The sequence below is a fragment of the Kaistia soli DSM 19436 genome, assembly GCF_900129325.1.
In the GTDB taxonomy this organism is placed as follows: domain Bacteria; phylum Pseudomonadota; class Alphaproteobacteria; order Rhizobiales; family Kaistiaceae; genus Kaistia; species Kaistia soli.
On sequence record NZ_FQUP01000001.1, the window covers coordinates 113,736 to 169,400 of the forward strand.

At 64.6% G+C, this 55,665-nt stretch carries 58 protein-coding genes (1 of these 58 cut by a window edge); 34 read left to right on the plus strand and 24 right to left on the minus strand.

What is annotated here, in order from left to right; genetic code table 11:
• Positions 1-278: 278 nt before the first annotated feature.
• The 3 genes from BUB39_RS00515 to BUB39_RS24965 all read left to right on the plus strand — a co-directional run bounded on the left by BUB39_RS00515 (position 279) and on the right by BUB39_RS24965 (position 3,959).
• Positions 279-1,043: an SDR family oxidoreductase gene (locus BUB39_RS00515; RefSeq protein ID WP_073050989.1), complete on the plus strand. Its 765-nt coding sequence runs from the start codon at positions 279-281 to the stop codon at positions 1,041-1,043.
• A 107-nt stretch (positions 1,044-1,150) separates the two neighbouring features.
• Positions 1,151-3,130 (plus strand): excinuclease ABC subunit UvrC, encoded by a 1,980-nt coding sequence (uvrC, locus tag BUB39_RS00520; RefSeq protein WP_139251398.1) that lies wholly within the window; start codon positions 1,151-1,153, stop codon positions 3,128-3,130.
• A 214-nt stretch (positions 3,131-3,344) separates the two neighbouring features.
• Positions 3,345-3,959 (plus strand): M15 family metallopeptidase, encoded by a 615-nt coding sequence (locus tag BUB39_RS24965; RefSeq protein ID WP_175561670.1) that lies wholly within the window; start codon positions 3,345-3,347, stop codon positions 3,957-3,959.
• Between the two features lie 244 nt (positions 3,960-4,203).
• On the opposite strand, the gene BUB39_RS00530 is transcribed toward BUB39_RS24965, so the two are convergent.
• Both BUB39_RS00530 and BUB39_RS00535 read right to left on the minus strand, forming a co-directional pair.
• A complete protein-coding gene (locus tag BUB39_RS00530; protein ID WP_073052637.1) occupies positions 4,204-5,163 on the minus strand; it encodes an acetamidase/formamidase family protein in 960 nt (319 codons plus the stop codon).
• A gap of 206 nt (positions 5,164-5,369) precedes the next feature.
• Entirely contained in the window at positions 5,370-6,680 is a 1,311-nt protein-coding gene (locus BUB39_RS00535; protein WP_210187011.1) for a multidrug effflux MFS transporter, read from the minus strand.
• A 198-nt stretch (positions 6,681-6,878) separates the two neighbouring features.
• Between BUB39_RS00535 and BUB39_RS00540 the strand changes: the two genes are divergently transcribed.
• Entirely contained in the window at positions 6,879-8,384 is a 1,506-nt protein-coding gene (locus BUB39_RS00540) for a helicase HerA domain-containing protein (protein ID WP_084526810.1), read from the plus strand.
• Here BUB39_RS00540 and BUB39_RS00545 read toward each other — a convergent pair.
• Positions 8,354-9,097 (minus strand): HAD family hydrolase, encoded by a 744-nt coding sequence (locus BUB39_RS00545; RefSeq protein ID WP_073050995.1) that lies wholly within the window; start codon positions 9,095-9,097, stop codon positions 8,354-8,356. The genes BUB39_RS00540 and BUB39_RS00545 overlap by 31 nt on opposite strands.
• Before the next feature lie 169 nt (positions 9,098-9,266).
• On the opposite strand from BUB39_RS00545, the gene BUB39_RS00550 reads away from it, so the two are divergent.
• Positions 9,267-9,671: an ester cyclase gene (locus BUB39_RS00550; protein ID WP_073050997.1), complete on the plus strand. Its 405-nt coding sequence runs from the start codon at positions 9,267-9,269 to the stop codon at positions 9,669-9,671.
• Positions 9,672-9,728: 57 nt separating this feature from the next.
• On the opposite strand, the gene BUB39_RS00555 is transcribed toward BUB39_RS00550, so the two are convergent.
• From BUB39_RS00555 to BUB39_RS00565, 3 genes are all read right to left on the minus strand, one after another.
• Complete coding sequence (locus BUB39_RS00555; protein ID WP_073050999.1) at positions 9,729-9,938, minus strand: hypothetical protein; 210 nt, start codon at positions 9,936-9,938, stop codon at positions 9,729-9,731.
• A gap of 93 nt (positions 9,939-10,031) precedes the next feature.
• Positions 10,032-10,304: a 30S ribosomal protein S21 gene (rpsU, locus tag BUB39_RS00560; protein WP_073051001.1), complete on the minus strand. Its 273-nt coding sequence runs from the start codon at positions 10,302-10,304 to the stop codon at positions 10,032-10,034.
• A 179-nt stretch (positions 10,305-10,483) separates the two neighbouring features.
• Positions 10,484-11,482, minus strand: a complete 999-nt coding sequence (locus BUB39_RS00565) for a Tim44 domain-containing protein (protein ID WP_073051003.1) — start codon at positions 11,480-11,482, stop codon at positions 10,484-10,486.
• A 155-nt stretch (positions 11,483-11,637) separates the two neighbouring features.
• Between BUB39_RS00565 and trhO the strand changes: the two genes are divergently transcribed.
• Positions 11,638-12,390 (plus strand): oxygen-dependent tRNA uridine(34) hydroxylase TrhO, encoded by a 753-nt coding sequence (trhO, locus tag BUB39_RS00570; RefSeq protein ID WP_073052639.1) that lies wholly within the window; start codon positions 11,638-11,640, stop codon positions 12,388-12,390.
• Here the strand turns inward: trhO and BUB39_RS00575 are convergent.
• Positions 12,387-12,650, minus strand: a complete 264-nt coding sequence (locus tag BUB39_RS00575; protein WP_073051005.1) for a DUF3297 family protein — start codon at positions 12,648-12,650, stop codon at positions 12,387-12,389. The two genes, trhO and BUB39_RS00575, sit on opposite strands and share 4 nt — an antisense overlap.
• A gap of 208 nt (positions 12,651-12,858) precedes the next feature.
• Here BUB39_RS00575 and BUB39_RS00580 point away from each other — a divergent pair, with 208 nt between their 5' ends.
• Positions 12,859-13,434 carry an NADPH-dependent FMN reductase gene (locus BUB39_RS00580; RefSeq protein ID WP_073051007.1) on the plus strand — a complete coding sequence of 192 codons (576 nt, stop codon included), beginning with the start codon at positions 12,859-12,861 and terminating at the stop codon, positions 13,432-13,434.
• Here the strand turns inward: BUB39_RS00580 and BUB39_RS00585 are convergent.
• Positions 13,424-13,789, minus strand: coding sequence for a diacylglycerol kinase (locus BUB39_RS00585; protein ID WP_175561671.1), 366 nt, complete (start codon positions 13,787-13,789; stop codon positions 13,424-13,426). The genes BUB39_RS00580 and BUB39_RS00585 overlap by 11 nt on opposite strands.
• A gap of 187 nt (positions 13,790-13,976) precedes the next feature.
• Between BUB39_RS00585 and pgsA the strand changes: the two genes are divergently transcribed.
• Genes pgsA through BUB39_RS00610 form a run of 5 tightly spaced genes read left to right on the plus strand, consistent with a single transcriptional unit; the run spans position 13,977 to position 16,620 of the window.
• The gene (gene pgsA, locus BUB39_RS00590) at positions 13,977-14,588 is read left to right on the plus strand and encodes a CDP-diacylglycerol--glycerol-3-phosphate 3-phosphatidyltransferase (protein ID WP_073052640.1); all 612 of its coding nucleotides are present in this window, start codon (positions 13,977-13,979) and stop codon (positions 14,586-14,588) included.
• Positions 14,585-14,836 (plus strand): molybdopterin converting factor subunit 1, encoded by a 252-nt coding sequence (gene moaD, locus BUB39_RS00595; RefSeq protein WP_073051011.1) that lies wholly within the window; start codon positions 14,585-14,587, stop codon positions 14,834-14,836. Before pgsA ends, moaD begins: the two co-directional genes overlap by 4 nt.
• A 3-nt stretch (positions 14,837-14,839) precedes the next feature.
• Positions 14,840-15,307 carry a molybdenum cofactor biosynthesis protein MoaE gene (locus BUB39_RS00600; protein WP_073051013.1) on the plus strand — a complete coding sequence of 156 codons (468 nt, stop codon included), beginning with the start codon at positions 14,840-14,842 and terminating at the stop codon, positions 15,305-15,307.
• Entirely contained in the window at positions 15,304-15,966 is a 663-nt protein-coding gene (locus BUB39_RS00605) for an HD domain-containing protein (protein ID WP_073051015.1), read from the plus strand. Before BUB39_RS00600 ends, BUB39_RS00605 begins: the two co-directional genes overlap by 4 nt.
• 33 nt (positions 15,967-15,999) lie before the next feature.
• Positions 16,000-16,620 carry a glutathione S-transferase family protein gene (locus tag BUB39_RS00610; RefSeq protein WP_073051017.1) on the plus strand — a complete coding sequence of 207 codons (621 nt, stop codon included), beginning with the start codon at positions 16,000-16,002 and terminating at the stop codon, positions 16,618-16,620.
• A gap of 53 nt (positions 16,621-16,673) precedes the next feature.
• Here BUB39_RS00610 and ndk read toward each other — a convergent pair whose 3' ends face one another.
• A complete protein-coding gene (gene ndk / locus BUB39_RS00615; RefSeq protein ID WP_073051018.1) occupies positions 16,674-17,096 on the minus strand; it encodes a nucleoside-diphosphate kinase in 423 nt (140 codons plus the stop codon).
• A 188-nt stretch (positions 17,097-17,284) separates the two neighbouring features.
• Between ndk and BUB39_RS00620 the strand changes: the two genes are divergently transcribed.
• The 6 genes from BUB39_RS00620 (at position 17,285) to BUB39_RS00645 (ending at position 22,991) form a co-directional block, all read left to right on the plus strand.
• Positions 17,285-17,800 (plus strand): DinB family protein, encoded by a 516-nt coding sequence (locus BUB39_RS00620; protein WP_139251292.1) that lies wholly within the window; start codon positions 17,285-17,287, stop codon positions 17,798-17,800.
• Between the two features lie 54 nt (positions 17,801-17,854).
• Positions 17,855-18,352, plus strand: coding sequence for a pyridoxamine 5'-phosphate oxidase family protein (locus BUB39_RS00625; RefSeq protein ID WP_073051022.1), 498 nt, complete (start codon positions 17,855-17,857; stop codon positions 18,350-18,352).
• A 212-nt stretch (positions 18,353-18,564) separates the two neighbouring features.
• Positions 18,565-18,840, plus strand: coding sequence for a hypothetical protein (locus tag BUB39_RS00630; protein ID WP_139251293.1), 276 nt, complete (start codon positions 18,565-18,567; stop codon positions 18,838-18,840).
• 113 nt (positions 18,841-18,953) lie between these two features.
• On the plus strand, positions 18,954-19,796 hold the full coding sequence (locus BUB39_RS00635) for a DUF4344 domain-containing metallopeptidase (protein ID WP_073051026.1): 843 nt from the start codon (positions 18,954-18,956) through the stop codon (positions 19,794-19,796).
• An 83-nt stretch (positions 19,797-19,879) separates the two neighbouring features.
• Positions 19,880-21,772, plus strand: a complete 1,893-nt coding sequence (locus BUB39_RS00640) for an ABC-F family ATP-binding cassette domain-containing protein (protein ID WP_073051028.1) — start codon at positions 19,880-19,882, stop codon at positions 21,770-21,772.
• A 70-nt stretch (positions 21,773-21,842) separates the two neighbouring features.
• Positions 21,843-22,991: a calcium:cation antiporter gene (locus BUB39_RS00645; protein WP_073052641.1), complete on the plus strand. Its 1,149-nt coding sequence runs from the start codon at positions 21,843-21,845 to the stop codon at positions 22,989-22,991.
• Between the two features lie 22 nt (positions 22,992-23,013).
• Here the strand turns inward: BUB39_RS00645 and BUB39_RS00650 are convergent, their stop codons facing one another.
• Together BUB39_RS00650 and BUB39_RS00655 are read right to left on the minus strand one after the other, a co-directional pair.
• Positions 23,014-23,463, minus strand: a complete 450-nt coding sequence (locus BUB39_RS00650) for a DNA polymerase III subunit chi (protein ID WP_073051030.1) — start codon at positions 23,461-23,463, stop codon at positions 23,014-23,016.
• 28 nt (positions 23,464-23,491) lie between these two features.
• Positions 23,492-24,994: a leucyl aminopeptidase gene (locus tag BUB39_RS00655; protein ID WP_073051032.1), complete on the minus strand. Its 1,503-nt coding sequence runs from the start codon at positions 24,992-24,994 to the stop codon at positions 23,492-23,494.
• Between the two features lie 288 nt (positions 24,995-25,282).
• On the opposite strand from BUB39_RS00655, the gene lptF reads away from it, so the two are divergent.
• The 6 genes from lptF to rsmA all read left to right on the plus strand — a co-directional run bounded on the left by lptF (position 25,283) and on the right by rsmA (position 32,916).
• A complete protein-coding gene (lptF, locus tag BUB39_RS00660) occupies positions 25,283-26,455 on the plus strand; it encodes an LPS export ABC transporter permease LptF (protein ID WP_073051034.1) in 1,173 nt (390 codons plus the stop codon).
• Between the two features lie 5 nt (positions 26,456-26,460).
• Positions 26,461-27,564: an LPS export ABC transporter permease LptG gene (gene lptG / locus BUB39_RS00665; RefSeq protein WP_073051036.1), complete on the plus strand. Its 1,104-nt coding sequence runs from the start codon at positions 26,461-26,463 to the stop codon at positions 27,562-27,564.
• Positions 27,561-29,960, plus strand: a complete 2,400-nt coding sequence (locus tag BUB39_RS00670; RefSeq protein WP_175561673.1) for an LPS-assembly protein LptD — start codon at positions 27,561-27,563, stop codon at positions 29,958-29,960. Before lptG ends, BUB39_RS00670 begins: the two co-directional genes overlap by 4 nt.
• A 113-nt stretch (positions 29,961-30,073) precedes the next feature.
• Entirely contained in the window at positions 30,074-31,018 is a 945-nt protein-coding gene (locus BUB39_RS00675; RefSeq protein ID WP_073051038.1) for a SurA N-terminal domain-containing protein, read from the plus strand.
• Positions 31,019-31,024: 6 nt separating this feature from the next.
• Positions 31,025-32,086 carry a 4-hydroxythreonine-4-phosphate dehydrogenase PdxA gene (gene pdxA / locus BUB39_RS00680; RefSeq protein WP_073051040.1) on the plus strand — a complete coding sequence of 354 codons (1,062 nt, stop codon included), beginning with the start codon at positions 31,025-31,027 and terminating at the stop codon, positions 32,084-32,086.
• On the plus strand, positions 32,083-32,916 hold the full coding sequence (rsmA, locus tag BUB39_RS00685; RefSeq protein WP_073051042.1) for a 16S rRNA (adenine(1518)-N(6)/adenine(1519)-N(6))-dimethyltransferase RsmA: 834 nt from the start codon (positions 32,083-32,085) through the stop codon (positions 32,914-32,916). The genes pdxA and rsmA overlap by 4 nt, the downstream gene beginning before the upstream one ends.
• Positions 32,917-32,929: 13 nt before the next feature.
• On the opposite strand, the gene BUB39_RS00690 is transcribed toward rsmA, so the two are convergent.
• From BUB39_RS00690 to fabD, 8 genes are all read right to left on the minus strand, one after another.
• Complete coding sequence (locus BUB39_RS00690; RefSeq protein WP_073051044.1) at positions 32,930-33,913, minus strand: methyltransferase; 984 nt, start codon at positions 33,911-33,913, stop codon at positions 32,930-32,932.
• A gap of 84 nt (positions 33,914-33,997) precedes the next feature.
• Complete coding sequence (gene gmk / locus BUB39_RS00695; protein WP_073051046.1) at positions 33,998-34,639, minus strand: guanylate kinase; 642 nt, start codon at positions 34,637-34,639, stop codon at positions 33,998-34,000.
• Positions 34,640-34,655: 16 nt separating this feature from the next.
• Positions 34,656-35,543 carry a YicC/YloC family endoribonuclease gene (locus BUB39_RS00700; protein WP_073051048.1) on the minus strand — a complete coding sequence of 296 codons (888 nt, stop codon included), beginning with the start codon at positions 35,541-35,543 and terminating at the stop codon, positions 34,656-34,658.
• A gap of 113 nt (positions 35,544-35,656) precedes the next feature.
• Complete coding sequence (mltG, locus tag BUB39_RS00705; protein WP_084526813.1) at positions 35,657-36,976, minus strand: endolytic transglycosylase MltG; 1,320 nt, start codon at positions 36,974-36,976, stop codon at positions 35,657-35,659.
• 105 nt (positions 36,977-37,081) lie between these two features.
• On the minus strand, positions 37,082-38,344 hold the full coding sequence (gene fabF / locus BUB39_RS00710) for a beta-ketoacyl-ACP synthase II (RefSeq protein WP_073051049.1): 1,263 nt from the start codon (positions 38,342-38,344) through the stop codon (positions 37,082-37,084).
• Positions 38,345-38,418: 74 nt separating this feature from the next.
• Complete coding sequence (locus BUB39_RS00715; protein WP_073051051.1) at positions 38,419-38,655, minus strand: acyl carrier protein; 237 nt, start codon at positions 38,653-38,655, stop codon at positions 38,419-38,421.
• A 302-nt stretch (positions 38,656-38,957) separates the two neighbouring features.
• Positions 38,958-39,695, minus strand: a complete 738-nt coding sequence (fabG, locus tag BUB39_RS00720) for a 3-oxoacyl-[acyl-carrier-protein] reductase (protein WP_073051054.1) — start codon at positions 39,693-39,695, stop codon at positions 38,958-38,960.
• Between the two features lie 37 nt (positions 39,696-39,732).
• Positions 39,733-40,674: an ACP S-malonyltransferase gene (gene fabD / locus BUB39_RS00725; protein WP_073051056.1), complete on the minus strand. Its 942-nt coding sequence runs from the start codon at positions 40,672-40,674 to the stop codon at positions 39,733-39,735.
• Between the two features lie 309 nt (positions 40,675-40,983).
• Between fabD and BUB39_RS00730 the strand changes: the two genes are divergently transcribed.
• Positions 40,984-41,265: a DUF1344 domain-containing protein gene (locus BUB39_RS00730; protein WP_073051058.1), complete on the plus strand. Its 282-nt coding sequence runs from the start codon at positions 40,984-40,986 to the stop codon at positions 41,263-41,265.
• 11 nt (positions 41,266-41,276) lie between these two features.
• Here the strand turns inward: BUB39_RS00730 and BUB39_RS00735 are convergent, their stop codons facing one another.
• Together BUB39_RS00735 and BUB39_RS00740 are read right to left on the minus strand one after the other, a co-directional pair.
• On the minus strand, positions 41,277-42,275 hold the full coding sequence (locus BUB39_RS00735; RefSeq protein WP_073052644.1) for a polysaccharide deacetylase family protein: 999 nt from the start codon (positions 42,273-42,275) through the stop codon (positions 41,277-41,279).
• 99 nt (positions 42,276-42,374) lie between these two features.
• On the minus strand, positions 42,375-43,574 hold the full coding sequence (locus BUB39_RS00740) for an MFS transporter (RefSeq protein ID WP_139251400.1): 1,200 nt from the start codon (positions 43,572-43,574) through the stop codon (positions 42,375-42,377).
• Positions 43,575-44,050: 476 nt separating this feature from the next.
• On the opposite strand from BUB39_RS00740, the gene rpsF reads away from it, so the two are divergent.
• From rpsF to BUB39_RS00765, 5 genes are all read left to right on the plus strand, one after another.
• Positions 44,051-44,551 (plus strand): 30S ribosomal protein S6, encoded by a 501-nt coding sequence (gene rpsF / locus BUB39_RS00745; RefSeq protein WP_073051060.1) that lies wholly within the window; start codon positions 44,051-44,053, stop codon positions 44,549-44,551.
• On the plus strand, positions 44,551-44,829 hold the full coding sequence (gene rpsR, locus BUB39_RS00750) for a 30S ribosomal protein S18 (protein ID WP_073051062.1): 279 nt from the start codon (positions 44,551-44,553) through the stop codon (positions 44,827-44,829). Before rpsF ends, rpsR begins: the two co-directional genes overlap by 1 nt.
• A gap of 165 nt (positions 44,830-44,994) precedes the next feature.
• Positions 44,995-45,948 (plus strand): hypothetical protein, encoded by a 954-nt coding sequence (locus BUB39_RS00755; RefSeq protein WP_139251294.1) that lies wholly within the window; start codon positions 44,995-44,997, stop codon positions 45,946-45,948.
• Between the two features lie 29 nt (positions 45,949-45,977).
• Positions 45,978-46,544: a 50S ribosomal protein L9 gene (gene rplI, locus BUB39_RS00760; protein ID WP_073051067.1), complete on the plus strand. Its 567-nt coding sequence runs from the start codon at positions 45,978-45,980 to the stop codon at positions 46,542-46,544.
• 228 nt (positions 46,545-46,772) lie between these two features.
• Positions 46,773-48,032, plus strand: a complete 1,260-nt coding sequence (locus BUB39_RS00765; protein WP_073051069.1) for a cyclopropane fatty acid synthase — start codon at positions 46,773-46,775, stop codon at positions 48,030-48,032.
• 12 nt (positions 48,033-48,044) lie between these two features.
• On the opposite strand, the gene BUB39_RS00770 is transcribed toward BUB39_RS00765, so the two are convergent.
• On the minus strand, positions 48,045-49,271 hold the full coding sequence (locus BUB39_RS00770) for a DUF1501 domain-containing protein (RefSeq protein ID WP_073051071.1): 1,227 nt from the start codon (positions 49,269-49,271) through the stop codon (positions 48,045-48,047).
• A 2-nt stretch (positions 49,272-49,273) separates the two neighbouring features.
• On the minus strand, positions 49,274-50,782 hold the full coding sequence (locus BUB39_RS00775) for a DUF1800 domain-containing protein (protein ID WP_073051073.1): 1,509 nt from the start codon (positions 50,780-50,782) through the stop codon (positions 49,274-49,276).
• Between the two features lie 252 nt (positions 50,783-51,034).
• On the opposite strand from BUB39_RS00775, the gene BUB39_RS00780 reads away from it, so the two are divergent.
• On the plus strand, positions 51,035-52,522 hold the full coding sequence (locus tag BUB39_RS00780; protein ID WP_073051075.1) for a replicative DNA helicase: 1,488 nt from the start codon (positions 51,035-51,037) through the stop codon (positions 52,520-52,522).
• A gap of 28 nt (positions 52,523-52,550) precedes the next feature.
• Positions 52,551-53,504 carry a phosphoribosylaminoimidazolesuccinocarboxamide synthase gene (locus BUB39_RS00785; protein ID WP_425292883.1) on the plus strand — a complete coding sequence of 318 codons (954 nt, stop codon included), beginning with the start codon at positions 52,551-52,553 and terminating at the stop codon, positions 53,502-53,504.
• 5 nt (positions 53,505-53,509) lie between these two features.
• Here BUB39_RS00785 and BUB39_RS00790 read toward each other — a convergent pair whose 3' ends face one another.
• On the minus strand, positions 53,510-53,902 hold the full coding sequence (locus tag BUB39_RS00790) for a VOC family protein (RefSeq protein ID WP_073051077.1): 393 nt from the start codon (positions 53,900-53,902) through the stop codon (positions 53,510-53,512).
• A gap of 88 nt (positions 53,903-53,990) precedes the next feature.
• Here BUB39_RS00790 and alr point away from each other — a divergent pair, with 88 nt between their 5' ends.
• Together alr and radA are read left to right on the plus strand one after the other, a co-directional pair.
• Positions 53,991-55,109 (plus strand): alanine racemase, encoded by a 1,119-nt coding sequence (alr, locus tag BUB39_RS00795; protein ID WP_073052647.1) that lies wholly within the window; start codon positions 53,991-53,993, stop codon positions 55,107-55,109.
• Between the two features lie 49 nt (positions 55,110-55,158).
• Positions 55,159-55,665, plus strand: the 5' end (the start) of a protein-coding gene (radA, locus tag BUB39_RS00800; protein WP_073051079.1) for a DNA repair protein RadA. It continues 948 nt past the right edge of the window; 507 of the gene's 1,455 nt are visible here — the first part of the coding sequence; its start codon is at positions 55,159-55,161; its stop codon lies off the right edge, out of view.

Below are 55,665 nucleotides of genomic sequence, written 5' to 3' on the forward strand. Positions count from 1 at the left end.
GGGGGATCGCCAGTCCGAGTCCGCATTGAAGCCGTGCAATGCGGCGAAAAGGACAACTGAACATGGCTAGCACGAGGCGTCGCGCGCCGTTACCGTGCTGCAACAGATGATCGCAACCCTCTACGATAAAAAGGTTTTCTGCCGTAACTTCATAAAGTGCATCCGGCAGCTGCCACAAATGCGCCCAAGACGTTGAAAGCGGTTAACCACACCGTGCAGAGGCTTACCGAACGCGCCGCCGCGCCCTATCTTCCGCTTCCTGGCACGAAGGGAAAATCATGTCGCAGGAGAGGCGCGTCGCGCTGGTCACGGGGAGTGGACGCCGCATCGGCCGTGCCATCGCGGAGGATCTCGCCCGCGCCGGTTTCGCGGTCGCGATCCACTGCAATCGCTCGAAGGCCGAGGCCAAGGCGGTTGCTGCCGAGATCATCGCGCGCGGCGGCGCGGCCACGGTCGTGCAGGCCGACCTGGCGGACCTTGCCGGCGTTCCAGCCATCATCGAACGTGCCAGCACGGCGCTCGGCGCGCCGACGCTCCTCGTCAACAACGCCTCGATCTTCGAAGATGACGGCATCGGCGCGTTCGAGGCCGGGCGCTTCCAGCGCCAGCTGGCCATCAACCTCACCGCGCCGGTGCTTCTCGCAGACGCGTTCGCCGCCGCGCTGCCTGCCTCGGAAGAGGGCCTCGTCGTCAACATCATCGACCAGCGCGCCTGGAAGACGACGCCGTATTATATGTCCTACCAGCTCTCGAAATCCGCGCTGCTGACCGCGACACGGACATTGGCGCAAGCCCTCGCGCCGCGCATTCGGGTCAATGCCATCGGGCCCGGTCCGACCGTCCCCTCGCCGCGCCAGGACATCGAGGACTTTCGCCGCCAGGCAGAGGCCGTGCCGCTTCGCCACGGCCCGGAACTCGCTGAATTCGCGCGCACGATTCTCTATCTTTATGAGACGCGTTCGATCACAGGCCAGATGATCGGCCTCGATGGCGGCCAGCATCTTGCCTGGGAGACACCGGACGTCGTAGGGATCAAAGAGTGAACAGATTACCGATCGACAGCAGCGGGCCGCAACCGGCGGCCGCGCCGGACGACGAGGACGCGCTGCCCGAAGGCACGCTGCTCGAGGACATCACCGCAGAGGACGAACTGGCCGAAGAGGAAGCCGGCGCGGAGGCGCTTGCCATCAACGTGGCCGAGGAGGCGTTGGCCGCGGAGGATGCAACGCCGTTCGAGGCCGGGGGCGAAAGGGTGCCGCGCGGCCAGGGCGCCGCCGTGATTGCCGATTTCGTCAAGCGGCTGCCGAATGCGCCCGGCGTCTACCGCATGTTCGATTCCGCTGGCAACGTGCTCTATGTCGGCAAGGCGCGGAACCTCAAGAAGCGCGTCACGAGCTATACCCGCATCGGACTGCAGTCGAACCGGATCATCCGCATGATCCAGCAGACGGCCCAGATGGAGTTCGTCACGACGCGCACCGAGACCGAGGCGCTGCTGCTCGAGGCGAACCTGATCAAGCGCCTTCGGCCACGCTTCAACGTGCTGCTGCGCGACGACAAGTCGTTTCCCTACATCCTCATCACCGATCACGAGGCGCCGCAGCTTGTGAAGCATCGCGGCGCGCGGACGCGGAAGGGCGACTATTTCGGCCCCTTCGCCTCGGCCGGCGCGGTCGGCAACACCGTCTCGGCGATGCAGCGGGCCTTCCTTATCCGCACCTGCACCGACAGCGTCTACGAATCGCGCACCCGGCCCTGCCTGCTGCATCAGATCAAGCGTTGCGCGGCGCCCTGCACGCGCGAGATCGCGCTCGAAGACTATGCCGAGCTGGTGCGCGAGGCGAAGGGCTTCCTGACCGGCAAATCCTCGGCTATCCGCACGGACTTGGCCCGCGCGATGGGCGAGGCCAGCGCCGACCTCGATTTCGAGCGCGCCGCGATCTATCGCGACCGCCTGGCGGCGCTCAGCCATGTCCAGTCGCATCAGGGCATTAATCCGCAAGGCGTCGACGAAGCCGACGTCATCGCCGTCCACCAGGAAGGCGGCCAGAGCTGCGTACAGGTGTTCTTCTTCCGCACCGGCCAGAACTGGGGCAATCACGCCTTCTATCCGCGCGCCGACAAATCACTCGGGCCGGGCGAGGTGCTCGCGGCGTTCCTGGCGCAGTTCTATGAAGACAAGCCCTGCCCGCGCCTCATCCTGATCAGCCACGAGGTCGAGGAAGTCGATCTGATCGCCGCGGCGCTCGGCGAGCATGCGGGGCACCGGGTCGAGATCGCCGTGCCGAAGCGCGGCGAGAAGAAGGACCTCGTCGACCACGCGCTCGCCAATGCGCGCGAGGCGCTCGGGCGCAATCTTGCCGAGACCTCCAGTCAGGCCCGTCTTCTGGAAGGACTGGCGGCGGCCTTCGCCCTCGAGGCGCCGCCGCGCCGCATTGAGGTCTATGACAACAGCCACATCATGGGCGCCAGCGCGGTCGGCGGCATGATCGTCGCCGGGCCGCTGGGCTTCGTGAAGAACCAGTACCGCAAGTTCAACATCCGCTCGGAAGAGATCACGCCGGGCGATGATTTCGGCATGATGCGCGAGGTGCTGACGCGTCGCTTCTCGCGGCTGGTCAAGGAGCACGGCTCGCGCGAGGCCGCTCCGCGCGACGAGGATGGCTTCGGTCCCTGGCCCGATCTCGTCTTCATCGATGGCGGCGCCGGCCAGCTTTCGGCGGCGCGTGGTATCCTCGAGGAACTCGGCCTTGCAGGCGACGTGCCGCTGATTGGCATCGCCAAGGGCCCCGACCGCGACGCCGGGCGCGAGAAGTTCTTCATTCCCGGCCGCGAGGCCTTCATGCTGCAGCCGCGCGACCCGGTGCTCTATTTCGTGCAGCGCCTTCGCGACGAGGCGCACCGCTTCGCCATCGGCTCGCACCGGGCCAAGCGCAAGGCCGCTATGACCGCCAATCCGCTCGACGAGATCGGCGGCATCGGCCCGACGCGGAAGCGCGCGCTGCTCGGCCATTTCGGCACCGCGAAAGCCGTCAGCCGCGCCTCGATCCCGGATCTCCTCGCTGTCCCCGGCGTCTCGGCGCAGATGGCGCAGACGATCTACGATTACTTCCACGAGCGGGGGGAGTGAGAAGCTCGGAGAGCTGATCGACGGGCAACACCCTGGTCGTGGAACTCCGCACTGGCGAAGACCTACGGTGAGCAACTTTTACGATTAACATCGGAAAGTTTTCTCTTGAAGGTTGCGACCCTTCATGATCATGATCGGCTGCAACCATCACTTGCTTTCAGTGATATTGCCCGCGCGAATGCGGAAGCTCTTTCATCAAAACCGTGGGGGTAAGATGAGCAAGCTTTCCGACCTTGTCCCGATTCCGTCCAATATCAACCAAGGGCTCTCGCCCTGCCGCGAACGTACGATGCTTGACACGTTTGGCAAGCCAGGGGAGCTCAGCAGGCAGTGCAGCCCCTGTACAGGTGATGTTCGGAGCCGCATGCAGTATGGCGTCTCGGTAGGCCCGTTCAAAGTTTCTGGAATGGACTACGCCGTCGCCTCGCTGATGTCGATTTTCGCGGACCTCAAGCGTTCAAACCGCGAGGTTTATGACGAAGTCCACACAGCCGGGATGCTCTGTGTGAGGGCCAAACGACCCAATCCCAAGAGCTATTCCAATCATAGCTGGGGCACTGCGATCGATCTGTATTTCGGCAACCATGTCCTGGATCAGGGCGTACCCAAGACGCAGTTGGGCTTCCTCTACCTCTTCGGACTGTTCAATGCAGCAGGCTGGTACTGGGCTGCCGGTTACTCGGGGAAATCGGTCGACTCGATGCATTTCGAGCTTGCCGATGAGACGATCGCCAAGATCCCCAGCCACGCGATCGACCACCGTGATCTGATCGCTGCGGCGGACTACATCGCCGAAATGGGCTATGGGTCCGTTGCCGAGGTTGCTTAGCCTCACTCATAGCCCAGCTGGCAGAGTGATAGGCGGGCTTCCGCACGAGACCTCCTCGCGATAGCGGATGTCTCGGCGCCGAAGGTGCAGACGATCGACGATTTTTCCATGGAGCGGGGGAAGTGCCCCCTCTCCATGGACGTCACGACGCTGGATTCCTTTGGCACTGGATTCGTCTCAGCGACTCAGCGCCCCGGGTTGACCACAGGGCTGCGCGACGCGATGGCTCGCCGAGACACCGCGATCATGCAATCAGCGATTTCGGTAGCAACCCGTGCACACCCTTTTCGCCGTTGACCGTCTGCGTGACGTGGAAATCAGCAGCGAGCGAGGCAAGCCGGTAAGCGTCGCCGCGGCTCATGCCGGTTCGCTCCGTGACGAAGGTGATCATCTCGCGGACCGCAATGCGCATCGCCTCGTCGAGATCGGATGAGAAGCCCATCGTCATATAGGCAGTCGGCGTTTCGCCGCGCGGCAGCGTGATGATCGGCGCATCTCCGGTTTTCTTGTGCAGGATGAACGTAAACGTCCCGGTCAGCGCGGTCTCCAGCGCTGTCACGCAAACCTCGCCATGTCCCTGGACGCCATGGCCATCGCCGCAGAGAAAGTTGCCGCCCTCGGTCCAGACAGGGAAGAACAACGTCGAACCAGCGCCGAGATCTTTGTTGTCCAGATTGCCGCCATGGAGGCGCGGCTCGCGCGACGAAAGTTCGCCGTAAGCGGCCGGCGGAGCGACGCCCATGACCCCGAAGAACGGGACGAGCGGCAATTCGGGCCCGAAAGGGAGTTTGCAGGTCTTGGCCGCCTGGTCGATGGGGATATGGATCAAGTCGATCTCAGGCAGGATGAAGTCATCTGGCAGCGTACCCTCGAAGGGCACGATGGCGTTGAAACCCCAATTGGCACCAAGCTCGATCGCTTCAATGCGCACCTCCAACATATCGCCGGGTTCCGCGCCCTCGACCGCAACGGGACCCGTGAGGAGATGGCCGAAGCGGACCGGTAGATGCGCAGCATCGATGGCCCGCAACGCCGCGGAGACCGTCATGCCCGATCCTTCCGGCGGCCAGAACTCGGCCAAGGCCGTCTCTGTCTCGATCACCACGCGGTCGCCCGAGGCAATGGTCAGAACCGGCGGCGTCGCCGCAGCGAACCGCCCCCACACAACCGTCTCGGGTGTTGCCTTCAGGTGATGCTCAGCCATGGCGTCCTCATGTGAATACGGAAGAGGCATTTCTGCATGCAATTCCCGCGCCTCCATCGGCCGGGTGTCGCGTTCCGCACGGCGGCCAATCATCATAGCGGGCGGCGCGCAAGCGATGCTGGATGTTGCGGAGCGGCATGCGGTCCATCTTCCCGGCGCAGGTGGTAAAACGGGCCCTTGCAAGTTGCTTCTGCCGCGGCTGCTGATCAGTCAGAGCGCACCTTTTTGCAGCAGCGGATCATCGACCTGGGGCGCGTCCTGATAGATGTCGGACGCCTGGATCGCGAGCTTACTGGCCCCTCCGGGAGGCAGGATTTGGCGGGTGTCGGCCGACGCCCGTGAGCAGGACGCTTGCGAGGCATCCCAGGCCGGCGACACTCATGACCCAGCCCATCGGCGCCGGGGTTCCGTTCGCCAGCAGCCCGACAAACGCGGAGCCGACCATGCCGCTGCCATACTGAATGGCTCCGAAGAGGGCCGCGGCTGTTCCCGCCTTGCGACGAACACTGGCCAGGCCGCCGGCGACCGCATTGGCAAGGATGAAGCCGTTCGTCGCCGCGAACAGGAACTGGCCCAGCAGGAGCCCCCCAGACCCCGCCCAGATCGGTCGTTGTGACGACGCCGAGCCATAGACCGGATAAGGCGGCGCCGGATGCACCGACGATGAGGAGGCGATCGCTGCCGATGCGCGTCACCAGCCTGACATTGGCGATGTTGGCGACCATGACGCCAACGACGCCTGACGCGAAGACCAGCCCATATTGTTGCGGTGTCAGGTGGTGGTAGCTGATGAAGGCGAACGCGCCGCCCGCGATATTCGCGAAGATGCCGAAATAGTAGAAACCCACGGCCGCCGCGTAGCCGATCAGGGTCCGGTTGCGCAAAAGCGGTGGATAGTCTCCAAACGCATGCCAAATCGGGCTGACCTCTCTCTCGCCGACGGGAAGCGTTTCAGGCAGCGCCAGGATGGCGACCAAAGTGGCTCCACCGATCAGCACCAGCGACCAGAAGATCGCCTGCCAGGAAAACGCGGCCAGGATCTGTGCGCCAACGCTCGGCCCCAGCAGCGGCGCGACGGCCATCACGGTCATCAGGCCTGAAAGAACCTTGGCCGCGTGGTTGCGGTCATAGAGGTCGCGAACCATCGCGCGGGCAAGGGCAACGCCAGCGCTCGCGCCCAATGCCTGCACGACCCGCCAACCGACGATCTGCCAGACATCCGTCGACAAGGCACAACCAGCCGAGCCGATCACGAAGATCGCCACTCCGATCGCGACCGGGGCGCGACGGCCGAAGCGATCGCTGATCGGTCCCCAGAAGAGCTGACCAAACCCGAAGCCGAGCAGATAGCCCGAGATAGTGAATTGCAGCGAGCCTTCGCTTGCCTTGAGTGCCTCGCTCATGGCCGGCAGGGCGGGCAAGAACAGGTCGGTCGAAATTGATGCGAATGCGAGCAGCACAGCGAGGGTGACAAGCATCCGGGTGCCGTGCCGGACGGGAATGGTGGCAGAACGCACCGCGGAAAGTCTCCCAGTCGAAGCTGATAATGGCCGTGACGGCCGCTCCCCCAGGCTGCCACTGCCAGACTATCGTGAACCACGGCGCCTGTCGCGCAGCGGCGACAGCTGTGGATCGCGTTGCATCGACGCCCCTGCGAGTTGGCCGACGTGCTAGGTGTTTCTGTCGGGATCGCGACTCGCGGAGTGACTGCGCGCATGAATATCGAGCTCGGCAAGGTGGCCGGCCCCCATGGCGGGGGCGCGGAGGCGATGCTCGATGTCGAGGAATTGCTGGCGACTCGTCTGCTCGTCCAGGGTAATTCCGGCTCGGGCAAGTCGCATCTGCTGCGGCGGCTGATCGAACAAAGCGCACCTTATGTGCAGCAGGTGATCATCGACCCAGAGGGTGACTTCGTCAGCCTCGCCGATCGCTTCGGCCATGTCGTGCTCGATGCCGAGCGCGGCCTTGGTGAACTCGAGGTCATCGCAACCCGCGTGCGGCAGCATCGCGTCTCGGCCGTGCTCAACCTCGAGAGCCTCGACGTCGAGATGCAGATGCGCGCGGCCGGCACATTCCTGAACGCCATGTTCGATGCCGACCGCGAACACTGGTTTCCGGTCCTTGTCGTCGTCGACGAGGCGCAGCTCTTCGCGCCGGCGGTCGCCGGCGAGGTGTCGGAGGAGGCGCGCAAGCTCTCGCTCGGCGCGATGACCAACCTGATGTGCCGCGGACGCAAGCGCGGCCTGGCCGGGATCATCGCGACGCAGCGCCTTGCCAAGCTCGCCAAGAACGTTGCCGCGGAGGCATCGAACTTCCTGATGGGGCGCACCTTCCTCGATATCGACATGGTGCGCGCAGCTGACCTGCTCGGCCTCGAGCGTCGTCAGGCCGAGACGTTCCGCGATCTCAGCCGCGGCCAATTCGTGGCGCTCGGGCCGGCTCTGACGCGTCGGCCGATCACGGTGTCAGTCGGCACCGTCGAGACCGCGCCGCGCGCCGGAACGCCGAAGCTGACGCCCCTGCCCGCCGAAGCCGCCGCCGCACAGCGCGAGCTCGTGCTGGCGCCAGTGCCGGTCGATCTGGTGCGGCCAGTCGAGCCGCGGGTGGCGGCGCCAAGCGCGCCGACCATGCATGATCTCCTGGCAAGCCTTGCCCGCGAGGCTCCGCTCGAGGCCGCCGAGGCGCCGGATGACGGGCTGACGCCTGGTGAACGCGAGGCGCAGTTCCTGGCGATTGCGCGCGCCGTCATGGCCGAGCCGGGCGCGCCATTTCGCGGCGAGGCGCCGCTCTATCAGGACTTCCTGGTCCGTTGCCGTATCCAGCGCCTGCCGGCGACATTGCCGCTGGCGCAGTTCCGCTTCCTGCTCAATCTCGCCCGGACCGGGATCGATTCCGCCCTCGCCGAGACCGATGACTGGCAGCGGGTCGTGGAATTGGCCCGCGCCCTGCCGGACGAGGCACAGCTTTCGTTCCTGCTGATCGCCGCCGCGGCACTCACCGGCAGCCCCTGCCCGTCCGATGCCGAACTTGCGCTCCGCTCCGGCACCCATTCGGCGGGCCGCGCGCGCAGCCGGCTACGGCATCTCGAAAAGAGCGGCCATATCGTGCTGCGCGTCGATATCCGCGGCCATCGTGCCGCCGTGCTGCCCGATCTCGGCATCGAAACGGCAGCGGGCGATGCCCGCGCGCCCTATGGCGATGGATCCGTCGCCGCCGAATGAAGCCCGTCCCGAGCGAGGGCTCGCACGAGGTCCGGCAAGGCTCCAAGATCCTCGATCTGGCGGAAACGCGGATTGCCAACCGGCGGCTCGACGTGTTCGAACGACCACGTCAGCGGATGCGGTACATAGACGCCCCAGGCTCCGGCTCCAATCGCGGGGGCGATATCGGACTTCAATGAATTGCCGACCATCAATGCGCGCTCCGGGCCGTCGGCATGCCGGGCGAAGATACGGCGATAGGTGTCGGCGGTCTTGTCGCTGACGATTTCGACGGCGTCGAACAGGTCGCCGAGGCCGGATTGCGCCAGCTTGCGCTCCTGATCGAAGAGATCGCCCTTGGTGATCAAGATGATGCGATGGCTACCCGATAGGCGCTCTATCGCGTCGCGTGCATGCGGCAGCGTCTCGACGGGATGCGTCAGCAGTTCCCGGCCGGCGGCGAGGATCTCGCGGATCACAGACGCATCGACGCGCCCTTCGGTGACCTCGATCGCGGTCTCGATCATCGACAGGGTGAAACCCTTGATGCCGAAGCCATAGAGCGCGAGATTGCGCGTCTCGGCCGCGAGCAGCCGGCTGGAGATCACCTCCTCATCGCCATGGGCTTCCAGCAGCGCGGTGAAGCGTTGCTCGGTGAGGCGGTAGAAATGTTCATTTTGCCAGAGCGTGTCATCGGCATCGAAGCCGATGGCCGTGATGGCGTGGTCGCTCATGACGCCCTCCTGGTTGCCAGGGCAATCTAGCGCCGGCTCGCCGCTTCTGTCACGACATCGCGGAAGATCTGGCGCGGGCACGGGCGCCGGTTTCGCGGCTCGCAAGACGATGTCAGGCGCTGCGCCCCAGCGTATCATCGCCAAATAATTGCAGGATCGGGATGGCCGCATGACGCGGGACGAACTCTTGGAAATCTATCGCGGCTATATCGACTGCCTGAACAGGCAGGATTGGCCGCATCTCGGCCGCTTCGTCCACGAGTCCGCAGAATATAACGGCACCACGATTGGGCTGGCGGGCTATCGCGCGATGCTGGAACGCGACTTCGAGGCCATTCCGGATCTGCGCTTCGTGATCGAGCTGCTGGCGTCCGATCCGCCCCGCATCGCCAGCCGGCTGCAATTCGACTGCACGCCGCGCGGCATGCTGTTCGGCCTGCCGGTCAATGGCAGGCGCGTCCAGTTTGCGGAGAACGTGTTCTACGAATTCTCAGGCCGGCAAATCCGAACCGTCTGGTCGATCATCGACCAGGCGGCGATCGCTAGGCAAATTGAAGCATCCTCGATCGGGTAGATGTTCATCTACGGTCGATCGATGAATTCCGTCCACCTGGGCTAACCGCCTCTTGGCTCAGGCGGTCACCTTGGCGGCGCGCTTTGCGCGGGTCTTCGGCGGAGCGGCGGCAATCGCGGCACGCTCTTCTTCTTCCTTGGCCAAGCGCAGCGCCTTCAACTTGGCGGTGCGCTCGCGCTGCGACTTGGACGCGTCGACGACACCCTTCTGGGTCTTGTCGAACTTGGCATCAGCCTTCAAACGGGCATTGGAGGGTTCGGGCATCATCGTCTTTCCTTGGCACAAGACCTTGGTACAGAGAGCCCTGGCGGCCGGCCGCCCATAGGGGCGCCGACCGTTCCGGCAGTATCAGCGTCCGACTCAGCGAGCCGCCGGACGCGGAGGAGCACCCTTGGCGCCCGCGACGCGGGGCTTGGGCTTCGGCGCTGCGATCAGACCCTCGCGGATCGCCTGCTTGCGCGCGAGCTTGCGGGCACGACGAATGGCCTCGGCCTTTTCGCGCACGCGCTTCTCGGAGGGCTTCTCATAGGCGTTGCGCATCTTCATTTCACGGAAGACGCCTTCACGCTGCAGCTTCTTCTTGAGAACCCTCAGCGCCTGATCGACATTGTTGTCGCGAACCAAAACCTGCAAATTCTATCCTAACGTTTTTCCTGGGCCGCCCGCTTCCGGGGGCGCGATGAAACCGCGCGAGCGAGAGGGCGAAGTTCGACCATTATCATAGATGTGCGAAGCCTGCCTCCTCGGAAAGCAGGCTTCGCCGCTTTTTTGAACGCCGCCAGATCGGCGGCGTTCCTCGACTCTGGTGGCGCCTAGGCTTCCTGGATCGCCGAAAGCTTCCAATCGCCACCCGCCGTGCGGATGAAAGTCCACAGTTCGGTCGTCTCGGAAGGACGCGATTCGTCGCCCGAGACCACCAGACCATCCTTGCGATCGCGCATCACGTCGTGGCTCTCATAGCGCATGGCGACGGTCGCATAGTCGCTATCTCCTTCTCGCCAGGCCTCGGCAAGATCACCCTGCAGAAGTTTGACGTCGGTGACGTCGTTGCGGACGCCCGAAGTGGCGTTCTGGCTGAGTTCCTCGGAGAGATAGGACATGATCTCGGGCGTCGTCAGCGCCCGAAGACCGGCATAGTCCTCTTTGCCGAACGCGGTTTGGACCTTCGTCAGAAGCTGCTCGAACGTGTCGAGGTCGCTGTCGAGGATACCGACCTCGTCATTCGCGTTGCGGGCATTCGCCGGGCGCGGCGGACGCGCATCGACAGATCCCCCGCCAAGGCCGAAGCCGCCGAGACCGCCGAAGGCCGGACGCGCCGGGGCCGGATCTTCAGGCGCGTCGCGATAGGACGGGCCTGACGCCATCGCTGCCTGCGGCGCCTGCGGGCGACGATTGGCGAGAAAGCGGAACAGGAACATAGCGCCGATGGCCAGCAGCGCGATCTGCAGGATCATGCCAAGAGCGCCGGCCATGCCGCCGAAGCCATGTCCAAGCAGAAGGCCGATCAGCCCGCCGATGGCAAGGCCGCGCAGCATCGAACCGCCGAAACCGCTGAAGAATCCAGGACGCTGGGCCTGCATGCCGGCCGCAGGGGTAGCGGCAGGCGCCGTTTGCTGCGTCATCGAGCGCTGCATCGGCTGCGTGGCCGTCGGCGCAGTCGGTGTCGTCGCGGGCGTCGAATAAGTGCGCGCGCCGCGGCTGCCAAAGCTGCCGCCGCGACGGGCGTCAGCCGTATCGACGAAAGCAAGGCTCGTCGTCAGCAGGATGGCCAGGACGGCGAGCGGCGTCGTCAGGCGCTTCCAGAATCGCATCGGTTCTCCCCAAGGCAAATGTGTCACGGCTGCTATATAGGAACGCCCGCTGCGGATTTTGAGATGCCGCGCGCTTCGACCATCGTGCAGGCCGTGCTATGAGGCGCCGCTTCTTCCTCCTGCCGGCTTTGCCGGATGAATTTCACGGATCTGCCATGAGCCTGACGGTCGCCGCCTTCTATCGCTTCGCAGCCCTGCCGGATTGCGCCGACATCCGGCCCGAACTCGAAGCCTTCTGTGCCGCCAATGGCATCAAGGGGACGATTCTCCTGGCGCATGAGGGCATCAACGGCACCGTTGCCGGCGAGAGCTCGGCGATCGAGGCGCTGCTGGCGTTCTTTGCCGAGGACCCTTTGTTCGCCGGTCGGCTTGATGGCATCGACGTCAAGCTTTCGGCGGCTGCCACGATGCCGTTCCGGCGGCTCAAGGTGAAGCTGAAACGCGAGATCGTGACGCTGGGGGTCGAGGATCTTGATCCGGCGACCCAGGCCGGCACCTATGTCGATCCGGCCGAATGGAACAGCCTGATCCGCGATCCCGAGGTGCTGGTGATCGATACGCGCAACCGCTTCGAAGTCGCGATGGGTAGTTTCGACGGCGCGGTCGACCCGGAGACACGCAAATTCTCGCAGTTTCCGGATTATGTGCAGCGCTCGCTGGATCCGGCGCGCCACAAGCGCGTGGCGATGTTCTGCACGGGCGGAATTCGCTGTGAAAAGGCGAGCGCCTACATGCGCGCGCAAGGATTTGCAGAGGTGCTCCACCTCAAGGGCGGCATCCTGCGCTATCTCGAAGAGGTGCCGGCCGAGGAAAGCCTTTTCCGCGGCACCTGCTTCGTCTTCGACGAGCGCATCGCGCTCGGGCCAGGCCTTGCGGAGGCCGGCCCGGCAGCCGAAGCGGATGTCTAGGCCGACGGCTCGCTCTCGGGCGCATCGTCCCGCAGATAGGGCTCGACCGATCCAGTCAGCTTGATCGTCAGCGGATTGCCGAAGCGGTCGCGGGCCTTGCCGGCAGCAACACGGACCCAGCCTTCGCTGACGCAATACTCTTCGACATTGGTCTTCTCGACACCCTTGAAGCGGATGCCGATGCCACGCTCCAGGAGCTCAGCGTTATAGAACGGGCTGCGCGGATCGCTGGACAGCCGGTCGGGCAGGGTTTCGCTCATCGTGTTGTTCTCCTTGGCCCGGTTCGCGGGATGGCTGCCGGCCTTGAGGCGGCGAACCCGCGATGCAATAGCCGCCCTCGCCCTGAATGCCAACTGCCTGCACGTCGCTGGATAACCTGCGACAGACAGTCCGTGCACCGGATCGCGCCTATCCAGCCCCGGCGGCGCCACCCATTATGGCGCTATCTCTCGTTCAGAAAGCGAGTTCATGGCGCTCAAGCTCAACATCATTATCGTCAGCACGCGGCCCGGCCGCATCGGACCGCATATCGCGCGCTGGTTCCACGACTTCGCCAGGGAGAACAGCGCCTTCGACGCGACCGTCGTCGATCTCGCCGACTTCAACCTGCCCGTCTTCGACGAGCCCCGCCATCCGCGCATGAAGCAGTATGAGCACGCGCATACGAAGGCCTGGAGCGCCTCGGTCGATGCCGCCGATGCGTTCGTCTTCGTGACGCCGGAATACAACTACTTCGCGCCACCCTCCTTCGTGAATGCCGTGAGCTATCTGTCGAGCGAATGGGCCTTCAAGCCAGCCGGGATCGTCTCCTATGGCGGCATCTCGGGCGGCCTCCGCGCTGCCCAGTCGGAGAAGTCCCTGCTCACGACGGTCAATATCATGCCGATCCCAGAGGGAATCGCCGTGCCGATGGCGCCGAAGCTGATCACCGACGGCGTGTTCGAACCGAACGAACTGATCCTGGCCGGCGCCAAGCCGATGCTGGACCAGCTTCATCGCTGGGCAACGGCGCTCCAGACGATGCGTGCGCCCGTCAGCGCGTGACGAAGCTCACTGCGGTCAGCGCAATGAGATAGATACCGGCCGTCGTGAGCATGAAGAACACGGCGGCTGATCCGAGATCCTTGGCGCGTCGCGCGAATTCCGAGCGCTGTGGCGAAATCTCGTCGACGATCGTCTCGATGGCCGTGTTGAGTGCCTCAACCGCCAGTGCAGCCATGGCCAGCAGGCCGAAGACGCCGATCTCGGCGGGTGAACGGCGCAGCACGATCAGCCAGGCGATGCCCATAATCGCCGCGGCCAGCTCCATGCGCGCCGCGACCTCGCTGCGGAACAGGATGGCGACACCAGACGCTGACCATTGCCAGGCGGAGCCGAAATGTTCGATCCAAGTGCGCATGTCGGCCTGCCACTCCATAGACGGCTGAGGACATGACCGTCCGCTTATCCGTCTTTTGTGTGATTTGAATGTCGGTCGCGGCGGCCATAATTCCAGCCCCTCCCCTCGCACTGCACCGAAACCGGACGCCTCGACTTGTGGCCAGCCGGGCCGGATGCGATATGAAGCTGAGCGCGAGGGAGATGGCATGAGCGAGATTCACGGCTTCGAGGCGAAGAGGCCCCAGCGGGCACTTCTCCTGTCGCTGCCCAATATCCTCACTTATGGACGGATCGTCGCCGTGCCGCTCGTCGTGTTCTGCGTCGTTGGCGGGCGCGACGCGTGGCGCTGGATCGCGCTGGCGCTGTTCATCGTCGCCAGCATCACCGACTATCTTGACGGCTACCTTGCGCGGATCTGGAAGCAGCAATCCTCGCTTGGCCGCATGCTCGACCCGATCGCCGACAAGCTGCTTGTCTCAGCCTGCCTGCTGGCGCTGGTCTTCGAGCGGACGATCGGCGGTGTCGCCATCTGGGCGGCGCTGATCATCCTGTCGCGCGAAATCCTCGTTTCCGGCCTTCGCGAATATCTCGCGGAATTGCGCGTCAGCGTGCCGGTAACGCGGCTCGCAAAGTGGAAGACCGCGACGCAGATGGTGGCGATCGCCTTCCTTCTTGCAGGCCCCGCCGGCGATCTCCATTTCCCCTATACGACCACTGTCGGCCTTGGCCTGCTCTGGATCGCGGCGCTCGTTACGCTCTATACGGGCTATGATTACTTCCGCGCCGGGCTCGGCCATATCCTGGACGAGAAGTCATGAAGCTCCTCTATTTCGCCTGGGTACGCGAGCGCATCGGACTGACGGACGAGACCGTCGAGCCGCCTGCCCATATTGGCACCGTCGGTGACCTGCTAGGCTGGCTCAGGACGCGCGGCGAAGGCTATGAAGCGGCGCTCGTGGAACCTGAAGCGATCCGCGTCGCGCTCGACCACGATCATGCCGAGCACGATGCGTCGATCGTCGGCATTCGCGAGGTAGCGCTGTTCCCGCCCATGACCGGAGGTTGATCATTGGCTCTGATCCGTACGGCCGTCACCGATGCGCCGCTTGACCTTGCGGGCGAATTCGCCGGCGTTTCGAACGGCCGCGCCGATGTCGGCGCCGTCGTCACCTTCACAGGACTTTGCCGCGACGAAGACGGCCGCCTTGAGGCGCTCGAACTCGAGCATTATCCCGGCATGGCGGAAGCAGAGATCACCCGCATCGCGACCCTGGCTGCCGAGCGATGGGATGTGCAGGCACTAACGGTGCTGCATCGCTACGGCAAGGTGACGCCCGGCGAGGCGATCGTGCTGGTCGTTGCCGCCTCAAGCCATCGCCATGCCGCCTTCGAAGCAGCCGAGTTCGTCATGGACTTCCTGAAGACGCATGCGCCGTTCTGGAAGAAAGAGCATGCCCTCGACGGCAGCACCGCCGGCTGGGTCGAAGCGCGGATCGCCGACGACGAAGCCGAGGCCCGCTGGAACAAGGACGCGTGACGCCGGTAGAGCTCGGCCGCGCTTCGGAGCGGTTCGGCCAGGAGGCGGCGTTGGCGGCTCTGCTGCTGCCGCATTCGGTCGCCGCAGGCGACGGTGCGCATGACATCGCGCATATCCTTCGCGTCTGGAAGGCGGCCGATGCAATCCACGCCATCGAAGGCGGCGACCGCGCCGTTCTCGCTGCAGCCGTTTTGTTGCACGACTGCGTGGCGGTCGAGAAGAACGCTCCCGACCGTCATCTGGCCTCGCGCCTTGCCTCCGAGCACGCGGGCCGTCTCCTCCGGGGGCTTGGCTGGTGTGAGGCAACCATCGCTTCGACCGGCCATGCCATCACCGCGCATAGCTTCTCCGCAGGCATCGCGCCGGAGACCATCGAGGCGAAGATCCTGCAGGACGCCGACCGCCTCGATGCGATCGGAATGATCGGGGTCGCGCGCTGCTTCTATATCGGCGGGCGCCTCGGCAGCGCTCTCTACGATCCCTTCGATCCCGATGCCGAAGCAAGGCCGCTCGATGACAAGCGCTATGCGCTGGATCATTTCGAGACGAAGCTGTTGAAGCTTTCGGCCGGCTTCAACACGGAGACCGGCCGCGCCATGGCGGCAGTCCGTCACGCCCGGCTGCTGACGTTCCTGGATGCGCTCGCCAGCGAAATCTGAGATCGTCCACCCACAACGAGAAGGGGTTCGATCATGCTGACCGTCTGGGGCCGCACCAATTCAACCAACGTCAAGAAGGTGTTGTGGTGCCTCGAAGAGATGGGACTCGCCTATGAGAACATCCCAGCCGGCGGCGCCTTCGGCATGGTTCAGGATCCGGCCTATCGGGCGATGAACCCGAACGGCCTTGTGCCGACGCTGAAGGATGGCGAGTTCGTTCTCTGGGAATCGAACGCCATCGTCCGCTATCTGGCGGCGCGCTACGCGCCCGGCGATCTCGCCGCGACGGATCCGGGCGAGCGAGCGCTCGCCGACCGTTGGATGGACTGGACGTCGTCGACCATCGCGCCGGCCATCGCGCCTATCATCTGGGGCCTCCTGCGAACGAAGCCCGAAAATCGTGACCCTGCCGCGATCGAGGCGGCCCGGAAGCGGGCGTCCGAAGCGCTCGCCATCGCCGATGAGGCGCTAGGCCGCATGCCGTATCTTTCCGGCGACAGGTTCGGCATGGGAGACATTCCGCTCGGCTGCTTCGCCTATGCCTGGTTCGGCCTGCCGATCGAGCGGCCCGACCTGCCGGCTCTGACCGCCTGGTACGACCGGCTGGCTGAACGGCCCGCCTATCGCAAGGTGGTCATGGTCCCACTGACCTGAGCAACAAAAAGGCCGGGCAATGCCCGGCCTTTCCGTTCAGATGTCGGTTGTAGTCAGCCGACGATCTCGACGCCCGAGAACCAGTAGGCGATTTCCTGCGCGGCCGTCTCAGGCGCGTCGGAGCCATGAGCCGAGTTCTCGCCGATCGACAGTGCGAACTCCTTGCGGATCGTGCCTTCGGCGGCGTTCGCCGGGTTGGTGGCGCCCATCACTTCGCGGTTCTTGGCGATGGCGTTCTCGCCTTCCAGAACCTGAACGACCGTTGGGCCGGCCGTCATGGTCTCGACCAGTTCGCCAAAGAACGGGCGATCCTTGTGCACGGCATAGAAACCCTCGGCCTGCGCCTTGGACATCCACACGCGCTTCGAGGCGACGACGCGCAGGCCCGCCTCTTCCAGCTTGGCGACGATCTTGCCGGTCAGATTGCGCTTTGTCGCGTCGGGCTTGATCATCGAAAAGGTGCGTTCGATCGCCATGTCGGTCTCATTCCTGGATTGGGGAAATTCGCGCGCTGTATAGCGGCGCGACTGCACTGCGGCAAGGGCGAGCGATAAACGCGCGGCGATTGCGGGAGCCTCAGACCGGCCCTAGAATCGTGCCCAGAAGCCGGCATCCCTTGTTAGAACGACCGGCGGCGCAACGGGGAATGACAGGAGACGCGTCCTTGAAGGCTCATTTCACCATGTTCGCCCATTACAATCGCTGGGCCAACGAGCGCGTCTACAGCGCCGCCCGCCACCTGTCCGACGAAGATTTCCGGTCCGACCAGGGCGCGTTTTTCGGCTCGCTCTCGGGCACGCTCAATCACCTCCTCGTCACCGACCGTGTCTGGATGCGCCGCTTCACCGGCGAGGGTGCGCAGCCGACCCGGCTCGATGAGATCATCACCGAAGACAGATTGACCCTGGCCGCTCTCCGCGCGGCGGAAGACGCCCGTATCATCGGCTTCGTGGAAGGGCTCGATACGGCGGCCGTCTTCGGCCCGATCACCTACGGCCCGATGACCACGCCCGGTTCGTTCACGCAGCCGCTCGCAGCCCTCCTTGCCCACCTCTTCAACCACCAGACCCACCATCGCGGCCAGGCGACGGTGCTGTTGACGCGGCTGGCGGGGCGCGACGCCGTCGAGCCGCTCGATCTCGTGGCGTTTCAGCGTGTCTCGGGCCTGGGAGTCACCTGACGGGCAACCTTCGCAGCGCGGTTGCGTTCTCCAAGTCCAAGCAAGGAGACCGTAATGGCCAACGAAGAAGACACCGGCAAGACGCAAGCCGAACTCGAATCCCATGTCTGGAAGCTCGCCGAGAAGATCCAGTTCGCGCTTTACACGGCGCGTGATGGCGACGGGATCGTGCAATGGCCGCTGACGGCCAATGTCGACAAGGAAGCGAATGCGATCTACTTCCTCGTCGACAATGGCGGCACGCAATATGATCATCTCGCCCGATCGCCGGAAGTGACGCTCGGCTTTGCCGACCATCCGAAATATGTCGTCGTGCAAGGCGAGGCCGGAATTTCGAATGATCGCGCCAAAATCCGGGAGCTGTTCTCGCCCTTCGCCAAGGCGTGGTGGGACTCCGCTGATGATCCGGCCATCCGCCTGCTCACCGTCGTTCCGTGGCGCGCGGAATACTGGGACTCAGGCAATTCGCTTGTCGCCTCGGCCGTAATGCTGACGGCCGCCGTGACCGGCACCAAGCCGGCCGTCGGCGAGCATGCCAAAGTCGCGATGTAGCTACACTTCCCGAACCTTTGGTTCTTATAAGCGCCCGGTCCTCGCGAGAGGCCGGGCGCACTTGTTTTCAGTCCTCAAAACGACCTCACGGTGGCGTGAAACATGATTGAAGAAACCTGAATCCCTCCCTGCCGTTGAATTCCCGAACAACAAGCAAAAGGGCGGCGGGAATGAACCGGTATTTCACCAACACTGTTCTTCCGATCGTTTCGATGATTGCATTCGAAATTACGGCGCTTGTCATCGCGATCCAGGGCTTTGTCTATTTGACGCAAGGCAGATGGATCAGTGCTTCCCTCGGCGACGTTCTCGAGACGGTCGGCATCGGACCGCCGCCCGCCGAGTGGATGAATGGCAGCGTTTACGACATGCTGTGGAACGAGCCTCTCGCCCTGACCTGCCTTGTGCTCGGGTTGCTGGCCGCCACCTATGCCGGCATCGGTCGCTATGAAGACGAAGAGACCAAGCCGGTCTTCGTCTATCCGTAACGACTGGCGGCCGGCGGAAATCGGCCGAAAGAACGGTGGCTTGTGACACGGGTCGCTTGTCAACCAGGATCAGCCAGCGCAGAACTCGCTGCAGTGCATATAAGCGAGTCACCATGGCGCGGTTCTCCATTCCGATTATCCTGGCGGTTGTCCTGGCATCGAGCGTCACCGCCAGCGCGGCGACACCACTGATCGAGCCGAAGACGCCGCGCGCCATGACAGATGATGACGTCGCTGAGATCGTCGATTTCGTCGTCGGAAACGCTGTTTTCGCGCTTTACCATCAGGCCGGCCACATGGTGATGGAGCATGAAGGTGCTGTCCCAAAAGGTATCGGAAACGCAGAGCGCGCCGCCGACGCCTTCGCAGCCGTGATGCTGCTGGAGCCGCGTTCGGGCGCTGGCGATCAGACGATGGTCGACGCCATCGACAGCTTCAAGCTCGCCGGGGCTGATACTGTTTCCATTGCCGCGCCGAATTTATCTCAACTCGATCCTCACGCCGTCGATAAATCGCGGGCATCAGCGCTTGTCTGTGATCTCGTCGGCGCTGATCCGGAGGGCTTCGCAGACATTGCCGAGGCCTCGGGCCTCGATACCGCGCAGAGCCGGCTTTGCGGCGCGACGTGGAAGCGTGAACAGACCGCCTGGACGACAGCGCTCCGCGCAATTCCGCGGCCCGTCCGGTCGCCGGCTGCCCTCGGCACACGCTACGATCCGGCTGACGACGCGGGCGCGGCGGTCGCTACCATTCTCGAGGACAACCGTGTTCTCGAGGAAGTGGCGGAAAAGCTTGCCGGGCGGTTCGCCTTCGCCGAGCCGCCTTCGCTGCGCGCCGAAACGTGTGGCGAGCCGACCACGCGCTACGACCGGGCGGCCAACGAACTCGTACTGTGCTACGAACTCTCGACGGCGCACGCGCATCTCATCATGCGTGACATCGAGCGGCGGAACTGATCTGCATCGCCAATTGGCGAGATTGCAGGCGAATGCCATTCGCGCGCTTGCATCATGCGGCGCGGCACGGCATCTAGCCGCGCATGCTGCATGTCAACGAAGTCACCTATCGCATTGCCGGCCGAACGCTTCTAGAAGGCGCAAGCATCGCGCTGCCTGATGGGGTGAAGGCTGGCTTCGTCGGACGCAACGGCGCCGGCAAGACCACATTGTTCAAGCTTGTCACGGGCGACATCGCGCCTGAGAGCGGCTCCATCGGCCTGCCGCGCGGCGTCCGCATCGGCCAAGTGGCTCAGGAGGCACCGGGCACCGAGCAATCCTTGATCGACTTCGTCCTCGCGGCCGACCTCGAACGCGCCGCCCTCCTTGCCGAGGCGGAACACGCGACGGATCCGCACCGGATCGCCGAAATCCAGATCCGCCTTGCCGATATCGGCGCCCATGCCGCCGAAGCGCGTGCCGGCACGATTCTCTCCGGCCTCGGTTTTGACAGCGCTGCCCAGCAGCGCCCCTGCTCGGCGTTTTCGGGCGGCTGGCGCATGCGCGTCGCGCTTGCCGCCGTGCTCTTCTCCGAGCCGGACTTGCTGCTTCTCGACGAGCCAACCAACTATCTCGATCTCGAAGGCACGATGTGGCTCGAGAACTATGTCGCGCGCTATCCTCACACCGTGTTCCTGATCAGCCACGATCGCGACCTGCTCAACCGCGCCGTCGACATGATCGTGCATCTCGATGCCGGCAAGCTCGTCGCTTATCGCGGCGGCTATGACAGCTTCGATCGCCAGCGGCGCGAGAAGCAGGCGCTGTTGCAGAAGCAGGTCAAGAAGCAGGAGGAGCAGAGGAAGCATCTCCAGGCCTTCGTCGACCGCTTCAAGGCCAAGGCGTCGAAGGCGCGTCAGGCGCAATCGCGCATGAAGGCGCTCGAGAAGATGCAGCCGATCGCGACTCTGATGAATGAGGACGTGACGCCGTTCTCATTCCCCCCGCCCGCGCGGATCCTGGCGCCGCCGATCATCGCGCTCGACGACGTATCGGTCGGTTATGAGGCCGGCAAGCCCATCCTGAAGCGGCTCGATCTCCGCATCGACACCGAAGACCGGATCGGCCTGCTCGGCGCGAACGGCAATGGCAAGTCGACGCTGGCAAAGCTGCTCGCCGGCCGCATGCCGGCGATGTCAGGCACCATGCGGCGCGCCGACCGGCTGGAAATCGCCTTCTTCGCCCAACATCAGCTGGACGATCTGAGGCCTGCCGATTCAGCCGTCCAGCACATCCGCACCCTGATGCCAGAGGCTACTGAAACGCAGGTTCGCGCCCGTGTCGGCGGAATGGGCTTTCCGACCGCCAAGATGGATACCCCGGCGCGTGAGCTTTCGGGCGGTGAGCGGGCGCGCCTGCTGCTCGGCCTCGCAACCTTCCGCGGCGCCAATCTGCTCATCCTCGACGAACCGACCAACCATCTCGACATCGACAGCCGCGAGGCGCTCGTCCAGGCGCTCAACGACTATCCCGGCGCCGTCATCCTGATCAGCCATGATCGTCATCTCATCGAAGCCTCGGTCGACCGGCTGCTGCTTGTGGGCAATGGCGGCGTCGCGCCCTTCGACGGCGATATGGACGACTATCGCCGCCTGATCGTGCAGGGCCCGGACGCCAGCAATGGCGACCGCAAGGACGGCGAGGCCGAGAAGGGTCCGTCGGCCCAGGAGCGGCGCAAGGAATCGGCGCAGCGGCGGGCCGAGCTCGCTCCCTTGCGCAAAAAGATCAAGGATGCCGAATCCTTGATGGAGAAACTTCAGAAAGAGATCCAAAAGCTTGACTCGGCCCTCGCTGACACTGCGCTCTACACGCGCGATCCGGCAAAGGCCACGAGCCTCGCCAAGGACCGGGCTGATGCGGCGCGCAGGCTCGCCGCCTGTGAGGAAAGCTGGCTGGAATTGTCGGCCGATTTCGAGGCGGCCGCATCGGACGCATGAGACGGTGAGCTTTCCCTTTCGGTAGTGGCGCAGTGGGTTCGAGGTGCGGACGATGTCGCAGGATCAGAACATGACGGGCGAAATCACCACGGAAGTAAGCCACCCGCGTGCCTCCTCGGGCGTCTCGTGGTCCGCCCTGCTCTTTCCGCTCCTCGCCCTGATCCTCGCGGCCGCGCTGCATCTCTCGAAAGTCGTCATCGATACGCTGCCGCTTCCGTTTGAAGTGGGGCTATCCGTCGTCGTCGTCGCCATCATGGTTGTGACGGTGTTCGTCGTGCTCGGCCACGCCGAGGCCGTCGCGCACCGCGTTGGCGAGCCCTATGGGACACTGGTGCTGACAATCGCGGTCACCGCAATCGAAGCCTCGGTCATCGTTTCGATGATGCTGCATGGCGGCAATAATCCGACCCTAGCGCGCGAGTCGGTATTCTCGACGGTCATGATCGTCTCGGCCGGCGTCGTTGGCATCTGCCTGACGATCGGCGGCCTGAGGCACCGGGAACAGGACCTCAAGCGGCAAGGCACGAGCGCCCTGCTCGCCGTGGTCATCGCGCTCTGTGCGCTGACGCTAGTCCTGCCGGATTTCACGCTGACAGCCGATCCCGGCAGTTTCAGCACGATGCAGCTCTGCTTCGTCAGCCTGCTCTGTTTGCTGCTCTATGGCAGCTTCCTGCTGGCACAGACGACGCGGCACCGGGAAGACTTCCTCGACGCGCCAGAGAGCCCGACCCCGCATCACGGTCACCACCAGTCTGCGGCCTCCGGCATAGGTGGACGGCTGACTCTGCTCATCGTCGGGCTGATCGGCATCGTGATGCTGGCCGAATATGTCGCCGCCGGTATCGAACAAGGCCTCGACGCGCTTGAAGTTCCCCAATCCGACGCGATCGTCGGCGCCTTCATCGCCACGCTGGTGCTGCTGCCGGAGGCGATTTCGGCGATCAAGGCCTCCTATCACAATGAATTGCAGCGCAGCCTCAACATCGCGCTCGGCTCCGCTTGCGCAACCATCGGACTGACCGTCCCGGTCGTCGCGGTCGCCAGCCTGATCACAGGGCGCGGCATCACGCTCGGACTTGTCAACGGCGACATTGTCCTCCTGATCCTCGCACTTCTGGTCAGTATGGTCAGTTTCGGGACCGGGCGAACCAATGCGCTGACGGGCGGCGTCCACCTCGTCATCTTCGTCGCCTATTTGCTGCTGATCGCCGTTCCCTGAAGGCGTCGCACCACAACGGGGCTCAGGCCTTCTTTTCCCAGCGGCCGTTCGCGGCCTGCTGCCAATAGGTCGCGGCGTGACCCGCCGCCTTGGCGCGGCGCCAGTCGTCGCGAGCGCGGGCCAGAGCGTCAGGATCATTGCCGTCGAAGATCAGGATGGCGCGATCAAATCCTTCCGCCGGGCCCAGCGCCGCGCCATCGACCGCAAAGCGCACATTGGCGTCATTCGGATTGACGGTCTCGCTCGAAAGCACCACGGGGTGAAGCGCGGCGTTCGGCTCGCGCGCCGTTCCATGTGGCAGGAACGCCTCCTCGCGAAACGTCCACAACAGCGCATCGAGCGCGTCGACCCGCTCCGGCGAGCCGGCTTCGACCACGACCCGCCAGCCGCGCTCGAGACACTTCTCGAGCATCGGCGGAAGGACCGCATCAAGCGGCTGCCGCTCGAGATGGTAGAACAGCACCTCGGTCATCGCCCCGGCCCCTGCCGTCGATGCGCCATCAATCCTCGTGATTGTCAGCAACGAAGCGCTCAAGGAGGCGCACGCCCCAGCCCGAGGCCCAGGAACGGTTGGTCTCCGTCTGCGGCGAACTCATCGCCGTGCCCGCTATGTCGAGATGCGCCCAGGGCGTGCCGTCCTTGACGAAGCGCTTCAGGAACTGCGCCGCGGTGACGGAGCCCGCGTCGCGGCCGCCGGTGTTCTTGATGTCGCAGAACTTCGATTCGATCTGCTTGTCATAGGCGGCGCCGAGCGGCATCCGCCAGACTTTTTCGCCAGTGGAGAGCCCTGCGCGCAGGAGTTGGTCGGCCAGGGCATCGTCGGAGGCGAAGAGACCGGCATGATCATGGCCAAGCGCCACGATGATCGCGCCGGTCAAGGTCGCGAGATCAATGACGAGGCTTGGATCATAGGTCTTCTGCACATACCAGAGCGCATCGGCGAGCACGAGGCGGCCCTCGGCGTCGGTATTGATGATCTCGATGGTGACGCCCGACGCGGCTTCGACGATATCGCCGGGGCGCTGCGCATTGCCGTCCGGCATGTTCTCGACAAGGCCTATGACGCCGATGGCATTGGTCTTCGCCTTGCGGCTCGCCAGCGCATGCATCAGTCCGACGACTGCGGCAGCGCCGCCCATGTCGCCCTTCATGTCCTCCATCCCGCCCGCAGGCTTGATCGAGATGCCGCCTGTATCGAAGACGACGCCCTTGCCGACGAAGGCTATCGGCTTCTCGCGGGTCTTCGAGCCGTTCCAGTGCATCACGACGAGACGCGGCGGTCGCACCGAGCCCTGCGCGACGCCAAGCAGCGCGCGCATGCCGAGCTTCTTCATCTGCTTCTCGGTCAGGATATCGATCGTGACGCCGAGTTCGGCCAGGGCGGCCGCCTTCTCGGCGAATTCCAGCGTCCCGAGAACATTGGCCGGCTCATTTACCAGATCGCGCGCGATCAGGGCCCCCTCGCCGACGGCGCTTCGGCCGGACCACAGCTTCTTCGCCTTGCCGGCCTCGGCATGGACGATCGTCAGCGTCGGCAGGGCCTTTTGTTCCTTGTCGTCCTCACCCGGCTTGCGGCTCTTGTAGCGATCAAACGTGTAGGAGCGGAGCAGCGTTCCCAGCGCGAGTTCGGCGGCCTCGGCCGGAGTGACAGCTACGCCATCGGCGCGTTCGGCAAGCAGGATCGCCGTCTCGCCCTTGTGGAGCGCCCCCATGACAGCCCCGCCGAGCCGCGACCAATCGACCTCCTTCAGCTCGTCCGCCTTGCCGAGACCGAAGACGAGAATGCGCGACGCCGCGACCCCGGACGGCGCCAGCAGATCGAGATGCGCGAACCCCTTGCCCTTGAACTGGGCCGTCGCCGCCGCGCGGGCCACGAGATCGCCGATCCCCAATGCCGCCGCGGATTGTGTGAGCGCCAGGCTCTCGTCGGTAAAGAGAACGAGGGTATCGCCCTCGGTCGGCGCAAGCGACTTGGAGAACGAGATCGAGGGACGTTTCGCCATGAGTGGGATTCCGCGCGTGCTGGTGCCGCACCGCGAGGAAAAATGCAGCCGGCATGAAGCGCCCACTTTGCCGCCGCTTCGCCATCTATGGCAAGAGCATGCGGTTCAGGCTAGAGGTTTACCATTCGCTAAGGATGTTCCTTGGCCGATCATTTACCGCGATGGTTCAGGCATGAGAGCGGATGATAGAGCGCGCCGACCGGAGATTCGCCTCCGGTCTTATTTCGGCCGCGCTTGCTCCGATTGTAGCGCCCGGATTGGCCGGCAGAGGGAACACTCGGTCCTGAAATGACGCTGATCGGGCGATACATCTTCAAGCGCATGCTCGCAGCATTCCTGCTCAGCCTCGGCGGCCTTTCAGGCACGGTCTGGCTCAGCCAGGCCTTGCGCGAGCTGAACCTGATCACGACGCAGGGCCAAAGCTTCGTCACCTTCGTCCAGGTGTCGGGCCTGATCTTCCCGGGCCTGCTCCTGATCGTCTGCCCCGTGGCGGTGCTGGTCGGCGTCATTTACACGCTGAACCAGCTCAATGCCGATTCGGAGTTGGTGATCGTCAATGCGAGCGGCGCGTCGCCGGTGACGCTGCTGAAGCCGGCGCTGGCGCTCGGTATCCTCGCGACCATCGTCGTCGCGGTGATGTCGCTTTATCTTGTGCCGCGATCGCTGCAGGCGGCACGAGAGATGATCACCAATATCAACACCGATTTCGTCTCGACCTTCATCCAGGAAGGCGCCTTCGTGCCAATCGGCGACGATCTCGTGTTCCATATCCGCGACCGCAAGCCTGACGGCACGCTGGAAGGCATCTTCATCCAGGACGAGCGCGACAAGACACAGAGCACCGTCTATGTCGCCGGCCAGGGCATCATCCTCAAGAATCCGCTCGGCACCTTCCTCGTGATGCGCAACGGCACGATCCAGCAGCGCTCGATCGAGAAGGACTCGATGTCGATCATCCAGTTCGAGTCCTACGCCTTCGACATGTCGACCTTCGGCGGCGCCGGCAGCCTGCCTGCCTATAACGCCTCCGAGCGCAGCACGAGCTACCTGCTCAACCCGGACGCCAACGATCCTGAATTCCAGAAGCGCCCCGGTTCGTTCACGGCGGAGCTCAACGACCGCATTTCCTCGCCTCTCTACACGCTGCTCTTCGCGATGCTGCCGGTCATGGCGCTTGGACAGGCTCAGACGACGCGTCAGGGTCGCGGTGTGCTGATCCTTTCGACGGTCCTCGTCGCGGTCGGCGTCCGCGTGGCCGGCCTCATCCTTGCCGGTCTCGCCGCGACCGACACCTATCTGATCCCGCTGCTCTACATCCTGCCGCTCGGCTGCATCGCGCTCGCGCTGGCAGCGACGCTGAAGGGCTTCCGTTTCGCGGCGTCGGAAGGCGCCGGCACACTGGCACTTGAGCTGATCCAGCGCCTGTTGCCGCGGCGTCCGCAAGCAGGCGGCCGGGCCTGAGCATCATGTTCCGCAACCCGACGCTCACGATCTATTTCGCCCGGCGCTTCGCAAAGATGACGCTGATCATCTTTCTCGTCGTGTTCGTGCTGATCGCCTTCATCGACTATCTGGAGCTCGCGCGACGCGCCGTGCAGCGCTCGAACTTCGATGCCCTGATCTATCTCATGGTGTCGCTGACGCGCGTCCCGACGGTCATAGAGCGCGCCCTGCCCTTCACCATTCTCTTTGCCGCCATGGCGAGCTTCGTGCTGGCCAACCGCCAGCTCGAGCTTGTCGTCGCGCGCGCGTCCGGCCTCTCAGCCTGGCAGTTCGTGCTGCCGGCCGGTCTGGTCGCTCTCCTGTTCGGGATTTTCGCGACGACTGTGTTCAATCCGATCGCAACCGGTCTCAAGGAAGAATCGATCGCGATCCTCAACAGCGCCGCCGGCGGGGCGATCGGCGCGGATGGCGGGACGAACCAGCAGAACAAGCCGATCTGGATCCGACAATCGGGGCGCGACGGAAACTCGATTCTCGGCGCCAAGAACAGTTTCAACAAAGGCCTGTCGCTTTCCGGCGTCTCGGCCTTCGTGTTCGATCCGAGCGGTGCACTCGACCATCGCATCGACGCGCGCTCCGCTGAATATTCCAGTGGAGAGTGGCTCCTGCGCAACGGCACGATTACGCGCTCTGGCGTACGCCCAGAGACCTTCGAGGAGACCCGCCTCGCCACTGATCTCGGGCCCGACCAAGTGTCGCAGCAGCTCGCCGATCCGCAGACGATCTCGTTCTGGCTTTTGCCGCAATTTATTGAAATATCTCGCAAAGCGGGCGTACCGAGCGCCGGCTACGAGATGCGTTTCCAGTCGCTTCTGGCGCAGCCGCTGCTGTTCCTGGCGATGGTTCTGGTGGCCGCCACAGTGTCGCTCCGCTTCTCCCGATCCCGTGATCTCGGGCAGGTAATTCTGACTGGTGTGATCGTGGGCTTCGTGCTTTATGTCGTCACAGAATTGGCGATCGGACTTGGTAGGAGCGGGATCGTCGCACCGGTGATCGCGGCATGGTTCCCGTCGGTCGTCGCTTCGCTCGCGAGTGTCACAGTGTTGCTTTATCGGGAGGACGGATGATCGGGGTTTCCGTTCCCAGCCGACAAGCACGCCGTCTCGCCGGATCATTCCGTCGCTGCGCCGCGATACTGGCGCTTGGTTTCCTCGCCGTCTTCGCAGCACCGGCCGATTCTGCCTTCGCACAGTCGAATCCAGGGTCGCTCGGCTTCGGCTCTGACGATAGCTTCAAGCCGACTCCGGGCGCGCAGATGCTGCTCGAGTCCGACCGGCTCGATTATGACTACGACAAATCGACCGTTTCGGCTGTCGGCGGCGTCAAAATCTATTACGACGGCTATACGCTTGAGGCGAAGAAGGTCACCTACGACCAGAAGAACAAGACGATGGTCGCCGAAGGCGGCGTGAAGATCGTCGATCGCACGGGCGCCGTCATCAACGCCGAAACGATCGACATCACGCAGGATTTCGCGACGGGCTTCGTCTCTGCGCTCAAGCTCGACACCCCATCGCAGACGCATTTTGCGGCTGAGAAGGCCCTGCGCAAGGACGGCAAGACGACTACCTTCTATCGCGGCGTCTACACCGCCTGCGAGCCTTGCCTGGAAAAGCCGCAGAAGGCGCCCGTCTGGCAGGTGAAGGCGGCGCGCATCATCGTCGACCACAACGAGCACATGATCTATTTCCGCTCGGCGCGGCTCGAATTCCTCGGCATTCCGGTCGCGTATTTCCCCGCGTTCTCGGCGCCCGATCCGACCGTCAAGCGCAAGAGCGGCTTCCTGTTCCCGGCTGCCGGCTACAAGTCTGCGCTCGGCGCATTCGCCAAGGTTCCATATTTCTGGGCGCTGGCGCCCAACTATGACCTGACCTTCTCGCCTGCCATCTACACCAAGCAGGGCCTGCTGCTCGACGTCGAATGGCGCCACCGGCTCGAAAACGGCGTCTACACGCTGCATATGGCCGGCATCGACCAGTTGGACCCCGACGCGTTCTACGAAGCGGACACCCGCAACTCCGGTGACGTCCAGTTGCGCGGTGGCCTGCGCACCACCGGCACGCTCTTCCTCAACAGGCTTTGGACCTTCGGCTGGGACGCGACGCTGCTCAGCGATCGCACCTTCACGCGCGACTACAATGTCCTCTACAGCTCGACCGATGTGGCCGTTTCGACGGTCCACCTGACGGGCCAGAGCGCGACCAACTATTTCGATGCGCGCGGCTATTATTTCCGCGTCCTGACCAACGACACCGGCGCCGAATACAATCAGGGTCGCCAGCCGCTGGTCGCACCGGTGGTCGACCAGAGCTACCTCTTCGACAACAGCATCCTCGGCGGCCAGCTGAAGATGAAGAACAACCTCGTCAGCCTGACCCGCGATGAGACCGACTGCGTCGACGTCAATGGCGACGGCATCTGCGAGAGGGGCGACGCGATCCTTGGCCTCAAGGGCAATTTCAATCGCGCCAGCACGAACTGGACATGGCAGAGCCAGACCATCGGACCGGTCGGCATGGTGTTCAAGCCCTTCGCCTATCTGCAGGCCGATGCCTATTATCTGTCGCAGGACGAGATCCTGTCGGGCATCTACGACAACGGCAATTATTATCGCGCCATGCCGGCCGTCGGCCTTGAATGGCGCTGGCCGATCATTGCCGCCAGCATGTCGTCGAGCTTGACCTTCGAGCCGATCGCCCAGGTGATCGTTCGTCCCGACGAGCAGCTGGCCGGCGAACTGCCAAACGAAGATGCGCAATCGCTGGTGTTCGACGATTCCTCGCTGTTCGATTGGGACAAGTTCTCAGGCTATGACCGCGTCGAAGGCGGAACCCGGGCCAATATCGGTTTCCGCTACGCCGCCGAACTTGGTTCGCTCGCCACCGTCTCGGGCGTCGTCGGCCAGTCCTATCAGCTGGCAGGCCTCAACTCCTTCGCGGTCAACGACATCACCGAGACCGGAAGCGTCTCGGGCCTCGAAGACGACGTGTCCGACTATGTCGGCAGCATGACCATCGATTCGGGCCACGGCTACTTCATCACCGCGCGCGGGCGCCTCGACGCCGAGACGTTCGACGTCAACCAGGCGCAGGTGACGGCGACCGGCAAGATAGGCGACGTCACCGCCTCGGCCTCGTATCTCTATCTTCGCGAGCAGCCGGCGATCGCCAGCTCCAACAGTGGAACGCCGACGGATACGATCAGCGGCAAGGCAAGCTGGCAGTTCACCGAATCCTGGCGCGTCTTCGGATCGATCGCCTGGGACTTCGAGGAGCAACAACTCGCGGCCAACAGCATCGGCATCGCCTATGACGACGAGTGCACGACGTTCTCGATCGCCTATAGTGAAGTCACGCAGGATTATACCGACCTGCAGACCTCGAAGTCGCTGATCGTCAGTCTCCAGTTGCGCACCCTCGGCGGCACGCAGTTCCAGAGCGATATCAGCGGCAGCAGCAATTGACGTCATGGCGGCGGGCTTTTCATCGTTTCGCCGGAATTGCCTTGTCTAGCGTTCATCCTGGCGGTGAAGAAAACGACCGTTGGAAGCCAGCACGACGGCGGGAAGGAAATCGGATGCGGATCGAAACCATGCGCGGCATTGTCGGGGCCATGATGATCGCGGCGGCTGGCATCGGATCGGTTGCCATCGGCACGGTCGGCGCCGAGGCGCAGCAGGCCGTCCGCGCGAGCGTCAACGATCAGCCCATCACGAATTACGATGTCCAGCAGCGCGTGAAGATGATGACGCTGTTCCGGCAGAAGACGAGTGACAAGATCGCGCTTGATCAGCTCATCGACGAGTCGCTCGCCGACCAGGTGGCCAAGCGGGCGAACCTGACGCTTCCGACCGATGCGCAGGTCAACGAGCGCGTTGCCGGAATCGCCAAGCAGGTCAAGCTGTCGATCCCGCAATTCGAGAAGGCGCTCGGTCAGCAGGGGGTACAGCTCAGCACGCTGAAGAAGTTCTTCCGCGGCCAGATGACCTGGGCAGCCGTGTTGCGCGCCAAGGCGTCCAGCCTGAAGCCGGACGTTTCCGAAGCCGACATCCAGGCCGAGATGACCAAGGAGGGCGTTTCGGCCGATACCGCCACGATCAAGGAATTCAAGCTCCAGCAGATCGTGTTCGTCATTCCGAAGGGCTCGCCCGCCGGCATGGCCGGGCGGCGCACCGCTGAAGCGGAATCGTTCCGCAAGCGCTTCCCCGGCTGCGACGGCAGCCTTGCGCTTGCCAAGACCCTCAAGGGCGTCGTGGTGCTCGATATCGGGCGCCGAGACTCGACGCAGGTCGAGGGCGACGCCGCCCAGGATCTGATGAAGACGCCGGTCGGCGGCACGCTGAAGCCCAGCGTCACGGATCGCGGCGTCGAGGTCATTGCGGTGTGCGACGTCAAGGAAGTGCAGAGCACGGCGGGCATCCGCGCCAATGCCGAGCGCACGCTGCTGCAGCAGCAGACCGAAGGGCTCGAAACGAAGTTCAAGGCCGAGCTTCGCGAGAACGCCAAGATCGTCTATAACTAAGCAATTATGGATCGATCGAACACGTTCCGTCCGCTTGTCCTGACGATGGGCGAGCCGGCAGGGATTGGGCCCGACGTTACGCTCGCCGCCTGGGCTGCCCGCCATGAACGCGGGCTGCCGGTGTTCTACTGCCTGGCCGATCCCGACACGATGCGGCGCCGGGCCGAACGGATCGGCATCGATATCCCGATCGAGGTCGTGACGCCGGCCGAGGCCGCTGCCGTGTTCGATCGTGCGCTCCCCGTTGTCCGCCTGGAAGGGCGATCGTCGGCCGAGCCTGGCCTGCCGGAACGCGCCTCGGCGCATGGCGTTATCGAGGCGATCGCGCGCGCCGTGGGCGATGTGCGCGCCGGATCGGCCGCCGCCGTCGTCACCAATCCGATCAACAAGAAGGCGCTGGTCGATGCTGGCTTCCAGCACCCGGGTCATACCGAGTTCCTCGGCATGCTTTCGGCAGCGTGGAATGGCGCGCCGGCGCGTCCGGTGATGATGCTGGCCGGGCCAGGCCTGCGGGCGGTCCCAGCGACCATCCATGTACCTATTTCGGCCGTGCCGGGCCTTCTTACAGAGAATCTGCTGATGGCCACCGGCCGCACGATCGATCGCGACATGCGGCAGCGGTTCGGCATCCCGCGGCCGCGCATTGCGGTCGCCGGGCTCAATCCTCATGCCGGCGAAGGCGGCGTCATGGGCACCGAGGACGCGGCCGTGATCGCGCCGGCCGTTGCACGGCTGCAGGCCGAGGGCATCAATGCCTTTGGCCCTCTGGCGCCCGACACGATGTTCCATGCCGAGGCCCGCGCGCGCTACGATGTCGCGCTGTGCATGTATCACGATCAGGCCCTGATCCCGACCAAGACCGTAGCCTTCTCCGAGACGGTCAATGTGACGCTCGGGCTGCCTTTCATTCGCACCTCGCCCGACCACGGCACGGCCTTCGACATCGCCGGAACCGGCAAGGCTGACTTCTCCAGCCTCGCCGCGGCGCTGCGTCTCGCCGACGAATTGGCGCGCCATGAGGCCGATCATCTCGCCGGGAACACCGACAGCGCCAGGCTCTCGGCGTGACGGCTCAGGATGGCTTGCCGCCGCTGCGCGATGTCATCGCCGCGCACGGGCTCAACGCGGTTCGCGCGCTTGGCCAGAACTTCCTGCTCGATCTCAACCTGACCGGTCGGATCGCCCGCGCCGCTGGCCCGCTTGCAGGCGTGACCGTCATCGAGGTTGGACCGGGTCCTGGCGGATTGACGCGGGCGCTTCTCGCCGAGGGCGCCGACAAGGTAATTGCTGTCGAGCGCGACCGGCGCTGCATCGCTGCGCTCGAAGAGATCGCAGCGCATTATCCAGGCCGGCTGCAGGTCATCGAAGGCGATGCACTTACGACCGATATGGCGGCGCTTGCCACGGGCCGCGTCCGCATCGTCGCCAACCTGCCCTACAATATCGCGACGCCGCTGCTGATCGGTTGGCTCCGGACGGAGCCATGGCCACCTTTCTATGAGAACATGACGCTGATGTTCCAGCGAGAGGTGGCCGAGCGCATCGTTGCCACACCGGCCGACGATGCGTATGGCAGGCTCGGCGTGGTCTGCGGCTGGCGAACAGAAGCGCATATCCTGTTCGACATCTCGCCAAAGGCGTTCACCCCGCCACCGAAAGTCACATCCTCGGTGGTGCAGATGATTCCCCGCCCGGTGCCGCTACCCGTCGACATGGCCAAGCTCGAACGCGTCACCGCCGCAGCGTTCGGCCAGCGGCGCAAGATGCTGCGGCAGAGCCTGAAGAGCCTTGGCGTCGATCCGCTGCCGCTGCTTGCGGCTTCTGGCATCCCTGAGACGGCGCGCGCCGAGGAGATTGACGTCGCCGGGTTCGTGCGGCTGACCGACGCGCTCGGCTGACCGGCGCTGCGCTTTACACAGCCTTCCCTTCGATCAGCGCCGTTCCCGTGCGGGTCTCCCGCACACCAACGAATCGAAAACCCGCAGCCTCCATCAGCGATCGATAATCAGCGAGCGTCCGCTCGCGTCCTCCGACCACCGCCAGCATGACGATGTCGAGACCCTTGCCGGGATGAGGCTGGGGGCCTTCGGGCAGCGGCGCCTCGATCAGCATCAGCTGGGCGCCGGGCGTGGCGGCCCGGCGAACCGCCGCCAGAATTCGCAATGCCGCTTCGTCGCCCCAGTCATGGATGACCCGCCGCAGCAGATAGAGGTCGGCGCTCGGCAGAGGATCGACGAAGAAGCTGCCACTGACGGACGTAATCCGCGGATGCGCCGGCGCTCCGGCCGCGACATGCGCGAGTTCGAACAGGATGCCCCGACTTTCCGGCGCGACCTCCAGCACGGCTCGCAGCAACGATCCGTTACCCCCACCGATATCGGCGATCACGGGAAAGCGGCTGAAGTCCCCAACCGCGACGACGCCCGCGAGGTCGCGCTGCGCACGGTTCTGCATCGCGGCGTCGAACATGGCCTGATCATCAGGATGATCGGCGAGATAGGCGAAGCTGTCGCGACCAAAGACATGATCCATGCCCGTCTCGCCGGTCGCCAGCGTGTGCGAAAGCGCGCCGAAGGATTGCCACTGCCAGGAGGAGCCGATCATGCAGGCGTAGGCCCGCATCGAGCCCGCATCGTCCGACCGAAGGAGGTCCGAGGCCTCGTTGTTGGCATAGCCCTCGGGTGTCGCCGCGAAAATGCCCGACGATACGAGATAGCGCAGGATCCGATCGAGCGCATCGGCGTCGACGCCAGCCTTTGCGGAAAGCATTTCGACCGTTTCGCTCCCATCGTCGAGATGATCCGCGATGCGCGCTTCGGCGACGACATGGATGCATCGGGCGAGCCAATGCCCCGTCATCGCCCCGAGAATGACCTCCTGCGGCGAACCCTCCATGGCATCCCCCGGCCCTCGATATGGCACGAGGCTAGATGCGAATGCGCGGGCAGCCTATTCCGACATTCGGCGGAGCCGCGGCTATCAGGTCTCCGAAAGCAATCCCGCGACGAAGGTCTCGAGATAGGTGTCGCGCGCGCGGCGCATGCGCTCCGCATAGAGGATCGCCCGGGCCTTCTCGAGCGAGGTCTGCAGGTCCTTGTTGATGATCACATAGTCATAGTCGCGCCAGTGCTCGATCTCGGAACGCGCATTGGCGAGACGCTTGGCGATCACCTCCGGGGTGTCCTCAGCACGTCGCTCGAGCCGCGAGGCGAGTTCGCGCATGCTCGGCGGCAGCACGAAGATGCGCACGAGGTCTTCGGGCATCGCGCGCGCCACCTGGTCGGCCCCCTGCCAATCGATGTCGAACAGCACATCCTTGCCCGAAATCAGCGCTGCCTCGACGGGGTCGCGCGGGGTGCCGTAGCAGTTCCCGTGCACCTCCGCCCATTCAAGCAGTTCCCCCCGGTCGCGCATGAGGCCGAAGGCCTTCTGGTCGATGAAGTGGTAGTGCACGCCCTCGATCTCGCTCGGGCGGCGACCGCGGGTCGTCACCGAGACCGAAAGGACGATGTCCTTGTCGCTCTCCATCAGGTAGCGGGCAATGGTCGACTTGCCCGCGCCCGAGGGCGAGGACAGCACCAGCATCAGGCCGCGGCGTGGGGGCTTCGCAGGGTCCGGCATCGGCGGCGTCTTCTTCCTATTCGAGGTTCTGGATCTGCTCGCGCAACTGGTCGACGGTCGACTTCAGGTCGAGCCCGATCGCGGTCAGCGAGCGGTCGTTCGCCTTGGCGCAGAGCGTGTTGGTCTCGCGGTTGAATTCCTGCGCGAGGAAATCGAGCTTGCGGCCGACGGCACCGCCCTGCGCCAGGAGGCTCTCCGCCGCAGCAACATGGGCTGCGAGGCGATCAAGCTCCTCGCGGATATCGGCGCGCGTCGCCAGGAGAGCCGCCTCCTGATGCAGGCGGTCGGCATCGAGGTTGAAAGACGCATCGAGAAGAGCCGCGACCTGATCCTTCAGGCGGCGGCGAATGGCCTCCGGAGTCCGCGCGGGCGAGTCCTCCGCAAGCTGGCGCAGCCGATCGATCTCAACGAGCCGGACGCCGAGCACGGCGCCGATGGCTGCCCCCTCCCCGGCGCGCGCCTCGACCAGTCCATCGAGCGCGCGATCGAAATCCGCAGCCAGAAGGCGCAGCAGCTCGGCGGCGTTCTCGGGATCGTCCTCGGCATCGACGGTCTCAAGGATGCCACGGATGCCGAGAATGCCGTCAAGGCTGGGCGGTGCGGCTTCGATGCGGCTGCCGATACGGTTAAGCAGATCTAGCACCTGTTCGAGCAGCGGCTCGTTGACGCGAAGCTGCGTCGCACCCTCTTCCTTCTGCAGGCTCAACGAGACTTGAAGATTGCCACGCTGAAGCCGCGCGCCGAGGCGTTCGCGCACCAGCTGTTCCAGCGAATCGACCCCGGGAGGCAGTCGGAGGCGGACATCGAGGCCCTTGCCGTTGACGCTCCGCAGCTCCCACGTCCAGCGATAGCCGAGACCGGCCCCGGCTGCCCGGGCAAAGCCGGTCATGCTCATAAGCGTCATGCGATTGTCCGATTGCTCCGCCCCGCGCGAGCGGCGACCATAATCTTAGCGGCCGGCAGCCTCAAGTGTACCAGCTGCCCCTGCGCCTTGAGCCGTCAAAGGCTGCGCGGGCCTTAGGGCTGCGCGGGCTTGGCTTTCGGCGCCGGGTTCTTGGACCCTTTGGCGGGAGGGCTTGGGTCCGCCGGCGGATCGCCCGCCGCACCGTCGCTCGGCTGGTCGGCAGGGGTCTCGTCCTGATCGCCGGGACCGGTGCCGGCCTCGTCGGACGCAGCGGCATTGGCCTTCTGATCAGCCAAGACTTCGCGATAGCGCGCCACATTCTTCCGATGGTCTGCATAGCTTTCGGCAAAGGCGTGACCGCCAGTGCCGTCAGCGACGAAATAGAGATCCTTGGTGCGCGAAGGATTGGCCGCCGCAGCGAGCGACGCGCGGCCGGGATTGGCAATCGGCCCCTTGGGCAGGCCGGTGATCTTGTAGGTGTTGTAGTCGTTCTCGGCTTCGAGATCCGACTTGGTGATCGAAGCGCCGGACGGCAGGCCATCGCCACCATAGACGCCGTAGATCACGGTGGGATCGGACTGCAGCCGCATTTTCTGCTTCAGCCGGTTGATGAACACGGCGGCGACCCGGCTGCGCTCGTCCGCAATGCCGGTCTCCTTCTCGACGATCGAGGCCAGCGTGACGAGGTCTTCCGGCGATGCGATCGGCAGATCCTTGTCACGACCGTTCCAGACGGTATCCACGACGCGATCATGCTCGCGGATCATGCGATCGATGATGTTCTGCCGGCTGTCGCCACGGGTGTAGCGATAGGTATCGGGCAACAGGCTGCCCTCTGGGGGAACGCTCTCCACCGCGCCGAGCAACACCGGATCGGCGTTGAGCTTATCGACGATCTGCTTGCTAGTGAGCCCTTCGGGTACGCTGATCGAATAGAGAATGCCCTTGCCGCTCACCATGGCGTTCATGATGTCGCGCATCGAGGCATGGGCGGGAATGAGATACTCGCCAGCCTTCAGCGCCTCCTGCTGGGCGGAGGCCCGGACACCGGCGATGAAGATCCATTTCGACGAAATGAGGCCGCGGTCGTGCAGTTGCTCGGCGATATCCGAGAGGCCGGTGCCACGCTCGATCATGACGGTGCGCGGTTGGTCGAAATGACTGCGCTCTTCGAACCGCATCTTGCCGAAGAAGAACAGACCGGCCGCACCGAGAACGCTGACGACGATGATCGTCATCGCGAAATTCATGATCAGCACGATCGGGTGGCGCGCCTGCTGCGATCGCGGCGGCGGTCCTGGTACCCGCTCGGGCCGCAGCGCGTCGCTCGGGCTCTTGGGATTGATGCGGCTCGAACCGAACCCCTTGAAACGACGGCGGGACGCTTCCGTCGCCTTGTCGTCGCCTGCGCCGGACGGCTCGGTATCGCTCATCACACCCCTTGATCCGCTTTCCGGCCGCGCGATGCGTGATCCACGGCTCGCGCGACTTTAGGGAGGATTATGGCGAAAGCGCGGGCGAGCCCGGCCAGACGCCCTTCAGGCGTCATGCCGGCGGAAGACCAGCGACGCATTCGTGCCGCCGAAGCCGAACGAATTGGACAGGGCGACGTCGATCTTGCGCGGACGCGCAACCTTGGGCACCAGATCGATCGCTGTCTCGACAGAGGGATTGTCGAGATTGATCGTTGGCGGAGCGACGTTGTCGCGGATGGCCAGGAGCGAAAAGATCGCTTCGACGGCACCCGCTGCGCCAAGGAGATGCCCGGTCGCCGACTTGGTCGACGACATCGACACGGTCGACGCGGCGTTGCCCAGCACGCGCTCCACGGCGGCGAGTTCGATGCCGTCAGCCATGGTCGAGGTGCCATGCGCGTTGACATAATCGATATCGGACGGCGTCAGGCCGGCACGCTTCAGCGCAGCCTGGACGCAGCGATAAGCACCATCGCCATCCGGAGCCGGCGCGGTGATGTGGTAGGCATCGCCGGAAAGACCATATCCGATGACCTCGCCATAGATCTTGGCGCCACGGGCAAGCGCATGCTCGCGCTCCTCCAGAACGACAACGCCGGCGCCCTCGCCCATGACAAAGCCGTCGCGGTCGCGGTCATAAGGGCGCGACGCCTCTTCCGGTCGATCGTTGAAGCCGGTCGACAGCGCCTTGCAAGCTGCGAACCCGGCAAGCGCGATACGCGAGACCGGACTTTCGGTTCCGCCGGCGATCATGACGTCGGCATCGTCGAGAGCGATCAGCCGCGCCGCGTCACCAATGGCATGTGCACCGGTCGAGCATGCTGTGACCACCGCATGATTCGGCCCCTTGAAGCCGAAACGAATGGAGATCTGGCCGGAGGCGAGATTGATCAGACGGCCGGTTATGAAGAACGGACTGATGCGGCGCGGCCCACGGTCGCGCAACACATGACCCGCCTCGACGATCCCCTCAAGGCCGCCAATGCCCGAACCGACCATGACACCCGTGCGGATCTGGTCCTCATAGGCCGTCGGCTTCCAGCCCGAATCGGCGACCGCCTGCTCGGCGGCTGCAAGCGCGAAAGCGATGAATTCATCAACCTTGCGCTGCTCCTTCGGCTCCATCCAGTCGTCGGGATTGTACTTACCGTCCGCGATGGATCCGCGCGGAATCTCGCAGGCGATCTGACAGGGCAGATCATCGGTCTCGAATTTCGTGACCCGGCCCGCGCCACTCTTGCCGGCCAGAAGATTCGACCAAGTGACGTCGACGCCGCAACCGAGCGGCGAGACCATACCCATCCCGGTGACGACGACACGTCTCATACGTTTCTCCCGAGCCGGACCCTTTTCGGGGTCCGGTCGTCAGTTTCTTGTTTATCGGGGGACCAGACGCCGGATTAGCCGGCGTTCTTCTCCAGGAAGCTGACCGCATCGCCAACCGTCAGGATGGTCTCGGCCGCATCGTCGGGAATCTCGACGCCGAACTCTTCCTCAAACGCCATGACGAGCTCGACGGTGTCGAGGCTGTCCGCGCCGAGGTCATCGATGAAGCTCGCGCCTTCGGTCACCTTGTCGGCGTCAACGCCGAGGTGCTCGATCACGATCTTCTTAACCCGGTCAGCGATATCGCTCATTTCTCAAAACCTCGACTGTTTCGTGTCACTTTTACTCAGCGCGATTTCTCGCACGCAGAAACCTGGCCGGAAAGCCCGTTCCCGGAAAACGCACCGCGATATCGTCGCGAGGATCCGTCCCCCTGAAGGTAGAGAGCCTCTTCTGCCCGCGATCGTCAATCCACCGCATCGTCATCTCAAAGATGCGGTGGTGAACCCGTGTATTCTTCGGCGGTCCTAACATAGTTTCAGAACCTTGACCAGCGGCGCCAAGGCCGCTGAAAGCGCTTTGGAACTCTCTCTCGAGATCGCCGATTCGCTTTTTAGATCATAGCCATACCGCCGTTGACATGCAGCGTCTGGCCGGTGACGTAGGCGGCCTCGGCCGATGCGAGGTAGACCACCGCCGCAGCGATATCCTCACCGCTGCCAAGACGCTTCGCCGGCACCCGCTCGAGCAGCGAGGCCTTGATCTTGTCGTTGAGCACGTCTGTCATCGCGGTCTCGATGAAGCCCGGCGCGACGCAATTGACCGTGATGTTACGGCCGGCAACCTCCTGGGCGAGCGACTTCGACATCGCGATCAGCCCGGCCTTCGACGCGGTATAGTTGCCCTGTCCGGCATTGCCCGTCACCGCGACGATCGAGGTGATATTGATGATGCGGCCGAAACGCTGGCGCATCATGCCGCGCAGAGCGGCGCGGGTCAGGCGGAACGGCGCCGTCAGATTGACGTCGAGCACATCGCTCCACGCCTCGTCTGAAAGACGGGCGAACAGCATGTCACGGGTGATTCCGGCATTGTTGACCAGCACGTCGAGCCCGCCCAGCGCCTCCTCGGCGGCAGGCACCAGCGTCTCGACATCCTCGGCACTCGAGAGATTGCACGTCTTGACGAACACACGGTCACCGAGCTCGGTGGCCAGCGCGTCGAGCGCTTCGCGCCGTGTGCCGGAAATCACGACATTCGCGCCCTGCCCATGCAGTGCGACCGCGATCGCGCGGCCGATGCCGCCGCTCGCGCCCGTCACGAGGGCGCGCTTGCCGGTCAAGTCGAACATCGCGGGACTCCTTTGTCGAAAGGTTGATGCGGCGCGCTCAGGTGAGCAGCGCCATCGCGGCCGGAACGTCGTCGGGCAGCCCGACCGACTGGGTCCGGGCGGCGGGTGCGATTCGCTTGGCGAGGCCTGAAAGCACCTTGCCTGCACCAACCTCGAGCAGAAGATCGACACCCTGGCCGTCCAGCCAGGTGATCGACTCGCGCCAGCGCACCATGCCGGTGACCTGCTCGACGAGGCGGCTGCGAATCTCGTCGGGATCGCTGATCGGAGCGGCGAGCACGTTGGCGACCAAGGGCACCACCGGCGGCGCGATGAAGACCTCGGAAAGAGCTTCCCGCATAGCATCCGCAGCCGGCTGCATCAGCGCGCAATGGAACGGCGCGCTAACCGGCAGCAGCAAAGCGCGCTTGGCGCCTTTGGCCTTGGCAATCTCGATGGCGCGCTCGATCGCGGCGCGCGAACCTGAAATCACCACCTGACCCGGACCATTGTCGTTTGCCGCCTGGCAGACATCACCCTCCGCGGCCTCTTCGGCCACGGCAATGGCGGTTTCGAAATCAAGGCCGAGCAAAGCCGCCATGGCACCCTCGCCGACCGGGACCGCCGCCTGCATGGCGGTGCCGCGAATGCGGAGCAGCCGCGCCGCCTCGGCGACGGAAAGACTGCCGGCCGCCGCAAGCGCCGAATATTCGCCGAGCGAATGGCCGGCCACAAATGTGGCCATCTTGGCGATGTCGAGACCGTTCGCCTCAAGCGCGCGGATCGCGGCAAGGCTCACGGCCATCAGAGCTGGCTGAGCATTGGCGGTTAGCGTCAGAGTCTCGATCGGGCCGTCGAAGATGATGGCCGAGAGGTTTTCACCAAGGGCGTCGTCGACTTCCGCGAAGATGGCGCGGGCCTCGGGATAGGCCTCGGCGAGCGCCTTGCCCATGCCGACCGCCTGGCTCCCCTGGCCTGGAAACGTCAGAGCTGTCGTCAAGAATCCGCTCCCGGCTAGCATTCGGCGAGCCCTCGGCCCGCTGCATATCGGCGGCGGCTAATCGCGCCTTCGTGAGGCGAAGTCAAGTCCGGGCGCCAGCGCTACGCTCGAATCCGGTCGATCCGTCGGCCTCCCAAAAATGTGATAGTATGTCTGGCTTATTAAATTTCGTTCATGTGCCTGACGAACGCTTGCGCACCACAATTGGAGGCTCAGATCAAGCTTGTCTCACGACGTTTCAGCCGGCGCACCAACAGGTGGCATTGCTGCAAATGGCGGGCGAGGACAGGACGACCGATGGAGTCTGTCATGAGAAAGATCGCATTCGCCCTTCCCCTGATCATGCTGGTCGGCTCTGCGGGCGCCGCGCTTGCGGTGGACGTGGACGCGGGCACCGTCAGGAAGCTCGACAACGCTTCGGGATCAGTGACGCTGATCGACGGGCGCACCTTCAAGATCAGCAATCCCAGCCTCTTGATGGGCCTCATCCCCGGCGAGAAGGTCATCATCACCGTGAATGACGACCAGACCGTCGGCTTGTCGGAAGACAGCTCGCAGTGGGATGGCAGCGGCCAGCTCCCCGGCCATTGACGCGAGGCACGCTACTCGCTTGAAGGGGCCGGCGCCGCGCCGGCCCCATTCATTTTGGCGGGTGCCGCTTTCGGGTGGTCGTATTTGGCGGTATCGCCGGGGTGCTCGATGAAACAGGCCAAAGCCGTCTCGGGCCGCCCGGAGGCCATCAAATCGCTGACGGTGACGAATTCGTAGCCGCGCGCACGAAGCTGCGGGATGATCGTTGCCAGCGCTTCGGCCGTGTGGCGGCCGCGGCCATTGGCATGCATGACGATGATCGAGCCCGGCTTGACCTCTCCCAGCACGCCGCGCGCCATCGGAGCCGCCGCGACCCCGGACGGATCCCCAGAAACCACATCCCATTGGATCGGCACGAGCCCCGCCGCCCGAACCGCTGCTGGGCCTTCGGTGCCGCAGGCGCCGTAGGGAAACCGGAACAGGCGCGTCTTCGGCAGCGAGCCCGCCGCCGGGCAGGCTTTCTCGATGCGCTCCGCAAGACCACCGATAACCGCTTCCGTCCGCGCGATCTCAATATCGATCCGCGACGCATCGGCATGGGCAAGGTCGGCATGATCGTAGGTGTGATCGCCGATCTCGAATAGCGGGTCGGCGAGAAGCTGCATCGCCCGTTCCTCGTGACTTTGCGCCCAGCGCCCGCCCATGAAGAATGTGGCCGGCACCTTCAGCGCCCGCAGCCGATCGACGATCGCACCGTCATAGCCGGCAACCTCACCGGAACCCTCGCAAAGATCGAAGGTCAGTGCGACGAGCTTGCGACCGCCCGCCGGCACAACGCGGCGGACGACGCCCGAGCCGGGACTCGCGGCAGCGACAGAAACGAGCGTCGCCTGGGGTACCGCGACCTGATCGGCCGGGCCAGGCCGGTGCTTCGCCACCTCACCCGGACGGCCGGCCAGGGTCGCGACCGGCCAGCAGGCGGCCGGCGGATCGGCCAGCGCCACCCCCGGCCCGGCCAGCGCCAGCACAATCGAAAGGAGAGCAAGCTTGGTCGTGGCACGGGTCGTCATGGCATCCATCCGCTGCGGCAGCGGACGGTCAAACACACCGCATTCGGGGCAGAAGCGTGGCGGAAGCAGCGCCGCCCAAGCGACGCTGCGAAATGCCGGTCAGCTCCGCTTGGGCTCCACATTGGGCAGGAAGGCCGTCAGCAGTCCGATCAAAGGCAGGAAGGCGCATATCTGGAACACGAATGTGATCGAGGTGCGGTCGGCGAGTTCGCCGAGCGCCGCCGCGCCGATGCCGCCCATGCCGAAGGCAAAGCCAAAGAAGAGGCCGGACACCAGGCCGACCTTTCCAGGAATCAGCTCCTGGGCATAGACGATGATTGCCGAGAAGGCCGACGACAGGACGAGGCCGATGATGACCGACAGCGCCACGGTCCAGGCAAGATTCGCATGCGGCAGCGCCAGCGTGAAGGGCAGCACGCCGAGGATCGAGAACCAGATCACGAATTTGCGGCCAAACCGATCGCCGATCGGCCCGCCGGCGATCGTGCCGACGGCGACAGCGCCAAGGAAGACGAACAGCAGCAGCTGCGAGTCGCGGATCGAGACCTGGAATTTGTCGATGAGGAAGAAGGTATAATAGCTGGACAGTGCCGCCATGTAGAAGAACTTCGAGAAGATCAGCAGCGCCAGGATGATGATCGACCGCGTGATCACCGCGCGCGGCAGCATCACATGCGTGGCCGCGGCCTTCGGCCGGCCGAGGCTGGCGCGATGCTGCGCGCGATACCAGAACCCGACCCGCGACAGGATGATGATGCCGGCCAGCGCCGCGAGCGCGAACCAGGCGACGGCGCCCTGCCCGCGCGGCAGCACGATGAACGCGGCGAGCAGCGGGCCGATCGCCGAGCCGAAATTGCCGCCGACCTGGAAGAGCGACTGGGCGAGACCATGCCGGCCGCCGGAAGCCATGCGGGCGACGCGGGACGATTCGGGATGGAAGATCGACGATCCCAGGCCGATCAGGGCAACCGAGATCAGGATCACGGAATAATGCCCGGCCGTCGCAAGCAACAGCAGCCCGAGCAGCGTGCAGCCCATCCCGACCGGCAGCGAGAACGGCATCGGCTTCTTGTCGGTATAGATGCCGACGATCGGCTGCAGGATCGAGGCGGTGCACTGGAACACCAACTGGATGATGCCGATCTGGCTGAAGTCGAGCAAAAACTCTTTCTTCAGAATCGGATAGATCGCCGAGATCACCGATTGCATGAGGTCGTTCAGCAGATGCGACATGCTGATCGCAACCAGAATGCCGAAAGCCGTGCGGCTGGCAACGTCACGGCCCGCTGCGGCGGGCATGGCAGCAACCCTCTCAGTCACGATGTCGTCCTCAGTTGAAGCCTCGATCGGCGGGGACGTGCGGCCATGGTGCGCGCAACGCCAGCGATCTGCTTGAAGGTTGGGCACTATGGCGAGGGATTCGCGGAAAGAAAAGCGGGGTTCTGCTTATGAACTCATCAAGAACTTGCATGGGTGACCTTATGATCACAGCAGAGCATCACGCAGCGCCCGACGGCTGCACCCTTGCCTTCCGCCTCGGCGCGACGGACAGGATTGCGCGTCTGGCGCTGCAAGGCTTGCTTTCCCGGCCCTTAGGCTGTATGGACCGCCCGTCGTAATGACACCCGGCCGGGGGTTGAACGGAAGGCGGCGCTTGCCGCAGGGATCACAGGATCCCGTCTTCCCGTGTCTCCGCTCTCGAAGTTGTACCGCTTGCCTTCCCTCGAAGGCTTCGGTGAGGCTTGGCGCCGGGAATTGAAAGGGAAAGGGCAATCATGCCGCTTTACGAACACGTATTTCTGTCCCGGCAGGATGTGTCGGCACAGCAGGTCGAGACGCTGACCGAGACCTTCAAGGGCATCCTTGAAGCCAATGGTGGCTCCGTCGCCAAGATCGAGCAGTGGGGCCTGAAGTCGGTTGCGTTCCGCATCCGCAAGAACCGCAAGGCTCACTACACGCTGCTCAACATCGACGCGCCGGCGGCTGCCGTTGCCGAGCTCGAGCGTCAGCAGCGCATCAACGAGGACGTCCTCCGCGTTCTCACCATCCGCGTCGACGCGCTCGAGGAAGGCCAGTCGGCCATGCTTCAGAAGCGTGACCGCGATGATCGTGATGGCGACCGTGGCGGCCGCTTCGGCGACCGTGGCGACCGTCCGCGCAGCTTCGGCGGCGGCGGTGGCGGCGGCTTCCGTGGCGACCGTGAAGGCGGTGCTGGCGGCGGCTTCCGCGGCGAACGCCGTCCCCGCAGCGAAGAAACCGAAGGTGGAGCTGAATAATGTCTGATTTCGGTGGTTCCAGCGCTTCCACGACCACAACCAGTGCCGGCGGTGGCCGTCGCCCGTTCTTCCGTCGCCGGAAGACGTGCCCCTTCTCCGGCCCCAACGCGCCGAAGATCGACTACAAGGACGTGCGTCTCCTGCAGCGCTACATTTCCGAGCGCGGCAAGATCGTCCCGTCCCGCATCACGGCCGTCTCGGCCAAGAAGCAGCGTGAACTCGCCCAGGCGATCAAGCGCTCGCGCTTCCTGGGCCTGCTGCCTTACGTGATCAAGTAAGACGCATGCCGGCTTTGCGCCGGCAAGAACACGACCTTCCGGCACCGCCGGGAGGTCATCCTGCCTCCGGGAAGATCAGTTCTTCCTCAGGAGGCGAGACCTGGTTGGGGCCGGCGCATTCCGCGACTTGCCTCTAACCGCTCCGAAGAGCGGGACAGCGAAAGCATGATGACGCGCAACATCCTCATTGGCCTCGGCGCCGGTCTCGCAGCCGCGCTCCTGTTTGCCAGCGTCATCAGCGGCACCACGCTGGCCCTGCCGCTTTTCTTGCTTTCCCCCCTCCCTGTCGCGATCGCCGGCATCGGCTTCGGCACGCTTTCGGGCGCAACAGCCGCCTGCCTCGCTGCCGCCGTCATCGCCGCGGCCTTCAATCCGCTTGCCGGCCTGCTGCATCTGCTCGTGTTCGGCGCTCCGGTCGCTTGGGCGGCTCACCTCGTGGGCCTGTCACGTCCGCATGACACGACGCCTGACGCGGTCGAGTGGTTTCCGCTCGGCATGGTGCTGTCCCGCCTCGCGCTCGCGACTGCTGTCGGCATCGTCGCCGCCGGCGTCCTGCTTGGCTTCGATCCGGCGACACTGGTGACGCAAACGGTCCAGGCCTTCGAAGCCTGGCTTTCAGCTGGTGGCGCCGGCGCCGAGGCGCCGACGAGCGAGCAATTGACGCCGATCGTCAGCTTCTCCGTCGCACTGATGCCGGCCACCGCTGGTTGTTTCGCGCTCGGAACGGCCGTGCTCAATCTCTGGCTCGGCGGCCATATCGCGCGGATGTCGGGGCTGCTCCGCCGCAGTTGGGCACCGATGTGGACGGTCGTGCCGGCGTCCTTCCTCGTGCCGGCCCTCGGCGTCGCGCTGGTCGGCTGCATCCTGCCCGGCGGCGCCGGCCATATCGCGGCCGCGTTCGCCGGCGCGCTCGGCTTTGCCTTCGCCCTTGCTGGCTATGGCGCAATGCACGCGCTTCTGCGTGGCAAGCCCGGCCGGTTTGCCATGCTGTTCCTCGTCTATGCGGCGAGCTTCGTCTTCATGCTGCCGATCGTGATCATGGCCGTGCTGGGCGTTGCCGATACCGTCTGGAATTTCCGTTTCCGCCGCTCCGCCGGTGGGACGGGTGCTGCCACATGACTTTGAAACACTGATCAAGGAGACTGAACATGGACGTTATTCTGCTGGAACGCGTTGCCAAGCTCGGCCAGATGGGCGAGATCGTGCACGTCAAGAACGGCTTTGCCCGCAACTTCCTGCTGCCGCAGGGCAAGGCACTGCGCGCGACCGAAGCCAACAAGAAGACCTTCGAGGGCCAGAAGGCCCAGCTCGAGGCGCGCAATCTCGAGCGCAAGAAGGAAGCTGATGTCGTCGCCGAGAAGCTGAACGGCCAGTCCTTCATTGTCGTTCGCCAGGCGGGCGAGACCGGCCAGCTCTACGGTTCGGTATCGAGCCGCGACATCGCCGACCTCGTCACCGAGGCCGGCTTCTCGGTCGCCCGCAACCAGGTCGTTCTCGAGCATCCGATCAAGACGATCGGCCTGCACAAGATCGCCATCGCGCTGCATCCGGAAGTCGAATCGACCGTCACGATCAACGTTGCGCGCAGCGCCGACGAGGCCGAGCGCCAGGCCCGCGGTGAGGATCTGACCGTTCGCGAGCAGTTCGAACTCGAGCCGCTCGAAGACGAGGAAGACCTCGAGGCAGCCCTCGACGAGGAAGCCGAAGAGGTCTGAGGGTCTCCGAAACCCAAAGGACGCCTTACTTTTTGAAGGGGCGCGCGGTGCAAGCCGCGCGCCCCTTTTGCGTTCTCTGGAACCGCTTTTAGCCCGCTCAGCTAGCCGCTTGAAATCGTGGCGAAATCGGGGCTAACATCTTGATGACGTCACGATCAGTGCGCCGCCTCACAGCCGAAGCCTCTCCCGCTCAGCCGGGATCATCCGAAAGGGCAGCGGGTCTTCACCATGAATCGGTTGCTCACCAACTATATCGCCCGCGTGCTCAAGAAGGGCTCGCTGGAAATCATCGACGCCAAGGGCCGTCTGCATCGCTTTGGCGATGGCAGCGGCGACACGGTTCGCGTCCGCTTTACCTCAAAGGCGGCCGAGCGCGGCGTCATGCTCAACCCAGAACTGAAGCTCGGCGAAGCTTTCATGGATGGGGGATTCGTGATCGAGAAAGGTTCGATCTACGAATTCCTTGCCGTCGTGCTGCAGAATATCGGCGGTACCGGCCGATCGTGGTGGATGCGGGCCATCTATCGCCTGCGCGTCTGGACACGGCGCTTCCGTCAGTGGAACACGCCGTTCCGCGCCCGGCAGAATGTCGCGCATCATTATGATCTCGACGGCCGCCTCTACTCGCTGTTCCTCGACAGCGACCAGCAATATTCATGCGCTTATTTCGAGACACCCGATGCCTCGCTTGAAGAGGCGCAACTCGCCAAGAAGCGGCATCTCGCATCCAAGCTGGCGCTACAGCCAGGCCAGAAGGTGCTTGATATTGGCTCGGGCTGGGGCGGCCTTGGCCTCTATCTCGCCGATCACGCGGATATCGACGTCACCGGCGTGACGCTCTCGGAAGAACAGCACAAGGTTTCGAACGCCCGTGCCGACGAAAAGGGCATGGCCGACCGCACGCGCTTCCTGCTCAAGGACTATCGCCATCTGGCCAGCCGCTTCGACCGGATCGTCTCCGTCGGGATGTTCGAGCATGTCGGCGTTGGGCATTATCGGGAATTCTTCGAGAAGGCGCGCGATCTGCTTGCCGATGACGGCGTCATGGTGCTGCACTCGATCGGCCGGTTCGACCTGCCGGGTGAGACCAATTCCTGGATCCACAAATACATCTTCCCCGGCGGCTACATCCCGTCGCTTTCGGAAGTAATTCCGGAGATCGAGCGCGCCGGGCTCAAGATCACAGATATCGAAATCCTGCGCCTTCACTACGCGGAGACCCTGCGCGAGTGGCGCGAGCGCTTCATGGCCAGGCGCGACGACGCGCTGAAGCTCTATGACGAAGTGTTCTGCCGCATGTGGGAGTTCTATCTCGCAGCGTCCGAGACGGCATTCCGCTACCAGGACATGATGATCTTTCAGATTCAGCTTGTCCGCGACCAGAACGCGCTGCCTCTGACCCGCGATTACATCTGGCATGCCGAAGAGGCGCTGCGCCGACGCGATCATGCCGGACAGCGCCCGTCCCTGAAGATCGCCGGCGAATAGCCGGCGCTCCTTTCAGGCAATAAGTCCAGCGATCGGGCGAATGCCGATACTGCCCGGGAAGATATCAGTCGCGAGCACGGGCTCGGCGATGCCGAGGTGATCGCGCAGGACACCCTTGAGCACCGCCCGCAGATCGGTGGTCGGCGCGAGATCGCGCTGCTGATAGAGCTTGTCCGGCGCGAGGCCCGGCCAATCGGCGAGCACGCGCCCGCCCTTGACGGCGCCGCCGACGAGAAACGCGGTCGTCGCCGTGCCATGATCGGTGCCGTCGGTGCCGTTGACATGCGCAGTGCGCCCGAACTCGGTCATGACAGCCACGACGGTATCGGCCCAGGCCGGTCCGAGTTCGGTCTTCAGCGCGTCCAAGGCGCCGTCGAGCGCGCCTAGCCGGCGGCCAAGCTGGCCGTTCTCCGGGCCCTCGCTCGCATGCGTGTCCCAGCCGTCGAAGCTGATCGCGGCGATGCGCGGTCCATCGGGCTCGGCCAGCAATCGCCCGGCGCCGATCGCGATGCGGCGAAAACTCGCCGTGATATCGCCGCCCTTCACGGCCGTCCCGCCCGCCGCCATGCGGTCGATCGTGCGGCCGGCAGCGAAGGCGCGCGCCAGTTCCGGATCGGCGTGGTCATAGAGTCCGGCGAGGCGATCGGATGTGTCCATGCCAACAGGCATCAGGCCGTCCGGCATCCATGTGAAGACAGGCGCCCCACCGCGCAACACCAGCGGGACGGTCGGGCTCACCGCAAGGCCGCTCGCCGGTCGCACCGCCTCGCCGCGCGGCAGGGCTGTCACGGCGCGGTTGAGCCAGCCATCGCGGCTGGCGCCCGGCTGGGTCAACCCGCTTTCGAGCACATCCTGGCCGTCGAAATGCGAGCGGTCGCGATAGGCGGTGGCGACGGCGTGGACGATCAGCGCTTCGCCCGAACCATAGAGCTGCTTCAGCTTCGGCATCGCGTCGTTGAGCGCGAAGAAGCCGTCGAGCGGCACGGTGCCGGCCATGCCGGGGCTGCCGATGGCAATATCGCCGCGCAGCTTGGCATAATCCGGGTCGCCAATCGGCGGAACGGCGGCGAGCCCGTCCATGGCGCCGCGGAGGATCACGACGACGAAGCGGGGATCGCGCGTCCCGGCAAAGGCCGCGCGGGGCATATGCGCCCAGGCGACAAACGCGCCAACAGAGGCGAGGAACACGCGCCGCGTCGGTGCGAGAGCGCCGGCAGAGCGGGAATTGCGGTCGGTCATCACTACCTCCACAGGAATTCAGGGCTCATAACGACAAGCGCCAGCGCCTGGCGTTCGGACTCGGCGCGCGCCACAGCCTGACGGGTATCGGCAGAGGCGGCCGGTCCAAGCACGGCCTCCACGAGTTCGGCTGGCGGCAGGTTGACCCTGGCCTTCTGCGCAAACTGGTCCGCGACATCGAGCCGACTGGTCATCGCGTCGGGCGCGAGCCACGTCGCCTTGTCGTCGTGGAATCCCTCCGGCGAGATCGGCGCCCAGATCGGCTGCCCGAGCACGCCGAGCGCCCGCATCAACATCGGCGCATCGATGTTCGCATCGAGCGCCCGCATGGCGGCAATGGTGAATTGCTGCGGGGTAGCGAATTTGCGCGTCGGCGCCCAGGCTTCGTCAGATTTCAGCAGCGTCTCGCCAACGGCCTTGAGATCACCGCGCGTCGACGTGAAGGTCGCCGTAAGACGGTCGACCAGCGGCTTGGGCGGATCGTCGGCAACGAAGTGACGGGCCAGCTTGAAAGCGAGGTGGCGTGCCGTTGCCGGATTGGTGGCAAGGTCGTGCAGGACGGCGAGGCCCTGCCCTTCGTTTCCCACCGCATAGACCACGTCCTCACGATAGGTCCGGCCCATCACGCGCTTGTCGCCTGGCTCGTGCAGGCCGGGATTGAAGGCAAAATCGCCGGCGCTTGGCCTCGCGCGATCGCGCACGAAGGTCCAGCCTGTCAGCACTTCGGCCAGCGACGTCACATCGGCTTGCGAATAGCCGCCACTGACGCCAACGGTGTGCAGTTCCATCAGTTCGCGTGCATGGTTCTCGTTGAGGCCGAGCCCGCGTTTCTTGCCAACAGGCGAGTCGGGACCGACGGAACTCGCATTGTCGAGCGACAGCAGCATCGCCGGATGACGCGTCGCCGCGAGCAGCATGTCCTCGAAACGGCCGAGCACGAAGGGCCGGATCGCCTCGCGCTCGAAACTGCCGGCAAGGCCGCGCACCATCTCGTCCTTGTCGCTCTGGACGGCAAAGTGATTGGCCCAGAACTGCACCAGACGCTCGGTGACGCCGGTTCCGGCGTCGTGCGCGGCGGCAATGCGGCGCGTGATCTCGTCGGCATAGATCTGGCTGGAGACGCTCGGCGCCGGCTTCGGGTCCTTGGGCTTTCCCGGCATCGGCGCGGCCGTGGCCACGCTCGCCATGCCGGCTCCGTTGGCGGCACCCGCGCCCGACGCCTTGGCTACCGGCGAGCCGGCGCCCATGGCCTGGGCCATACTGCCCGATTGCATGGGCTGCGTGGCATTATCAGCCGCCCGCCGAATCCTGCGCGCTTCCTGGTCGGCGCGGATCGCCAGGAAGATCGCGGTTGAGTCCGGACTGGCCTCAGGACCGAGATTGTCAGGCGGCGGTGTGGCAAGCTCGGCAAGGAGAGCGCCGCGCGGATCACCGGCGATGCGCACGGCATCGCCCGGCCTCGGCCCGAGCCCGAATCGCTTCAGCGCGAAGGTGGCTTGTTCAAGTGTCATCGGCCCGCCTCATCAGGTGAAAGCTGCCCAGTCCCGATGACGTAACGAGCCGGGCATGAGCCTCCCTACGCGGCCCACCGGAAAAAACGTCGACTCGTCTGGGGATGCATCGCCTCGCCATCATTGCAAGGGCGCCATCGAGCGATCGCGCCGGGCTGTTAATTGATGTGGGTGACGCATCACCGTTTGATTTGGCGCCCGTCCGGTCGCAGTGTGACCGATCGAGATCGACAAGAACGCCGCGAGCACGCCATGAATGTTCCAGCACGCGCAATGCCGCAGCAGGCCGCAGATTTTTATCGCCAGGCGCCGCACAATATCGAGGCGGAGCAGGCTCTCCTCGGTGCGATCCTCGTCAACAATGAAGCGTTCTACCGCGTCTCCGATTTCCTTGAGCCGGTTCATCTGTATGAACCGATCCATCGGCAGATCTATGAGGTGGCGTCGAGCATCATCCGCGCCAACAAGGTTGCGACGCCGGTCACGCTGAAGACCTTCCTGCCGGCCGAGCTCGCCATTGGCGACATGAATCTCGCGCAATATCTGGCGCGCCTCGCGGCCGAGGCGACGACGATCATCAATGCCGAGGACTATGGCCGCGCGATCTACGATCTCGCTCTACGCCGTTCTCTGATCGGCATCGGGGAGGACGTCGTCAACATCGCCTATGACGCGCCGATCGACATGCCGCCACGCGCGCAGATCGAGGATGCCGAGCGGCGACTGTTCGCGCTCGCCGAGACCGGCCGCTATGATGGCGGCTTCCATTCCTTCGAGGAGGCGCTGAAGAACGCCATCGACATGGCCAGCGCCGCCTATCAGCGCGACGGCCATCTCTCCGGCATCGCGACGGGGCTCGACGATCTCGACAAGCAGATGGGCGGGTTGCAGCCCTCCGATCTGATCGTGCTCGCCGGCCGTCCCGCCATGGGCAAGACCTCGCTCGCCACCAACATCGCCTACAACATCGCTAAGGCCTATCGCGGCGAATTGCAGCCCGATGGCGCTATGAAGACAGTCAATGGCGGGATTGTCGGCTTCTTTTCGCTCGAAATGTCGGGCGAGCAATTGGCGACCCGCGTCATCGCCGAGCAATCCGGCGTTTCGTCCTCGCATATTCGCCGCGGTTCGATCGACGAGCGGCAGTTTGCCCGTGTCGTCGCGGCGGCGCGCGAGATGGCACGTATCCCGCTCTATATCGACCAGACTGGCGGCATCTCGATCGCGCAGCTCACGGCACGCGCCCGGCGACTGAAGCGCCAGCGCGGGCTCGACCTTCTGGTCATCGACTACCTCCAACTCCTATCGGGCTCCGGCAAGCGCAGCGACAACCGCGTGCAGGAAATCACCGAGATCACCACCGGCCTCAAGGCGCTTGCCAAGGAACTGGCCGTGCCGATTCTCGCCCTGTCGCAGCTGTCGCGTCAGGTCGAATCGCGCGACGACAAGCGGCCGCAGCTTTCAGACCTTCGCGAATCCGGCTCGATCGAGCAGGACGCCGACGTGGTCATGTTCGTCTATCGCGACGAGTACTATCTGAAGAGCAAGATGCCGAAGGAAGGTACCGAGGAATTCTTCAAATGGCAGGCCGAGATGGAGCAGGTCGCCGGCGTCGCCGAAGTGATCATCGGCAAACAGCGCCATGGCCCGACGGGAACCGTGCAGCTGCAATTCGAAGCCGAGGTCACGCGCTTCTCCAACCTCGTTCGCCGGGACCAGTTGCCCGAAGCCTATGAATAGCGACATCGCGGCGGGAGCCACCCATTCTATGAACGCGCTGCCCGTCCTCGCGGACGCCTTCATCCCGGAGCTTCCGAATCGCTACAGTGGAAAGGTTCGCGAGAATTACGATCTCGCTGATGGCCGACGCCTCATCATCGCGACGGATCGACTAAGCGCCTTCGACAGGATCCTGACCGCGATCCCCTGCAAGGGACAGGTGCTGACGGAGACGGCGCGGTATTGGTTCGAGGAAACCGCCGATATCTGCCCCAATCATGTGCTGGCCTATCCCGATCCGAATGTCGTGATTGGCAAGCGGCTCGACATTCTCCCGGTCGAGATGGTGGTGCGAGGCTATCTCGCCGGCACGACCAGCACGTCGGTTCTGACGCGCTATCGCAAGGGCGAGCGCGAGATGTACGGCCTGCGGCTGCCGGACGGCCTCCGCGACAACCAGATCCTGCCTGAGCCGATCCTGACGCCGACCAGCAAGGCGTTTGACGGCGGGCATGACGAGCCGCTTTCCGGCGCCGAAATCCTCGCCGGGAGGCTGCTGACGCCCACGCAGTGGGAGACTGTTTCGCGCTATGCGCTGGCGCTCTTCGCCCATGGCCAGCAGCGCGCTTCGGAGCGAGGCCTTATTCTCGTCGACACCAAATATGAGTTCGGCGTCGATGCGGATGGCACGGTCATCCTGGCGGATGAGATCCACACAGCCGACAGCAGTCGTTACTGGCTCGCGGACAGCTATGAGGCCGCGTTCGCGAAGGGGGAGCGCCCGCCGAGCTTCGACAAGGACTTTGTCCGGTCATGGGTCACCGCGCGCTGCGACCCCTACAAAGACCCGATCCCCGAGATCCCCGCAGAACTCGTCGCGCGAACCTCGGAGGTCTATGTCCAGTCCTTCGAGATGATCACCGGCAAGACGTTCGAGCCGGATCTCTCGGGCCGCCCGATCCTCGACCGCATCAGGGCCAATCTGGCGCCGTATTTCGCCTGACGTCGTCAGCCCTTCGGCTGCAGAAGGTCCCAGAGATTGCCATAGAGGTCCTCGAACACAGCGACGGTCGCATAGACTTCATGACGCGGTTCTTCGTGGAACTTGACGCCGCGGGTGAGGAACGCCGCGTGATCGTTGGTGAAATCGTCAGTCTCGAGGAAGAAGCCGACGCGGCCACCAGTCTGGTCGCCGATTCGCGCGGTCTCCGCCTCGCCATCGGCCTTGGCCAGCAGAAGGCGCGCTCCGCCGCCAGTCGGCGCGACCAGCACCCAGCGCTTGCCGCCGCCGAGCGGCGTATCGGCAAGGAGTTCGAAGCCAAGCTTGCTGGTGTACCAGGCGATCGCCCGGTCATAATCGTCGACGACAAGCGTGACGGTCGCGATGCGGCTAGCGGTCATGAGATGCTCCGTGGATTGGTCCGCGAAAATCACGGGCTCTATCTGCCTCCGCAATAATCTCGCCGCGAATCCGCGTAAAGTCGCCGCCATGGAATCGATTGATGACGCGGCCGCCGAAATTTGGGGGAGCGGCGGTCGCCTGACCGTCGATCTCGGCGCGCTGGCGCGCAACTGGCGCACCCTCGCAGACCGCGCCGCCGACGCCGAAACCGCCGCAGCCGTGAAGGGCGATGCCTATGGCATCGGACTTGAACAGGCCGTTCCGGCTTTGGCGAAGGCCGGTTGCCGCTGTTTCTTCGTGGCCCTGCCGCAGGAAGGCATCCGCCTCAAGGCGCTCCTGCCGTCGGCCACCGTCTATGTGCTGAATGGTCTCCTCCCCGGTGAGGCCGCGCGGCTGGCCGCAGCAGGCCTCCGGCCGGTGCTCGGCTCTATGGCGGAAATCGACGAATGGGCCGCCTATCGCGCGGCGGGCGGCGATGGCCGTGCGGCGCTGCATGTCGATACCGGCATGAACCGGCTCGGCGTCACGCTCGATGAGGCGGCGGCGCTCGCGGACCGTACCGAGGCGCTCGGCCTCTCGCTGGTCATGAGCCACCTTGCCTGCGCCGATCAGCCGGAGCATCCGCTGAATGCCGCACAGCTTGGCGCCTTCGCGACCGCAGCCCGGCTTTTTCCCTCGCTTCCCGCCTCGCTCGCCAATTCAGCCGGCCTGCACCTTTCGCCAGACTATAGCTTTGATCTCGTGCGCCCTGGCATCGCGCTTTATGGCGGGCGGTTCGGCACTGACTTTCCGGCGCTCGAGCCGGTTGTCTGCGTCGAGGCACGGATCGTTCAGATACGCTCCGTCGCGGCCGGCGAGACCGTAGGCTATGGCGCCACGCAGCATGTGAAGCGGCCGAGCCGGATCGCCATCCTTTCGGCGGGCTACGCCGATGGCTACCACCGCATGGCGGGTTCGAGCGACGGCGCGCCGGGCGCCAGCGCCTTCCTGCATGGCCGACACGCACCCCTGGTCGGCCGGATCTCAATGGATTTGATGGCGATCGATGTGACGGATATTCCCGAAGCGCGGCGCGGCGACCATGCCGAACTGTTTGGGCCCAACATTCCCGTCGACCAGGTTGCCGCCTCTGCTGGAACAATCGGCTATGAACTCTTGACCAGCCTCGGCAAACGCTATCGCCGACACTATGTGGGAGGGGCCTGATGGCCTTGCGTCATGATGGCCACGTGTTCCTGATGGCCAAAGGTTCTTGATGGCAAAGGCTCGGCTTCAATTCATCTGCCAGAACTGCGGCGCGGTCAGTCCGCGCTGGCAGGGGCGCTGCGAATCCTGCGGCGAGTGGAACACGCTCGTCGAGGAGAACACGGCCGGCGGCATCGGCGGCGGGCCGGGCAAGGCCGCCGTGCGCGGGCGCGTCGTCGAGCTGCAGGCGCTTGCCGGCGAAACCAAGTCGCCGCCGCGCATCGCCTCGGGCATCGCCGAACTCGACCGCGTCACAGGCGGCGGCTTCGTGCGCGGCTCGGCGATCCTGCTCGGCGGCGATCCCGGCATCGGCAAGTCGACATTGCTCCTGCAGGCCTCGGCGGCGCTCGCGGCGCGCGGCGAGCGCGTCGTCTATATCTCCGGTGAGGAAGCGGTGGCGCAGGTGCGGCTCCGTGCCGAACGCATGGGCGTTTCCGCGGCACCAGTCGCGCTTGCGGCCGAGACGAGCGTCGAGGACATCCTCGCGACGCTCGAGGCCGGCAAGCCGCCGGCGCTG

Coding starts and splice junctions, on each gene's coding strand:
- pdxA (WP_073051040.1), top strand. CDS start 31,025: ATGGATCGATCGAACACGTTCCGTCCGCTTGTCCTGACGATGGGCGAG.
- BUB39_RS00765 (WP_073051069.1), top strand. CDS start 46,773: ATGAATCGGTTGCTCACCAACTATATCGCCCGCGTGCTCAAGAAGGGC.
- BUB39_RS00575 (WP_073051005.1), bottom strand. CDS start 12,650: ATGAGCGAAACCCTGCCCGACCGGCTGTCCAGCGATCCGCGCAGCCCG.
- BUB39_RS00730 (WP_073051058.1), top strand. CDS start 40,984: ATGAGAAAGATCGCATTCGCCCTTCCCCTGATCATGCTGGTCGGCTCT.
- BUB39_RS00645 (WP_073052641.1), top strand. CDS start 21,843: ATGACGGGCGAAATCACCACGGAAGTAAGCCACCCGCGTGCCTCCTCG.
- BUB39_RS00700 (WP_073051048.1), bottom strand. CDS start 35,543: ATGACGCTTATGAGCATGACCGGCTTTGCCCGGGCAGCCGGGGCCGGT.
- BUB39_RS00540 (WP_084526810.1), top strand. CDS start 6,879: ATGAATATCGAGCTCGGCAAGGTGGCCGGCCCCCATGGCGGGGGCGCG.
- BUB39_RS00545 (WP_073050995.1), bottom strand. CDS start 9,097: ATGAGCGACCACGCCATCACGGCCATCGGCTTCGATGCCGATGACACG.
- BUB39_RS00625 (WP_073051022.1), top strand. CDS start 17,855: ATGGCCAACGAAGAAGACACCGGCAAGACGCAAGCCGAACTCGAATCC.
- mltG (WP_084526813.1), bottom strand. CDS start 36,976: ATGAGCGATACCGAGCCGTCCGGCGCAGGCGACGACAAGGCGACGGAA.
- BUB39_RS00780 (WP_073051075.1), top strand. CDS start 51,035: ATGAATGTTCCAGCACGCGCAATGCCGCAGCAGGCCGCAGATTTTTAT.
- lptG (WP_073051036.1), top strand. CDS start 26,461: ATGTTCCGCAACCCGACGCTCACGATCTATTTCGCCCGGCGCTTCGCA.
- BUB39_RS00630 (WP_139251293.1), top strand. CDS start 18,565: ATGATTGCATTCGAAATTACGGCGCTTGTCATCGCGATCCAGGGCTTT.
- BUB39_RS00555 (WP_073050999.1), bottom strand. CDS start 9,938: ATGATGCCCGAACCCTCCAATGCCCGTTTGAAGGCTGATGCCAAGTTC.
- BUB39_RS00790 (WP_073051077.1), bottom strand. CDS start 53,902: ATGACCGCTAGCCGCATCGCGACCGTCACGCTTGTCGTCGACGATTAT.
- pgsA (WP_073052640.1), top strand. CDS start 13,977: ATGAGCGAGATTCACGGCTTCGAGGCGAAGAGGCCCCAGCGGGCACTT.
- trhO (WP_073052639.1), top strand. CDS start 11,638: ATGAGCCTGACGGTCGCCGCCTTCTATCGCTTCGCAGCCCTGCCGGAT.
- BUB39_RS00715 (WP_073051051.1), bottom strand. CDS start 38,655: ATGAGCGATATCGCTGACCGGGTTAAGAAGATCGTGATCGAGCACCTC.
- BUB39_RS00610 (WP_073051017.1), top strand. CDS start 16,000: ATGCTGACCGTCTGGGGCCGCACCAATTCAACCAACGTCAAGAAGGTG.
- ndk (WP_073051018.1), bottom strand. CDS start 17,096: ATGGCGATCGAACGCACCTTTTCGATGATCAAGCCCGACGCGACAAAG.
- BUB39_RS00550 (WP_073050997.1), top strand. CDS start 9,267: ATGACGCGGGACGAACTCTTGGAAATCTATCGCGGCTATATCGACTGC.
- BUB39_RS00515 (WP_073050989.1), top strand. CDS start 279: ATGTCGCAGGAGAGGCGCGTCGCGCTGGTCACGGGGAGTGGACGCCGC.
- BUB39_RS00690 (WP_073051044.1), bottom strand. CDS start 33,913: ATGGAGGGTTCGCCGCAGGAGGTCATTCTCGGGGCGATGACGGGGCAT.
- alr (WP_073052647.1), top strand. CDS start 53,991: ATGGAATCGATTGATGACGCGGCCGCCGAAATTTGGGGGAGCGGCGGT.
- BUB39_RS00755 (WP_139251294.1), top strand. CDS start 44,995: ATGATGACGCGCAACATCCTCATTGGCCTCGGCGCCGGTCTCGCAGCC.
- lptF (WP_073051034.1), top strand. CDS start 25,283: ATGACGCTGATCGGGCGATACATCTTCAAGCGCATGCTCGCAGCATTC.
- rpsF (WP_073051060.1), top strand. CDS start 44,051: ATGCCGCTTTACGAACACGTATTTCTGTCCCGGCAGGATGTGTCGGCA.
- BUB39_RS00735 (WP_073052644.1), bottom strand. CDS start 42,275: ATGACGACCCGTGCCACGACCAAGCTTGCTCTCCTTTCGATTGTGCTG.
- moaD (WP_073051011.1), top strand. CDS start 14,585: ATGAAGCTCCTCTATTTCGCCTGGGTACGCGAGCGCATCGGACTGACG.
- BUB39_RS00670 (WP_175561673.1), top strand. CDS start 27,561: ATGATCGGGGTTTCCGTTCCCAGCCGACAAGCACGCCGTCTCGCCGGA.
- BUB39_RS00585 (WP_175561671.1), bottom strand. CDS start 13,789: ATGCGCACTTGGATCGAACATTTCGGCTCCGCCTGGCAATGGTCAGCG.
- BUB39_RS00785 (WP_425292883.1), top strand. CDS start 52,551: ATGAACGCGCTGCCCGTCCTCGCGGACGCCTTCATCCCGGAGCTTCCG.
- BUB39_RS00650 (WP_073051030.1), bottom strand. CDS start 23,463: ATGACCGAGGTGCTGTTCTACCATCTCGAGCGGCAGCCGCTTGATGCG.
- gmk (WP_073051046.1), bottom strand. CDS start 34,639: ATGCCGGACCCTGCGAAGCCCCCACGCCGCGGCCTGATGCTGGTGCTG.
- BUB39_RS00675 (WP_073051038.1), top strand. CDS start 30,074: ATGCGGATCGAAACCATGCGCGGCATTGTCGGGGCCATGATGATCGCG.
- BUB39_RS00580 (WP_073051007.1), top strand. CDS start 12,859: ATGGCGCTCAAGCTCAACATCATTATCGTCAGCACGCGGCCCGGCCGC.
- BUB39_RS00640 (WP_073051028.1), top strand. CDS start 19,880: ATGCTGCATGTCAACGAAGTCACCTATCGCATTGCCGGCCGAACGCTT.
- BUB39_RS00740 (WP_139251400.1), bottom strand. CDS start 43,574: ATGCCCGCCGCAGCGGGCCGTGACGTTGCCAGCCGCACGGCTTTCGGC.
- BUB39_RS00565 (WP_073051003.1), bottom strand. CDS start 11,482: ATGCGATTCTGGAAGCGCCTGACGACGCCGCTCGCCGTCCTGGCCATC.
- fabG (WP_073051054.1), bottom strand. CDS start 39,695: ATGTTCGACTTGACCGGCAAGCGCGCCCTCGTGACGGGCGCGAGCGGC.
- rpsR (WP_073051062.1), top strand. CDS start 44,551: ATGTCTGATTTCGGTGGTTCCAGCGCTTCCACGACCACAACCAGTGCC.
- BUB39_RS00770 (WP_073051071.1), bottom strand. CDS start 49,271: ATGACCGACCGCAATTCCCGCTCTGCCGGCGCTCTCGCACCGACGCGG.
- BUB39_RS00635 (WP_073051026.1), top strand. CDS start 18,954: ATGGCGCGGTTCTCCATTCCGATTATCCTGGCGGTTGTCCTGGCATCG.
- BUB39_RS00775 (WP_073051073.1), bottom strand. CDS start 50,782: ATGACACTTGAACAAGCCACCTTCGCGCTGAAGCGATTCGGGCTCGGG.
- fabF (WP_073051049.1), bottom strand. CDS start 38,344: ATGAGACGTGTCGTCGTCACCGGGATGGGTATGGTCTCGCCGCTCGGT.
- BUB39_RS24965 (WP_175561670.1), top strand. CDS start 3,345: ATGAGCAAGCTTTCCGACCTTGTCCCGATTCCGTCCAATATCAACCAA.
- BUB39_RS00530 (WP_073052637.1), bottom strand. CDS start 5,163: ATGGCTGAGCATCACCTGAAGGCAACACCCGAGACGGTTGTGTGGGGG.
- rplI (WP_073051067.1), top strand. CDS start 45,978: ATGGACGTTATTCTGCTGGAACGCGTTGCCAAGCTCGGCCAGATGGGC.
- BUB39_RS00655 (WP_073051032.1), bottom strand. CDS start 24,994: ATGGCGAAACGTCCCTCGATCTCGTTCTCCAAGTCGCTTGCGCCGACC.